This is a genomic window from Candidatus Pantoea multigeneris, assembly GCF_011752615.1.
GTDB classification, from domain to species: domain Bacteria; phylum Pseudomonadota; class Gammaproteobacteria; order Enterobacterales; family Enterobacteriaceae; genus Pantoea; species Pantoea multigeneris.
The window spans coordinates 173015-230380 of sequence record NZ_VWXF01000008.1; the positions used below are offsets into that span (position 1 = coordinate 173015).

Here is a 57366-nt window from a genome sequence, read left to right on the forward strand (position 1 = left end):
CGCGCGCGACTGCCCCCAACATGTCTTTGAACAGCGAAAGGCCATCGACACCGAGTTGATAAGCCATACTGCACAACACATCGCTTCGTGCGCTGTTGCACTGTTGCAGGGCGAGTGCTATCGCCGGGCGTGCCTGCATCTCCTGCAACTTATTTTCCACAATGCACTGCTTCCAGACGTCCCCCGCCGCACGAGGCACGCGAAAGACGTAGTTACTTAGTGAAGCGCCTTTCGGCCCAATGCGGATACCGCCCGCCACTGTGGGATACCCTTGTGTATCCAGATAAGGTGCTTCGACATAGCCTTCTTCAAAATTCAGTACCGCGATAATTTGGCTCATAGACACTCCTCTTGAGGGCTGGATGCAAAAAGCCCCACTGTTGGGGCTGAGAGATTTATGCCGACTTGATGACAGAGGCGGTTGAGGCAGGGCCGCCGCTGATTGATAATTTTTTCTGCAGGGTTAGCCAGCAAAGCAAAATGCGCTGGTCGATGATGCTAAAGGCAATCTGGAGGATGGGAGCAACAACAGTGCAGCAATACTCCCGCAGAGAAATGCGCCCCGACGCTTAACGCGCGGCGTAGAGATAGATATGGGGTAAACAGCAGTTATCCAGGCTTGCCTGCTCGGTGCTAAGCGCGGCGGGCATCATCACCGCCCGCTCCACGCGACTGCGCACGGGGCGCAGACAGATGCGTTCGGCCTGACGTGGAAGTATGCCGGGGCTCTCAATACCCAGCGCCTGGTCAATGCTCAATTTAAGTCGGCTGACAGGTTTACGTCGGTGGTGTCGACGCGTGCGTGCATTACCTGCGAAAGTGGTTTTGCCATAGTGGATGATCGCCATAACTCCTCCTGTGAATGAGTCTCTGGCGATGGGGTGGCGGGCGCGCTACTCGGCTAACCGAAGCGTCCGGGAGGTGTCGCTTTCCCGAGCGGCGTTTGCAGGATGACACACATCACCCGAGCAAACGCTACCTGGAAAAACCACGGTCACTGGCGACGCTGCAAAATGCGCAATCCACCCCATCCCAGAGGTCACTGATCTCTGTGTGGTGTGCGTTGCGCTTGTGCAGCGCCTGAATTGTTTAAGAGCGGCTCATCCGGTGAGCAATTTGTTGCTGACCTTCAGGATAAAATTATTAACAGGTTCTTATGCTTTATCAAACACCATCAGTTAATTTTTTATTTACCAACAGTTAAATTTATGTTTTTGACCAAGTTATTTTTTCTGCTCGCGCCCACCCAGGACGCTTAACCCAGCAGCTGATATTGCCGCGCCTGGCTCATGATCACCTTCGCCATCACGTTCATGACGTCAATCTCATCCGGGCTGAGATACCAGGTCTCATAGCGTTTGTTGTCAGAAATCACGGCGATTTTCTTATGTTGACGCTGCAGACGTTTGAGATAGATCTGTTCATCCAGGGTGAAAAGATAGATGCCATCACCATCGAAGCGGTGAACGCTGACATCCACAAAGAGCTGATCGCGCGGTGAGAAGGTACCGACCATCGAATCACTGTTAATCGCTATCAGGCGGATGTGCTCCGCCGAGCGGCCATTAAACAATACCCGAGCCTCATCCATACCGAACTCAATGGCCTGAATCGTTTCAATAAAGTCGTCATAGAGCGGGAGACCGGCGGCGGTTTTTTGCCCGATATCCAGACTCTCAATGCGAAAAACCTCAGGATGTAGCGAGCTACGGTGCCGTTTTGTGTCCGGCGACTGCACCATGCCGTACTGTAGCCACTCCACCCGCACGCCTAATAGTTCGCTTAACGCCAGCAGGTTACGTCCATCAGGAATCGACTGGCCGTTAAACCACTTCCACACCGCTGGCGTAGAGATTTTTCCCCCCTGGGCCTGTATCGCCCGTGCAACCTGTTTGTTTCTTCCGTGACCGACAATCCCCGCACTTTCGCAGGCGGCAATCAGTCTGGCAGTAAAATCTTGTCTGGTACGCTCGTTTTTAACCATTAGTTAATAATCTGCCATTAGGAAAAGACTGAATGTTATTTTGATTATTGCTACCAGTTCATTTTATATTACCGCTTGTTTTCCACCCAACCGCTTTTGTGAAGCAGCGCTAATTGTCATTATCCTCGTTCTTAGCGTGGAGACCAGAGACGCAGGCTGGCCTGCTGGAAAAGGGTCTACTTTCAGGGAGTTTCGGGGGAAACAGGGGGCACAAATGTCAGATTTTCGCTACAACACGTAAACCCGGCTCATCACAGCTCCGCGCTTAAAAAACCAACTCCATCTGACCTTGGCACTAAATCCCCAGGCAAAAAAAAAGTGCCACTCAGGGCACTTTTCGTGTTTTACCGCGGGAAATCAGGCGCGCAAGGTGTCGTCGCCCCAGGCAATCCATTTGTACGTCGTCAGGGCTTCGAGTCCCATTGGGCCACGCGCATGCAGTTTTTGTGTGCTCACCGCCACTTCAGCCCCCAGTCCAAACTGGCCACCATCGGTGAAGCGGGTACTGGCGTTGACATACACCGCTGAAGAGTCAACTTTGTTGACGAAGCGGGTCGCATTCTTCGTGCTGCGCGTCAGGATAGCATCGGAGTGCTGCGTGCCATGCGTGCGGATGTGGTCTACCGCCTCATCCAACGACGCCACCAGACGCACGTTGAGATCCAGCGCCAGCCACTCATCATCGTAGTCCCCGTCCTGCAACGGCGTAACGGTCGCCGGGCTGCCTTGCAAACGGTCTATGATATTGGCATCTGCATGCAGCGGAATGCCTTCTTGCGCCATACGCGCCGTAAAGGCTGGCAGGAAACGATCGGCAATTTGTTGGTTGATTAACAGTGTTTCCAGTGAGTTACAGGCACTTGGGCGCTGTTTCTTACTGTTTACAATCACTTCAAGCGCCGCTTCCACTTCCATGGTTTCATCAAGATAAATATGACAAACGCCGATACCGCCAGTGATCACCGGGATCGTAGAGTTTTCACGACACAGCTTGTGCAGACCTGCGCCACCACGAGGGATCAGCATGTCGACGTAGCGATCGAGCTTCAGCAACTGATTAACCAGTTCACGATCGGGATTTTCAATCGCCTGAACCGCCGCGGCTGGCAGGTTGTGTAACTTCAGGGCATTCTGGATCACGCGTACCGTCGCGGCATTGGTGCGCCAGGTCTCTTTACCACCGCGCAGAATCGCCGCATTGCCGGTTTTCAGGCACAGAGAGGCCACGTCCACGGTGACATTAGGGCGCGCTTCATAAATCACGCCAATCACGCCTAAGGGTACACGGCGACGTTCAATACGCAGTCCGCTATCCAGCACACCGCCATCCATCAGTTGCCCTACCGGATCGGCCAACTGACACACTTTACGCACATCGCTGGCAATAGCGCTCAGGCGCTGCGGGTTCAGCGTCAGGCGGTCGAGCAGCGCAGCGCTCATTCCGTTCTGACGAGCATCGGCCAGATCCAGTTCATTAGCCGCGAGAATGGCATCACTCTCCGCTTCCAGTCGGTCTGCAATGGTGAGTAACACCTGGTTTTTTTCTGCGGTGCTGAGCTCCGCTAGCGTATACGCTGCGGCACGTGCCGCTTTACCCATTTCTTCAAGCATTGACTGTTCCTTAACTGACGATCATGTCGTCGCGATGGACCGCAACCGGACCGTACTCATAACCGAGAATTTCACTGATCTGCTGGCTGTGATGGCTGGCAATCATGCGCAGGGCATCGCTGTTATAACGCGAAACCCCGTGAGCAATGTCGCGTCCGCTCAGGCTGCGGATCCGGATCACTTCCCCGCGTGAGAAGTTACCCGTGACATCACGAATGCCTTTCGGTAACAGCGAGCTACCGCGTTCAAGAATGGCCGCCAGTGCGCCATCATCCACGGTGATTTCACCCGCCGGTGGCGCACCAAAGATCCAGCGTTTGCGGTTCTCCAGTGGGGTCTGCTGTGCGTGGAACAGGGTTCCCACTGGGTTCCCCGCAATCACATCCACCACCACACCCGCACGGCTCCCTGCCGCAATAATGGTATCAATGCCTGCGCGGCAAGCCACATCGGCGGCCTGCAACTTGGTAAACATCCCGCCAGTGCCCAGACCTGAAACCGCCCCACCCGCCAATGCGCGCAGGTCATCATCAATGACGTGAACATCGCTAATCAGCTGAGCATCCGGGTTGCTACGCGGATCGGCCGTATACAGCCCTTGTTGATCGGTCAATAACAATAGCTTATCCGCGCCAGCCAACATCGCCGCCAGCGCAGAGAGGTTGTCGTTATCACCCACTTTAATCTCTGCCGTTGCAACGGCGTCGTTTTCGTTGATGACGGGAACAATATGGTTATCCAGCAGCGCGCGCATCATATCGCGCGCATTAAGAAAGCGTTCACGATCTTCCAGGTCCGCGCGGGTTAACAACATCTGCCCGACATGAATGCCATAAATCGAGAACAGCTGCTCCCACAGCTGGATCAAACGGCTCTGCCCCACCGCAGCCAGCAGCTGCTTTGAGGCGATGGTAGGTGGCAGTTCGGGGTAGCCGAGGTGTTCGCGCCCGGCGGCAATCGCGCCAGAGGTGACGATAACAATGCGGTGTCCCGCTGCATGTTGCTGCGCACACTGGCGCACCAACTCCACCATATGCGCGCGATTGAGCCGACGTGAACCGCCGGTTAGTACGCTGGTACCCAATTTGACCACAAGGGTCTGACTGCCACTCATATTTCCTGCCGTTGTGAAAAAAAATTCTGCGAAGGAACTTTTTATCAGGAGTGAGGCAGGAAGCCAACTCCCATCAGGGTAATAGCACAAATTTCCCCAGACAAATTGCTAGACCAAAAGTTCCGGATTAACAAGAAACGCAGAAAACTGTCATGAAAACTTCATCTGGGACCGGTAAAAAGTGCCCGGTGATTTACAACAATTCTCACTCAGAAACATAATTTACTCATTTGGGATTGATAGCAAAATGAAGAAACGCACACTGGCACTGCTCGTCTCTACACTGGCTCTGGCATCAGGCGCTCACGCTGCTGAAGTCTATAACAAAGACGGCAACAAACTCGATTTCTACGGCAAAGTGAAGGCTGAGCACTACATCAGTGATAGCACCAGCAACAACGGTGACAAATCTTACGTTCGTATCGGTTTCAAAGGACAGACCAAAATTAATGACCTGATGACCGGTTACGGTCAGTGGGAATATCAGTACAACGTAAACAACTCTGAAGGCAGCGATGCCAACAGCGGCAACAAAACCCGTCTGGGCTTTGCCGGTCTGAAATTCAATGAGTACGGTTCTATCGACTACGGCCGTAACTACGGCGTACTGTATGACGTAGAAGCATGGACGGACGTCTTCCCTGAGTTCGGTGGTGACGGTACAGCACGTGCTGATAACTTCATGACACAGCGTACTTCAGGTGTTGCGACTTATCGTAACAACAACTTCTTTGGTCTGGTTGATGGCCTGCGCTTCGCGCTGCAATACCAGGGCAAAAACGGGGCTGACTCAGCGAACTCCCGTACCGATATCACCCGTCAGAACGGTGATGGCTACGGCGCATCTCTGGGCTATACCTTTGCCGATACCGGCATCAGCGTGATGAGTGCCATCACCTCTTCTGACCGTACCAACACGCAGCAGGCTGCTACGTATGGTCACGGTGACAACGCCTCATCATGGGGCGGTGGTATCAAGTATGATGCAAACAGCATCTACCTGGCCGCTATCTATACTGAAACCCGTAACATGACGCCAATCAGCGGAACTAACCGCCTGACCAATACGTCAGTGAGCGGTGCAGCTAACAAAGCACAGAACGTGGAACTGGTTGCACAGTACCAGTTCGACTGGGGTCTGCGTCCGTCACTGGGCTATGTACAGACCAAAGGTAAAGATATCGAGAACGGTATCGGTAACGAAGACCTGGTTAAATATATCGACGTAGGCGCGACCTACTACTTCAACAAAAACATGTCTGCTTTTGTTGATTACAAAATTAACCAGCTGAAAGATGACAACAAGCTCTCTCTGAACACTGACGACGTTGTTGCACTGGGTATGACTTACCAGTTCTGATTTACCGTATTACCCTCAATGTGTCTTGAAGGCCGGTTAAGTCCGGCCTTTTTTAAAGCAGTTGTTCTTTTAGGGGAATATGCGCGAGGGTTAAACCTCAACCTGGAAGGCAAATCTGCTGCGGCCGGTGCTTCACCGGCCTTTTTTATTCTGTCTGTTACGCGCTCAGCTTAACGGGCTGCTCATCAAACCCCTCAGCGGGAATCAGTTTTAAATCCAGCTTTTCCAGCACGTCTTTCAGGCGGGTATGGAAGTTACGCAGCGTCTCCGCCACTTTATCCTGCTGCTCTTTACCTTTAATCGCCGTGGCGCTCCAGTGACCTTCTTTATCATAGGTGCCGAAGGTGTAGACATAAGTAAAGTGGTCTTCCTGCGCTTCCAGCTCCATCCACCAGCCCCAAAACTCACGGGTTTCCGGTGCAGGCTTAACGTTAATGCAGACTGCCAGGCAGTCAAAGAAGAAACGCGTCCCCTCACATTGCCCTTCACGAATATACGGCCCCAGCTCATTAAAACGCTTTAACAAGCGACTACGGGGGTGACCACTGGGTAATGTCATGCGATATCTCCATAAGTTTGACCGTATAAGTTGTAGCAAACTCTGGCATTTCTGCCACTAACGTTTTAGTCGCTGCGCTAACCAGTCGCAGATCTGGTTCAATCCGCGATCAAAACTGGCCATCAGCGGCGATGCCGGGATTTCCAGCACTTTGCCATCGCTGCTGGAACGCGCAATCAGCTGCGCCTCCTCTGGCGGGCTAAACAGATCGTTTTGCCAGTGTGCCGCCAGCATCGGCGTTGGCGTGCGACGCCCTAACAGCCCCTGTGTTTTTAACGAATAGCGGTTTAATTCCGTGTGCAAAGCTTCATCGGTGATCGACGGCATCCCCATTCGGCTGGCGAGCACGTCCAGATACATGTCCGGCAACTGCTGTTGCAACACCGGATTACTCAGCAACTCATGCACCAGTGCGCCAATACAGGCCACTGCGCGCAAGCGCGGGACTTCCAGATAGCCGAGCCGCACGGCAACATTGGCACCAAAGCGATAGCCGAAAGCCGCCACTCGCGTGTGATCAATCCAGGCCACATCAGCCAACTGACGTAACACCTGCTGATGCAGGAAGCTGGTGTCCTGCGTCAGTTTCCATTTCAAAGAAAACCCAACCGACGGCATATCCAGCGTTAACATCGCCATGCCGCGCGGGGCAAGAAAGTCGTGGAACAGGCGATAGTGATCGCTTTGCAACGAGTCCAACCCGGCGCATAACAACACGGTAGGATAAGGTGCCGTCGCCCCGGCGGGCATATGGAGAAAACCGGTAATGGCGCTGCCGCCTTCAATGGGGAAAGTCAGCGCTTTCAGCTCGCCCGGCAGACGACGAGTAGCCTCCTCATAGGCACGGTTTGCCATCACCTGAGCCTGATCGGCCAGCTCATCCCCTTTAATGTAAGGATAAGCCGCGAGGCTATAGCCGTGTGAAGCTTGTAACCACTGCTCGCCGGCCAGTGCGTCATCTTCTGTCGTCAGCGCCTTTTGCTGCCAGCCAGCGGCCTGTTTCGACCACTCATAATTCCAGTTGCCATTACGGTAGCCAATCACGGTGTCCAGCCAATCAGCACGGGTGTGCTCTTCGCGACTGGTGGCTATTCGCGCCAGCACTTCGCTAATCTCCAGCGGCGATACGCCACGCCAGCTCCACAACAGCTTGTTCAGCATACGATACCAGCCGCGCTGGCTCTGGCCTTCCAGGGTGGAAAACACCGCAGGATTAGCGTGGCGCGGACGACGGACCAGGGTGGACGTTTCGGGATGTTTGAAACGCGGTTTGAACAGCTCTTCACTGAGGTTTTTGCCTGACATTGGGACTCTCCAACGGGCGGCTTAGCAGGGGGTCATTGTACGGTGCGGGCACTAAAAAGCACAACGCCCGACTAAGCGGGCGTTGTTACAGATCAATTAGCCTTTCACAATCGGCGGAATGTAGGCAACGCCCATATCCCACGGCTGTTCAATCCAGGTGTTTTGTGGAATATCCACAATGTAGTCATCCACTAACGGGCGGCCAGCAGGCTTGGCGAAAATGGTGACAAAATGGCCTTTTGGATACATTTCGCGGATCGCCTGAGCGGTGCCGCCTGTATCTACCAGGTCATCAATAACAATAAAGCCTTCGCCATCGCCTTCGGCGCGTTTCAGGACTTTCATTTCACGCTGGTGATCGTGATCGTAGCTTGAGATGCACACGGTATCAACATGGCGGATACCCAGTTCGCGCGCCAGCAGCGCAGCAGGTACCAGTCCGCCACGGCTTACCGCGATAATCCCTTTCCACTGTTCCACAGGTAGCAGGCGCTGAGCCAGTTTACGGGCATGAATTTGCAGCATGTCCCAGGTGACGACGTATTTTTCGCTCATAAAGGAATCCCGGCCAAACAGATTGGCTTAAAAAATGTGCAATGGGGAAAAGGTTGCGCGAGATTATAGAGATCTGTCGCACTAAAAACCAGCATACCGCATGCTGAGTGCGGGTTTTTAGCGCGAGCAGCTAAGCAAGTGCTGAAAAACAGTGATATTCTCAGCCCCATCACGTCAGATTCGCTGACGGCGATCTTTCACTGGAAACTAGCGTAGTGCCGACTTCCCGGCCCCTGACACAGGAGACTTGTCGTGTCTGAATTATCGCAACTCTCACCCCAACCGCTGTGGGATATTTTTGCCAAGGTGTGTTCCATCCCGCATCCCTCTTATCACGAAGAAGCGCTGGCCGAACATATTGTCGGCTGGGCAAAAGAGCAGGGTTTTTGGGTCGAACGCGATCAGGTGGGCAACATCCTGATCCGCAAGCCTGCCACACCAGGTATGGAAAAGCGCACTCCGGTCGCGTTGCAAGCGCACCTCGATATGGTGCCGCAGAAAAACAACGATACCGTCCATGACTTCACCAAAGATCCTATTCAGCCTTACGTTGATGGCGAATGGGTGAAAGCACGCGGAACAACGCTGGGTGCAGATAACGGCATTGGCCTGGCGTCTGCCCTCGCAGTGCTGGTGGCCGAAGGTGTGGTACACGGCCCGTTAGAAGTGCTGCTCACCATGACGGAAGAGTCTGGCATGGATGGCGCATTTGGCTTGCAGCCTGACTGGCTCCAGGCGGACGTGCTGATCAACACCGACTCTGAAGAAGAGGGCGAGATCTACATGGGCTGTGCGGGGGGGATCGATTTTATCTCTACCTTGCCACTGGCGCGTGAGGCCGTTCCGGCTGATTTTGATACGCTAAAACTGACGCTGAAAGGCCTGAAAGGCGGCCACTCTGGAGCGGAAATCCATCTGGGTCTGGGCAATGCTAACAAGCTGTTGGCACGCTTCCTCAGCCGTCACGCTGCGGAACTGGATGTACGCCTGATCGCCTTCAGCGGCGGTACGCTGCGTAACGCCATTCCTCGTGAAGCTTTCGCCACCCTGGCCGTTGCCCGCCACAAGCTGGATGCGCTGAAAGCCGCTGCGGCACACTTCCTGGCCACGCTGCAAAATGAGCTGGGCATTAAAGAGAAGAACATTGCTCTGGTGGCTGAAGAGCTGGCGCAGCAAGGCCCAGCACTGACAACAGATAGCCGTGACCGCTTCCTGAACCTGCTGAACAGCACGCCAAACGGTGTGATCCGCGATTCAGACGTAGCCAAAGGCGTGGTAGAGACCTCGCTGAACGTTGGCGTCGTGACCATGGATCAGGATAACGCCGAGATCATCTGTCTGATTCGTTCTCTGATCGATACCGGCAAAGATTACGTGGTGGAAACCCTGACCTCCCTCGGCCAGTTAGCCGGCGCGAAAACCGAACCGAAAGGCGGTTATCCGGGCTGGCAGCCAGACGCCGACTCCGCCATCATGGCGCTGACGCGTAAAACCTATCAGGCACTGTTTGGCAAAGAGCCAAACATTCAGGTGATTCACGCCGGTCTGGAGTGTGGTCTGTTCAAAAAGCCTTATCCAAATATGGATATGGTGTCGATTGGACCAACCATCACCGGACCGCATTCGCCGGATGAGCAAGTGCATATTGAAAGCGTTGGCCTCTACTGGCAGCTGCTGACTGCACTGCTGTCAGTGGTGCCAGAGAAGTAATTCACTGCGGTTTTCCGCGCTATACCTGTGCCAGCCTGCGTTTGCGGCTGGCATTTTTTATACCTGCTTACCCCTCTTTCACATACCAACGGTCACTTTGCCTTCCCCGCCTTACGCTTGAAACCCGCAATAATCTCCAGAAAAATCATAAAAACCAGCGAAAAATAGCGTACTTATATGCAGCACCAGTTTTAGCCACCTTTATAGCTGGACGTCCGGATGGCTAATAATCTTTTGTGCTAGCTTATGCACTTTCGTTTGTTGCTCGCATAGTCACTTCAGGAAAAAATGCGGCCAGTTGATTATTTTTGGGAGAGCGCTGCATGAGTGCCCTGAACCGCCTGGAGATGCGTAATATCTCCATTGCCTTTGGCGGATTCGCCGCACTCACTCAGGTCGATTTTGTCGCTGAAGGTTATTCCGTGCATGCGCTGACCGGTGCCAATGGTGCAGGGAAATCGACCCTGATGGCGGTCTTATCCGGCGCGCACAGCCACTACAGCGGAGAGATTTTGCTGGATGGTAAACCGGTTGTCATTCGCAGCCCGCGCGAGGCTAAACAGCTTGGCATTCATATTGTGCAGCAGGAGGTGGATGTCGCTTTAGTGCCGCAACTGAGCGTGGCGGAAAATATCCTGCTCGATCAGCTTGCAGAGCCGGGTCATACCTATAACTGGAGCCATCTGCGCCGCCAGGCACGGGAGTTACTGGCGCAGTTAGAGATCGACATCAATGTGAATCGTCTGGTGGAAAGCTGCTCTCTGGCGGAGAAACAGCAAATCCTGCTGGCGCGAGCGCTGTCACACCACTGCCGCTTCCTGATTCTGGATGAACCCACAGCCCCGCTCGATCAACATGAAAGCGAACGCCTGTTCAACGTGGTGCGGCGTTTACAGCAGAGCGGGATTGGCGTGATTTTTATCTCTCATCGCATTCACGAGTTAAAAGCCATCTGCGACTGCCTGACGGTATTGCGCGATGGGCGTCTGGTGGAAAGCGGCCCCATGGCCCAGCTCAGTGGCGAGCAGATCGTTGAGAAAATGCTCGGTCACGTATTGCAGGATATCTATCCCCCACGCCGTCCGCCCCATGATTCCACGCAGCTCCTGGCGGTTGAAGGGCTGCATGATGATCGACTGTTGCAGAACATCTCACTACGCCTGCATAAAGGCGAGATTCTTGGCATCGCAGGATTAGCCGGTGCGGGTAAAACCGAATTGTGTAAAGCGCTGTTTGGTGCCACGAAAAGCCGCCTGACGCGCGGAGCGTTGCACGGTAAGCCCTGGCGACCACAGTCACCTTATCATTCGGTTGCACAGGGAATGGCGCTGGTCCCCGAAGAGCGACGCAAAGAGGGCATCTTTATTGATGAATCGGTAACCATGAACCTCAGCGTCAGCGCGGATGACAGTTTCTCGCGCTGGAGCCTGTTCGGACAACGCAAAGCCTGGCGTTGGGCTGAAGAGATCATTCAACGCCTTAACGTCCGCACCACGGGTCCGGCACAGCATTTGCGCCGCCTGTCCGGGGGGAATCAACAGAAAGTCGCCATCGGTAAATGGTTGCGTAACAACGCCGACATCCTGATTTTTGATGAGCCAACCAAAGGCGTTGATATCAAAGCTAAAACGGACCTTTTTACGCTCATAGACGACCAGGCACGCCAGGGCAAAGGCGTTATTTATGCCTCCGGCGAGTTTGCTGAACTGGTCGGCTTGTGCGATCGCATCTGTGTGCTGTGGGACGGGCGCATCGTGGCAGAGCTGGATGCTCATGAGGCCACAGAAGAAACACTCTTGCTTTATTCCACCGGAGGAACCCCTGCGTGAGCAGCAAAGATATTTCCCTGACCCCGCAGCCGACGCTGCGCCATCAACTGTTCGACTTTCTCTACAAATGGGGGATGCTGCTAACGGTGGTTCTGCTGATTGCCGGTTTTGGTCTGGCGTCAGACAGTTTCCTCGATCCCAATAACATCATTAATATCCTGCGCTCGATTGCCATCGTCACCGTGATTGCCATTGGCGTATCGGTTTCGTTGGTGGTGGGAGGGTTTGATCTCTCCGTGGGCTCGACTGCTACGCTGGCGAACTCCATCGTTATCTCGCTGTTCGTCTGGTACGGCATGGGCACGACAGAAGCCATTGTTCTGACCCTGGCGCTCTGCGCACTGGTCGGCCTGGTTAATGCCTTCCTGATTGTGGTACTGCGTATTCCCGACATGCTGGCCACACTGGCCACGCTGTTTGTGATTCAGGGCGTCGCGATGACCTACAGCTTTGGCGGCTCCATCACTGAAAACATGGTGATGCCAAGTGGTGATATGGCGGAAGGCACGGTGCCCGCCTACTTTGGGCTGCTGGGACAAGTACCCACCATTGTGATCATCATGCTGGTGGTAACCGTTGTCGCTCAGCTTGCCCTTTCACTAACCAAACATGGCCGACGCATGTACGCACTGGGCGGCAATCCAGAAGCGGCTCGCCTGTCGGGTATTCGGACTACACGCTATCGCGTGCTGGCTTACGTCATCGCTTCGCTGCTGGCGGGGTTGGGTGGCATTTTACTGGCGTCACGTATCGGCTCTTCACAGGTCAATGCGGGAGCCGGTTATTTGATGGATGCGGTTGCGGCCGCCTGGATAGGATTCTCGCTTGCCGGTTCCGGCAAACCTAATGCGCTTGGCACCCTGGTTGGGGCGATATTACTGGGCGTTTTGCAAAACGGCCTGGTGATGCTCTCCGTCCCCTATTACGCCATGGATATCATCAAAGGCCTGGTGCTGGCTCTGGCCCTGGCAATGACTTATATGCAGCGTCGCTGACACACTCAATAACGGGAAAAAATCATGAAAAAAGTGGCCCTATCTCTGCTGGCTTTGAGCCTGCTGAATGTCTCAGCAGCATTTGCTGACACCACGGCAGCGGTCCCTGCCGCGATTGCGAATCATCAAGGTCCGATTCGCGTTGCGATTATTCGTAACCTCGGCTCCGACGACAACACCACGCAGTTCGTGGCCGGTGCCATTCAGCAAGGGCGCAAACTGGGCTTCAAGGTCAGCACATTTCTTAGCAACGGTGATGACGCGCGCTTCCAGGATTTTGTTAACCAGGCGATCAGTGAAAAGTATGATGCGATTATTCTGTCGCACGGCAAAGACCCCTACTCTACCGCGCTGGTAAAACGTATTGCGGATGCCGGGATCAAAGTCTCGGTTTTTGATACCCCAGTGAATACCCCGGTAGAGGGCGTTACCGTTACCGCACAGGATGATGCTTCTCTGGCGGATATCTCCCTGAATCAGATCGTTAAAGATTTCAACGGCAAAGCCAATATCGTCAAGCTGTGGGTCGCAGGCTTCCCGGCGATGGAACGTCGCCAGGTGGTGTACGAGAACGTCCTGAAAGCCAACCCTGGTATTCATCAGCTGGAATCCATTGGCGCAGTGTCTACCGATGTACAGGGTGACACAGCCAATAAAATCGGTGCGATCCTGGCGAAATACCCGAAAGGGAAAATTGATGCGATTTGGGGATCGTGGGATGCCTTTAGCCAGGGTGCCTATAAAGCGTTGCAGGAGAATGGCCGTACCGAAATCAAGCTGTACAGCATTGATGTCTCCAATCAGGATCTCCAGCTGATGCACCAGAAAAACAGCTCGTGGGTGCAGACAGTAGCGGTAGACCCTAAAACCATCGGCGCGGTGAATATGCGACTGGTGGCGGAGAAGCTGGGGGGCGAAACCACCCCAGCGACCTACCAGTTTAAAGCCGCAGCCATCGATCAGAAATTACTCAACAGCCAGCAAGGTGCGGTCAATATGGCCTCTTTGAGTAAAATCATCCCGGGTTGGGACAGTAATCAGGACTTTGTCGCCCCGTGGTTTGCGACCCTGGAAGCTAAATACGCAAAACACTGATTCCTGTTATCACCGTGAGGCCTTTCTGCAGAAAGGCTTCACTATCCTGCCCATGACGCCATGTACGAAAAAGCTGCACTGAAACAAAGACTGTGCCAGTTACGTTAATCAATTCAGTTTAATTACACTCTGAAACCCCACTGTTCAATCAGGAGTTCAGAATGCCATTTCAACTGGGACCGCTTTTTCCTGCCGTATCGACTGCTCGCCCAACCTCTAAGCCGCCAAATCCTAAGGCCCCAACCACTAAGCCCCCAACACCCGAAAAATTGCAGGAGCCATCTGGCCCAACCACCACTGTCTCACCATTTCGTTATCGCTATTGCGATGCATTATTAAACCCGACGCTGCCTCCACCCCGTTCTGATAATCGCACTCAGCTTCAGGAAGTCACTTTTTACATGCTGGAGGAGGCTCAGAATAAAAAAATGCAGGCTAACAGAGCGAAGTTGCAACATGCCGACAGTTTGACGCCCGAATACCTGAAAACGCTTAACGCAACCATGATCGATGCATTGCAGCGTAAAACGTGTATGCTAAACAGTGATTACGACTATGCCATTCATCGGCTTGAAAGTTTTACCCCAAGAGCCGTGTGGAAGACACCAGACTACGTAACAGCATGGCTGCATGAAGTGCTTACAGAAGATGAAGAATGGAACCCCGACACGGAAGTCCTGGTTAAAATAGAGCAGGCAGATCCTGATTTACCCCATTCGATGTATCCTTACAGTTTACAAGACATTTTCACCCCCGGATTTACCACTTGGGTAAAACATAATGTCGCCTGTACAACCCAGTTCACTCCCGGTGAAATTTCCGTACAGTGGCCAGAAGATACCCCATCGGTACTGATTAACACGCAGGAGAAAGGCATCCCCATCGCTTATCGTGCGCTTAATGAAAACTTAAAAAACCTGAGCCCGGAAACGCAGAAAGAAGTTATTCATGAAATATTTGAAACCCTGGCAGACAATGTAGAATTATTAAAAAAGCAGTTACTAAACATCGAAAAATTCGACCTCAATAGAGTGAGTGTACTGTCAGCGCAAACCTGGATAGATAAAAAAATCAAAGATACCGGCATGAAGTTTAATACGACCCTTGACCCAGAAGAGATGATCTCTGGCATCCTAAAAAAACGCGTCATTTCAACCGCATTGCTTAACCCAGCCAAACCGACCTATATCTATCGAAGAGAGAATCTGCGCCATATTTTAGGTCAGAATATGGCAGAAGGGGCGCTAATAGAAAACAGTCTGACTCAAACCATTACCTGTGAAAAAATATTCTGGCCACCACAGTTAAAAAAACAACCTAAACTGATAGATGAACTGACTAAAATTAATTTCGGTCGATCCTATGCTGATGACGTTACAACAATAAAAAAAGACAAAAAACAGCTGGCGTTTTATACTGATGTACAAAAGATATCAATATTGCAAACCATTCTCTCATGCTTAAAACTTAATAGCAGCATAACAAAACAAGATTTTTTAGTAATAAATAAATTCCTTAGTGGCGCTAACAATGCACAGGTTGTCAATATCGCCGCCCCCGGCGAAAGAGCGGGAATAAAACTCGCTGATATTATTGCCATGCCGATTAAAGAGACCAACAATGAAATTACTGCGCTCTTTTTTTCATTAAAAGACAAAAAAGATCCATTACTTAAGATAACCATTAATAAACATCGATATAATATTTCTGGCATGCAGAAGAAATGGATTCTGAATCATTTATCGCTTTATTATGAAAAGCTACCGGTACTTTATTATACAGAAAAAGCAGCCACGACCTTTACGGGTAGTGCCCCCTCCTCTCGGCAAAAAAACAGATTACAGCTCTCTTCTCAGGGATTTACGCTCGGGTCACTGTCATCCGAGTTGTTAAACCGACGTTTCGAACATACTCAATATAACATTGATACACTGATGCGTTCATATAATGAACGCATCGTCTCCTTGCTAACAAAATTAGGGCGAGAGCTTGCAGGTATGGCCGCTGTACCCTTGCTGGTACTGGGTGTCGTAGGCGCTCCTCATGTCATACTGGCTGGCGTCATCATTACATTAACCACCACTGTCGCACCACAAATGTTGAAGTTCATCACTGCGGATACCAATGTAAAACGAGAGAAGGCATTAGACGAAATTGCTGTAGCAGTGCTGATGGAAGGCGTGGGTTATGCCGCGGGTAAGCTGGCGGCCAAATTCTTTCGCAGTGCAAACAACGCGGTTGAGGCGATAAAAAATAATCCGGCACACCTGTCCAGCCCGGTGAAACTGTTACAGAACAGCGTCAAATCTTCGCTGAACATCCCCCGTAGTCTACTGAATCGCTCAATGTTAAGCCTGGAAAAAATTGATACATCAGAATTTATGGATGAGATCATTCTAAAAATCATGCGTTTTTTGCGGCGATTGAAACTGGACAAAGCTACCCATTCAGGAAGAGAGAGCCCGCTGGAAAACCTGCGACACCTGGAAGACTGGAGCGATTTTGATCTACAAAAAGCCTTTTTTTCGCCTTCTTCACCCCTGATCCCCCAAATAAAGGTGCAAGCCCCTTCCCGTGATACCTCACTCGCCAGCTCGATCAATGAAAATATCCTGAGCCCCAGCGCTACGTATATCGACCTCAACTCACCGGTTTATTCCGTTGCGCCCGCACTCAGAAGACTCTCGCACCAACTGATCCTCTTCCACACCTCTGATTCAGTGAAAATCAGTTCTTTTGCCGCTCGTGCCAGTGAAATTGGTTATTCCGCGGGGCTGAAACCGGTGCTGGAAAAAATTATCCGCCAGTTGATTACTGCTGGATTAAGAAACACGCGTCGGGACAAAGAAGCGCCAGAAAAAAATCAGCTTAGATTGCTAACAACAGCTGTCTCTCCAGATGTGATTCTACCAAAGTAACGTGCAAACCGACTAAGCGCACACCGCGCCCGCCTCTGCGTTCATCCCACGTTCGGCGGGCGACCTCAATCATGTCCTGCTTATTGAGGACTGGCCAGATGTGTTCCTGAGTGGTCTGCTGAAAATCGCTGAATTTTAACTTCACTCCCTGACGTGCTACCTGCTTATCAGGCCGGATCTGCGTCAGGCGGCGATCCAGTTCAGCATAGAGATAGTCGATAATACTCAGACAATCCTCCCAGTGATGAATATCCTCCGCCAGCGTGCGTTCAACCCCAAGGGACTTGCGTTCACGCTCGACCACCACATCACGATCGTCAGTGCCATTACTGCGCTCCCAAAGCACGCGGCCAAATTTACCAAAACGCTTCAGCAGCGTAGCCAGGTCGGCTTGCTGCACATCGCCACAGGTTTTTAACCCCATCTCCTCCAGCTTTTTTGCCGACACTTTGCCCACGCCTGGAATTTTTGCCAGTGGTAACGTCAGCAGAAAATCCGGCATCGCCTGGGGTGTAATGACATATTGTCCATTGGGCTTATTGAGATCGGAGGCAATTTTGGCGAGAAATTTCACCGGTGCCACCCCTGCCGAGGCGGTTAATCCGGTTTCACGATAGATTGTCGCGCGGATCTCCTCCGCGATACGCGTGGCCGACCCTTGGCAGTGTGGGCTGTCACTCACGTCGAGATAAGCTTCATCCAGTGAGAGAGGTTCAATAAAAGCGGTGTAGCGCTGGAAGATGTCGCGAATCTGTGCGGAAGCTTGTTTGTAGGCGTCATAGCGCCCTGGCAACAGGCGTAAATGCGGGCAGAGCTTTAATGCCATACCGGTGGGCATGGCGCTACGTACACCATATTTGCGTGCGGGATAGTTGGCGGTACTGATTACACCACGCCGCTCACGGCTGCCGCCAATCGCAATGGGAATATCACGCAATGAGGGATCATCGCGCATTTCTACCGCAGCAAAAAAGCAGTCCATATCGACGTGAATAATTTTACGCATACCCCCTCCAGCACTGGATAAGTATACAGTTAATCGACGAATCTGCAATCACCCCCCGCACAACGATGAATGTTTACAAAATTGTCGGCGTAATCCCGCCTTCTGGCAGGGAATTTCATCGGCGGCGGCTTGATAAAAAAATAAACAATGATAATGTTGCGCGGCGGATGCGGATATTTCCTATAACGCAGGCAGTGGCGCGCTCTGCGCATGGTTTTTACTATTATTCTAAGGTACACACAGCATGGGCAGAATCGCACTGATGTTTGCGATGATTCTGTTGCCAGCCCTCAGCATGGCAATGACTCCAGATGCGGTTCAAACGAACACGCCAGTGAGCAAAGAACTTAAACAGCAGTTACTGGGTACACCGGTTTATATTCAGATATTTAAGCAGGAGCGCGTGCTGGAACTGTACGGTAAAGTCGGCAGTCAGTACCGTCTGTTAGACACTTATCGCATCTGTAATTTCTCCGGCGGGCTCGGACCAAAGCGCCGCGAAGGGGACTTCAAAAGTCCGGAAGGTTTTTACAGCGTAAAACTCAATCAGTTAAAACCTGATAGCCATTACTATCGTGCGATTAACGTCGGCTTCCCCAATCAGTATGATCGGGATCACAATTACAGCGGTGCCTATCTGATGATCCACGGCGATTGCAAATCCATCGGCTGCTACGCGATGACCAACGCCTATATGGATGAGATCTTTACCTATGTGAATGCCGCACTGCGTAACGGTCAACCGGAAGTCAATATTGCTATCTATCCGTTCCACATGACAGACAGCAATATGAGAAATCATCGCGATTCGACGTACATCAGCTTCTGGCGTGAGCTACAGCCGGGCTATGCCTGGTTTGAAAAATATCACGTGCCGCCCAACGTTGCGGTTAGCAGTGGTCAGTATGTGATGAACAACAGCCCGGTGATTGTCGATCCCGCGGCCGCGTCCAAATCATTCCTGGCGCTCTCCAAGACAGAATAACGCCCACTCACCTGGCATAATCCGCTGCCAGGTTTCATTACTGGTCAGCGGCTGAGTGGCAATCACTGTCACCACATCCTGTGAAGAGGTGTGCCGCTGAAAATCAATCTCCACATCCTGATCCAGTAATCGTGCCTTGCCAAAAGGCGCGCGGCGGGTGATCCAGAACAGATTGGTGGAACAAAACGCCATCAGATAGCGGCCATCCGACAGCAGCATATTAAATACGCCCTTCTGTCGTAGCTCTGCGGCCAACTCACCAATATAACGAAACACCGCGGGCCACTGCCCTGGCGTGCGGGGATAACGCTCCGCCAGCTTATGTAAGATCCAGCAAAATGCCTTCTCACTGTCCGTTTCGCCTACCGGACGGAAGGTGCCCGTATCCAGCGTTTTGTACCCTTTCAACTGGCCGTTGTGGGCATAGGTCCAGTTACGGCCCCAAAGTTCGCGCGTGAAGGGATGGGTATTTTCCAGCGAGACTTCACCCCGGTTGGCCTGACGAATATGCGCCACCACCGAATGTGACTTAATCGGATATTCCTGCACCAGACGCGCAATGGGTGAATTGAAACTCGGGAGCGGATCTTTGAACGTCCGGCAGCCTTTGCCCTCGTAGAAGGTGATCCCCCAGCCATCTTTATGTGGCCCGGTGCCACCACCACGCTGTACCAGCCCGGTGAAACTAAAACAGATATCTGTCGGAACGTTGGCGCTCATTCCGAGCAATTCACACATAGCTTCTGCCTCATTCAAACATCTCCTGCCTGCGCAGGAGATAAAAGTGATTCTCGAATTGACTCACCAAACCCAGCCGCTGGCTGACTTATTTTGCCATCTCTTTTTCAATCAACAACATCAGGATGTGAATCACTTTAATGTGCACTTCCTGGATACGGTCAGCATAGCCAAAGTGCGGCACACGGATTTCAATGTCTGCGGTGCCTGCCATTTTTCCGCCGTCTTTCCCGGTCAGCGTAATGACTTTCATCCCCTGCGCACGTGCCGCTTCAATCGCTTTGATGATGTTTGCTGAGTTACCTGAAGTCGACAGACCCAGCAGCACATCACCGGAACGGCCAACGGCTTCAACATAGCGTGAGAACACATGGTCGTAGCCAAAATCATTACTGACGCAGGAGATATGGCTCACATCCGAGATAGCAATAGCGGGATAGCCAGGGCGGTTTTCGCGATAGCGACCCGTTAACTCCTCGGCAAAGTGCATAGCATCACAGTGAGATCCTCCGTTACCGCACGACAGCACTTTTCCGCCTGCTTTGAAGCTGTCTGCCAGCAATACTGCTGCACGCTGGATGGTATGGATATTTGCTTCATCGCTGAGGAAGTTGTTGAGCGTATCTGCTGCTTCATTGAGTTCAGCGCGAATGATGTCCTGGTACATAGGAGTTCCTTAGAGGGAAAGAGATAACCGCGCAATTTTAACCAAACGCGTCATGGGCGCAAAGCGATCATCCTGTTAAAGCGGGATTGCCCGGTGAAAAAAACAACTTTTCTACCCTGCTTTACCTGTTTTTGTGAAGTCAGTGGAAATTCATATCCACCATCATTGATCAATCTCGCTACCTGGACTAAACCTGCTCATAACAACAGGTCAGACCTCTTACCTATTAATGGAGCCGTTCACTATGCTGATTGCCTCAATTCTTCTGACGCTGGTGCTGATAAGCATCCTGTTTTATCACCGGGTTTCTCTGGTGATCAGCAGCCTGATTCTGTTAGCCTGGACCGTCACGATGTCACTGCTCTCTCTCTGGAGCCTGTGGATGCTAGTGCCGCTGGCTCTGGTGCTGGTTCCCCTGAATTTCACCCCACTGCGCCGCCAGTTTATTTCCGCGCCAATGCTCAAACGCTTCCAACAGGTGATGCCACCGATGTCGCGCACTGAAAAAGAGGCGCTGGAAGCAGGCACCACCTGGTGGGAAGGCGATCTGTTCCGGGGGAAACCGGACTGGCAGAAACTTCACAACTACCCACAGCCACGTTTAACGGAAGCGGAGCAGGCATTCCTTGATGGGCCAGTCGAAGAAGCCTGCCGTATGGCCAATGATTTCCAGATCACCCATGAGATGGCCGATCTCCCGCCGGCGCTGTGGGCCTATCTGAAGCAGCACCGTTTTTTCGCCATGATCATCAAGAAAGAGTACGGCGGACTGGAGTTTTCCGCCTATGCCCAGGCCCGCGTGTTGCAGAAACTCGCCGGGGTTTCAGGCATTCTGGCGATCACCGTGGGTGTGCCTAACTCCCTCGGCCCAGGCGAATTGCTACAGCATTACGGCACTGATGAGCAGAAAGACCATTATCTGCCCCGTCTGGCTCGTGGCGATGAGATCCCCTGCTTTGCTCTGACCAGCCCGGAGGCCGGTTCAGACGCGGGTGCCATCCCGGATACCGGCGTGGTCTGTATGGGCAACTGGCAGGGCGAGCAGGTGCTGGGCATGCGGCTGAACTGGAATAAGCGCTATATCACGCTGGCACCGATTGCCACCGTGTTAGGGCTGGCGTTCAAACTTTCTGACCCGGAGCATTTGCTGGGAGATAGCGATAATCTCGGCATCACCTGCGCATTGATCCCAACACACACCCCAGGCGTTGAGATTGGCAAACGCCATTTCCCGCTGAATGTGCCGTTCCAGAATGGCCCGACGCGAGGCAAAGATATTTTCGTGCCCATCGACTTCATCATCGGTGGCCCGGCGATGGCAGGTCAAGGCTGGCGCATGCTGGTTGAGTGCCTGTCCGTGGGCCGTGGGATTACGCTGCCTTCCAACTCTACCGGTGCCCTGAAAAGCGTGGCGATGGGCATCGGTGCCTACGCGCACATTCGCCGCCAGTTCAAAGTCTCTATTGGCAAGATGGAGGGGATTGAAGAGCCGCTGGCCCGCATTGCCGGTAATGCCTATGTGATGGATGCTGCGGCGACATTGATTACCACCGGAATTATGCAGGGAGAAAAACCGGCGGTGCTTTCTGCCATCGTAAAGTATCACTGCACCCACCGGAGCCAGCAGAGCATTATCGATGCGATGGATATCGCCGGGGGGAAAGGGATTATGCTCGGCAAGAGTAACTTCCTCGCCCGAGCTTATCAGGGTGCGCCTATCGCGATTACGGTAGAAGGCGCGAATATTTTGACCCGCAGTATGATTATTTTCGGCCAGGGTGCGATCCGCTGCCATCCTTATGTTCTGAGCGAAATGGCGGCAGCCGCTGAGCATGACGTCCCCGCGTTTGATCGCGCGCTGTTTAAACATATCGGCCATATTGGCAGTAATAAGGTGCGCAGCCTGTGGCTGGGCTTAACCGGCGGACGGACCAGCGCCAGCCCGGTGCAGGACGCCACCAAACGCTATTACCAGCAGATTAACCGTTTGAGTGCCAATCTCGCGTTGCTTTCTGATGTTTCAATGGCGGTGCTGGGTGGCAGCCTGAAACGGCGCGAGCGGCTTTCCGCCCGTCTGGGGGATGTGCTGAGCCAGTTGTATCTGGCCTCGGCGGCGCTGAAACGTTATGACGAAGAGGGACGCAATGAAGCCGATCTGCCGTTAGTTCACTGGAGCGTGCAAGATGCGCTGCATCAGGCTGAAGAAGCGATGGCCGATCTGCTGCGCAATTTTCCGAATCGCCTGATCGCGGGTTCGATGCAGTTGGTGATTTTCGCCGGAGGAAAACATTGCCCCGCCCCGTCCGACAGGCTTGACCATCAGTTGGCTAAGCTGTTGCAGTTGCCTTCAGCAACCCGAACCCGTCTGGGACGTGGCCAGTATTTGACGCCGTCTGAGCATAATCCGGTCGGGCAGTTGGAGCAGGCACTGAAAGATGTCATGGCAGCAGAGAGCATTCACGATCGGTTGAGCAAACACGCGAAGCAGCATTTTTCCTTTACCCGGCTGGATGAGCTGGCAGAGCGCGCGTTAAAAGAGGGGTGGATTACGGTGCAGGATGCTGAAATCCTGAAAAGAGCCGAGGTGAGCCGCCTGGCAGCGATCAATGTGGATGAATTTGCCGCAGATGCGCTGGCCGTTCCGGTGCCGGAGAAGACGAAACCGCAAAATCACACCGGTGAAGCGGCTTAATACCCTCAGGCCAGACGCAACGTCTGGCCTTTTTTCTGATGAGGATTACCCGGCCTGCCGTACACGCGCAATCAGCGCTTCTGCATCATCAATGTGTTCAGCCGCCAGTATCAACGTCCGTCCCAGGGTAATGGCGTGACGCAGGCACTCATGGCGCATCGCTTCGTCAGTGATATTTTTGATGTCCGCCACCTGAGAAATGCCCACGGTGCGGCGAATAATCTCTACGCCACAATAGCCGACAGTATCGGTCCATACCTGACGTAAAAACGCCTTTGCATAACCCGGATAGGCCAGCGCAAGGTCGGTGGTTTTACTGGCTGCCAGCGCGAGGAAGCGTTCAGCAAACGCCAACCACACGCCTTGAACTTCTTTCAGGCGCTGTTCACGCCCGTCCGCCGCTTCACGCGGAGACAGTAAGCCCGGCAGTGCACAGTAGTTGATGAGCAAGTTTGCCAGCGCCGTTCCAACATCAAAGCCAATCGGCCCGAAGAAGCCAAATTCAGCATCAATCGCTTTCAGGCTGCTTTCCGTGACGAAGATTGATCCGCTATGGATGTCGCCATGCAGCAGGGCTTCCGCATGTGCAAAGAAGTGATGTTTGAGTCCTGCTACCGCAATACGCAGTTCATCGTCAGTGCGCAGGCTGGCAACCAGGGGTTCAAGCGCCACCGGATAAGCATTGCGCTCATGCACAATGTAGGGTTCATTGAAGAACAGATCTTCGGTCATTTCGCACAGTTCCGGGTTGGTGAAACGCGCCACCTCGGCTTTTTTCGTGCGGGGATGCAGATAGAAATCAGACGTATGGAAGAGTGTCTGCGCGAGATATTCACCCAATTGTGCTGCCGCTTGTGGGTAGTAAACGCCTTTTACCAGCTCGCCACGCCAGATTTTGTGATCGGAGAGGTCTTCCATCACCATAACCGCCAGTTCTGCATCATAGTGCAGCACCTTGACCGTATGCTGTGGCGCATATTTGTAGTGTTCAATCAGCGTTTCAGCTTCCAGGCGCACCCGATCCAGCGTTAATGGCCAGGATTCTCCCACGCAGCGTACATAGGGCAGAGCCTGCTTAACAACGATACGGCTGACACCTTGCTGGTCGAAGATTTTAAATACCAGGTTGAGGTTGCCATCACCCACTTCCTCTGCACTGGTCAGTACAGAAGGATTGTCCAGTCCGCCAAATTGTTTCGCATATTCCACGGCATCAGCGGCGGTGAACGTACGGTATTGTGACATTGCCTGTTCCTCTGGTTTGATTTTAATAAGCCGTTCAGACGTCTATACTTCCGATGAGCATGTTGGCACAATAAACCCCATTCGCGCAATATGGATTTGATACCAATGCAGACACTTCGCACCACCAGTTTATGGGTTCGTGATAATCAGCTGTGGATCCTCGATCAGCAGGCTTTGCCTCAGCAGCAGAACTGGCTGCCCGCCCATGATGTGGCCCAGTTAGTCAGTCATATTCATGCTCTGCGCGTGCGCGGTGCGCCACTGATTGGCCTTTCGGCCTCATTGCTGTTAGCCCTGTTGGCCGGGCAAGGCCTGTCGCGCCAGCAGTTAGCCGAGTCGCTGGAGGTGTTGCGCGCCTCACGTCCTACCGCCGTAAACCTGATGAATAATCTGGATCGCATGAAGCTGGCGTTGGCTCAGTCTGATTTTGTGGCAGCAATGACGCAGGAAGCGTGGCGTTTGGTCGAGGAAGATAAGCAGTTATGCGAGGCGATTGCCACCGCAGGCAGTACGTTAGTCAAGCCCGGCAGCAAGCTGTTAACCCACTGTAATACCGGTGGTTTAGCCACTGCGGGTGTGGGGACTGCACTTGGCGTGATTGCCCGCGCGCATCAGCAAGGGAATGTCGTTAACGTGTGGGTAGATGAGACGCGCCCGCTGTTGCAAGGCGGCCGTTTAACCGCATGGGAGTTAGGCGAGTTGCAGGTGCCCTATCAGTTGATTACCGATTCCATGGCTGCCAGCCTGATGGCCGCAGGCGAAGTGGATGCGGTTTGGGTCGGTGCAGATCGTATTGCAGCGAATGGTGATGCAGCGAATAAGATCGGTACTTATAGTCTGGCGGTATTGGCCCACTATCACCAGATCCCGTTTTACGTTGCTGCGCCGCAAACCACGCTGGATCGCCACTGTCCGGAGGGGGCGGCGATTCCTATCGAGCAACGTGCTGCCAGCGAAGTGACCGGCGTTTCCGGGAGTTTCGGTAGCGTGCAGTGGGCACCGCAAAATGCCCGCGTGTTTAACCCGGCCTTTGATGTGACACCAGCAGCACTGATCAGCGGTTGGGTGCTGGACAGCGGCGTAGTCACACCAGAGCAGGTGAAAGCGGGAATTTTTCAGCCGTAAGGTTGAGGTCAAGGTCAAGGCAATCGTCTGTGAAACCGAGATACCTCGGCCTGTCAGGGGAATCGGGTTCAGTGCACTGCGACGTGGCTCGCTCCGATCCCCCTGCCCTCCGAAATCCGTAGCGTTGTTTTGCCTGAGAAAATATTGCCAGCAATCCTGTGCTAAAAGCGGCAAACCGCACGGGCCTCTGACAGCCGCATTGCAGCTACAGGGAAGATGATGGGGGGTATGACAGCAAATGCCTCTGGCACATGGATGTGCCAGCGGATCGTAGGGATACGGGGACCGAAGCAGTCATACCCCCCATTGTCTGACCTGCCACCTGAACCCACAGCGGCTTCTCAGCACACGCTTAAAAAGGTCAAAACACTCGCCTGTGAAACCGAGATGCCTCGGCCTGTCAGGGCAATCGGGCTGCGACGTGGCTCGCTCCGATTACCCTGCCCTCCGAAATCCATACGATGCTGTTGCCTGAAAGTAGGCCGTCTGGAAGATGAGTATTAAAACTCACCAAGGGCTCGGGCTTCTGACAGCCGCACTGCTGCTGTTGGGAAGATGGTGGGGGGTATGACAGCAAATGCCTCTGGCACATGGATGTGCCAGCGGATCGCAGGATGCAGGTTCCTTTGCAGTCATACCCCCCATTGTCTGACCTGCCACCTGAACCCACAGCAGCTTCTCAACATACAGTCAACAGGTACAGCCTGCTAAAGGAGTCTGGCTGCCGCCTGCATCCCCAGTGGCTTGCCAGTCATTACCCCCGATTTTACGCGAGGCGCGGATAGGCATCCGCAATATCGTCACCGGTAAAGTTGGCGATCCAACCTTCCTGGTTATCGAAAATACGGATGGCGGTGAAATGCGGCTGTGAACCCATATCAAACCAGTGCGGCGTCCCTTCTGGCACGGAAATCAGATCGTTCTTCTCACACAGCACCTGATAAATCTCATTGCCAATATGCAGACAAAACAGGCCAGCCCCTTCAACAAAGAAGCGCACTTCATCTTCGCTGTGGGTATGCTCATTCAGGAACTTCGTGCGCAGTACCTCTTTCTGTGGGTTATCCGCGCGCATGCTTAGCACATCCCAGCTCTGATAGCCCTTCTCTGCAACTAAACGATCGATAGCGTGCTGATAGGCTTTGATCACCGTCTCCGCATCCGGGTTATCCCCCAGGTCACGATCGGCTTCCCAGCGCTCGAAACGCACATTTTTGGCATTCAAACGCTGCTGAATCTCATTGGCATCGGTACTGTGCCACACCGGCTGGCTGGCTTCGGTATCAGAAAAAATCGTCAGTGCACTCATACTAAACGGACTCCGGGAAAATCTGGGCAAAATGGCTGACCTGGCGATGGCGACTCTGGGTGTCGGCTTCGCCACGAATTAACTGCACGCTATTCCAGCCTGCTGCACTGGCCGCATCCAGCTCCTGGTGAATATCAGATAAAAACAACAACTGTTCAGGCGGTACGCCAATCTGCGCGGCAATATTTTGATAAGCGCCGACTTCACGCTTCGTACCCACATGGGTATCGAAATAACCACTGAACAAACCAGTAATATCACCTGCATCACTGTAGCCAAATAACAATTTTTGCGCCGCCACCGAGCCTGAGGAATATACATATAAATCAATCCCCTGAGACTTCCACTGCTGCAAGGCCGGCAACACATCCGCATACAGATGGCCGCGAAAACTGCCCTTCTCGTACCCGGCACGCCAAATCATGCCCTGCAACGCCTTAAGCCCGGTCGACTTGCGATCTTCATCCATAAAGCCAAGTAAGATCTCTGTCAAACGCGCAAGGGAAGCCTCTGCTTCTCCCGCTTCAACCCGCACGGCTTCCAACGCAGCAGCGACCTCAGCGTCGTTGTGATGCTGCTCTATAAATCCCGCCAGGTGCTCACGTGCAAACGGGAACAACACGTTATGCACGAAACGAATATCGCTGGTGGTTCCTTCAATATCAGTCACAATTGCGCGAATCATCAGCCCTCCAGCAGGCGTCGTTGCACTTCACACTCAAATAAAAATTCCAGGCCTTCCAACTGACGACGCGCCTCAGCGACATCTCTTCCCCAGCAGGTCAAACCGTGGCCGCGCAGCAAAAAACCATACTTCAGCGGCTGATGACGCGCAGAGTCTTCAATCTCCGTCACTAACCGGGCAATGTTCTGATCGTTATCGAACACCGGAATCAACACCGTCGCCTCATGACTGGTCTGCCCACGCAGGGTTTTCTGCATCTCATAACCACTCAACGCCAGCGCTGCCCCCTTCTCAATGCGCGACAGCACCGTCGCATTCACGGTATGAATATGCAACACCGCCCCCGCTTCCGGGAACAGTCGGTAAATCAAGGTATGCAGGCCGGTTTCTGCCGAAGGCTGACGGCCAGAAGGGGCATGATTAGACGCAATGACCACGGGAATAAAATCATCCCCGGTCAGGCTGCCCTTATCTTTCCCGGACTCACTGAGCAAACAGTGGGTTTCGTCCTGACGGATGGACATATTTCCGCCGGTGGCTGGCGACCAACCTTTCTGACCAATCCAGTGGCAGGCAGCAATAAGCTGTTCGAGCTGAGAGGGGGTAGTCATCGGAATACAGGCCTCTAATCGGGTTGATTTAGACGTCTAAGCGTCTCGATTGCCAAATATTATCATCCTGTTTATAGTAGCAGCAACAGGGCTTTACTACGGACCGACATACGCGACAAAGGCTAAATAATAATGACGTTGCACAACCTGATTCCCGAAAGCAAGCTGCCACAACTCGGCACCACGATTTTCACCCAGATGAGTGCACTGGCGCAGCAGCACAACGCGATCAACTTGTCACAAGGCTTCCCGGATTTCGATGGTCCAGGCTATCTACAGGAACGCCTGGCGTTTCACGTGAGTCAGGGTGCTAACCAGTATGCCCCGATGACCGGAGCGCTGCCGCTGCGCGAAGCTATCGCAGAAAAAACCGCCGAACTGTATGGTCATCATCCCGATGTAAACAGTGACATCACCGTCACGGCGGGTGCCTCCGAAGCGCTCTATGCGGCCATCACTGCGCTGGTCAGGCCCGGCGATGAAGTCATCTGCTTCGATCCCAGCTACGACAGCTATGCCCCCGCCATCAAACTGGCCGGTGGCGTACTAAAAACCCTCACGCTACAGCCTCCTGCGTTCCAGGTTGACTGGCGCGAGTTCAGTGCGTTGTTATCAGAAAAAACCCGTCTGGTTATCCTCAATACGCCGCATAATCCTTCCGCTACGGTGTGGCAGCGCAGCGACTATGACGCGCTGTGGCAGGCTATCGCCAACCAGGAAACCTACGTATTGAGTGATGAGGTCTACGAACACATCTGTTTTGATGAGCGTGGACATGCCAGCGTGCTGGCACATGAGGCCCTACGCGCACGCGCGATTGCCGTCTCTTCCTTTGGCAAAACCTTCCATATGACCGGCTGGAAAGTGGGCTACTGCGTGGCACCTGCCGCGCTCAGCGCTGAAATCCGTAAAGTGCATCAGTACATCACCTTCTCGGTGAACACACCTGCCCAACTGGCGATCGCCGACATGCTGCGCCAGCATCCTGAGCACTACCGTGAACTGCCTGCGTTTTACCGTGCTAAGCGCGATCGCCTGATTCAGGGACTGGCGGGTAGCCGGTTCAAAGTGCTGCCCTGCGAAGGTACCTATTTCCTGCTGGCCGATTACAGCGCCATCTCCGATCTGGATGATGTCAGCTTCTGCCAGTGGCTGACGAAAGAGGCCGGCGTCGCGGCGATCCCCCTCTCGGTATTCTGCGCTGGCCCCTTCCCGCACAAGCTCATTCGCCTGTGCTTCGCTAAACAAGAAGCGACGCTTGACGCCGCTGCGGAACGTTTATGTCAACTCTAAAAGTCACCGTATTACAGGAAGTGCTGAGCTGGATGGATGGCGCAGCTAACCTACAGCATTTTGATCGGGTACTGGAGAATGTCACCGGGCGCGATCTGATTGTGCTGCCAGAAATGTTCACCACCGGCTTCGCGATGGAAGCGGCGCAGAGTTCGTTACCAGAAGCAGAAGTGATTGCCTGGCTACACGGCCACGCTGCGCGCCTCGATGCCTTGATCGGCGGAAGTGTGGCCATTCAAACGGAACAAGGGGCGGTCAATCGCTTCCTGCTGGTGGAACCCAACGGCCAGGTCCACAGCTACGATAAACGCCATCTGTTCCGTATGGGTGATGAACACCACCACTACCACGCGGGTCATGAGCGTATTGTCTTTGAGTGGCGCGGCTGCCGCATCCTGCCGCTGATCTGCTATGACCTGCGCTTCCCGGTGTTTGCCCGTAACCGTAATGACTACGACCTGGCGCTCTATGTGGCCAACTGGCCAAGTGCCCGTAGCCATCACTGGCAGGCTCTGCTCATGGCGCGTGCGATTGAAAATCAGGCTTACGTTGCGGGTGTAAACCGCGTAGGTACTGATGCCAAAGGCCTTGAGTACAGCGGTGACAGTCAGGTGATCTCCCCGCTGGGTGAAATTGTCGGCAGCGCAGCCCCAGGCCAGCCAGCACGGATCGATGCTGACCTGAGCCTGACAGAGCTACATGCCTATCGTGAGCGCTTCCCGGCATGGCGCGATGCGGATGATTTCACGCTCAACTGATCGCCACGCATAAAAAAGCCCGCTTCACAGCGGGCTGATTATTTTTAGCTTCGGTTACAGCAGGTCAAAGCGATCCAGCTCCATCACTTTGGTCCAGGCCGCCACGAAGTCATTCACAAACTTCTGCTGCGCATCGCTGCTGGCGTACACTTCAGCCAGGGCACGCAGAATGGCGTTGGAACCAAACACCAGATCGGCACGGGTTGCGCTGTACAGTACGCTGCCATCCAGGCGGCTGCGGCCCTCAAACAGCTCGACATTCCCCTCTTTCGCCAGCCACTGGGTGCGCATATCTAACAGATTGACGAAGAAGTCATTGCTCAAGACACCCACGCGATCGGTAAAGATGCCCTGCTCGCTGTCGTCAAAGTTAGCGCCCAACACGCGCAGGCCACCCACCAACACCGTCAGTTCAGGTGCGGTCAGCGTCAGCTGCTGTGCTTTATCCACCAGCAGGGTTTCGGTTGATGATCCCCCCTGGACGCGGCGATAGTTACGGAAACCATCTGCCAGCGGTTGCAGCAGATCAAACGCCTCAACATCGGTCTGATCCTGAGTCGCATCCACACGGCCTGGAGTAAATGGCACCTGCACACTCACGCCAGCCGCAGCGGCGGCTTGTTCAATACCCACAACACCGGCCAGCACAATCACATCTGCCAGTGAGGCTTTGCCAGAGGCTTGTTGCAGCTGCTGCAACGTCGCCACTACCGGTTTCACTTTCGCATTGACCGGCCAGTCGATTTGCGGAGCGAGTGCCAGACGTGCACCGTTGGCACCACCGCGTTTGTCACCGCCACGGTAAGTTGAGGCGGAGGCCCAGGCGACAGAAACCAGTTCACTCACGCTCAGACCTGAAGAGGCAATTGCCACTTTAAGGCTGTCGATATCCGCGCGGGTTGGCTGATGGATCGCCGCTGGCAGCGGGTCTTGCCACAGCAGATCTTCCTTTGGAATTTCCGGACCGATGTAACGTGCTTTTGGCCCCATATCGCGGTGAGTCAGTTTGAACCACGCACGCGCAAAGGCTTCATTAAACGCCTGAGGATCGTTGAGGAACCGACGCGAAATCTTCTCGAACTCAGGATCGAAACGCAGCGTCAGATCGGTCACCAACATGGTTGGCTTGCGTTTTTTCGCCGGATCAAACGGATCGGGGATAATATCGCCTGCATCCACGGCTTCAAACTGAATCGCACCCGCTGGGCTGTGTGTCTGTACCCACTCATATTTGAACAGGTTTTCGAAGAAGTAGTTACTCCACTGGGTCGGCGTCTGTGACCAGATCACTTCCAGACCTGAGGTAATGGCATCCGCCCCGGCACCGCTGCCATAGCTGCTCTGCCAACCCAGGCCTTGCGCTTCCAACGGTGCGGCTTCTGGGTCTGCCCCAACGTGACTGGCTGCACCCGCACCGTGGGTTTTACCCAGCGTATGTCCACCGGCAATCAGTGCCACGATCTCTTCATCGTTCATGCCCATGTTGCCAAAGGTCGCACGGATCGCAGGCGCGGCAGAAGCAGGATTACCACTGGCTTCCGGGCCTTCTGGGTTGACGTAGATCAGGCCCATTTCAGTGGCCCCGAGCGGTGCATTGGCAAGACTTTCAGGATGGCGATGCGCCAGCCACTCTTTCTCATCACCCCAGTTCACATCCAGGTCCGGTTCCCACACGTCTTCACGTCCGGCGGCAAAACCAAAGGTACGGAAGCCCGAATTCTCCAGCGCGACGTTACCCGCCAGAATATAGAGATCGGCCCAGGAAATTTTCTGGCCATATTTCTGTTTGATTGGCCACAGCAGACGGCGTGCTTTATCCAGACTGACGTTATCTGGCCATGAGTTCAGCGGAGCAAAACGCTGCTGTCCACGGCCAGAACCGCCACGGCCATCAATGGTGCGGTAAGTACCGGCGCTGTGCCACGCCATGCGAATGAACAGCCCAATGTAGCTGCCCCAGTCGGCTGGCCACCATGACTGTGAGTCGGTCAGGAGAGCTCGGATATCGCCTTTCAGCGCGGAGTAGTCGAGTTTGCTGAACTCCGTGCGGTAGTTGAAGTCCGCACCCAACGGGTTAGAGCGGTTTGAGTGTTGATTTAGCAGATCGATGCGCAGCGCATTAGGCCACCAGTCACTGCTGGTGGTGCCACCACCCGCGCTACGCGCTGGAGGGCTTTGTTCTTCTGACTGCCCATGATGAAAGGGGCATTTACCGGCTGCGGCAGTGTTGTTGTTATCGTTGGACGTGCTCATATCATACTCCGTTGGCTTCCAGTGAATGTCCCTACATTATCTACATCTTCTTTATGAAGATATTTGAATGAACCAACGGATTTGATAGACAATATCTTAGAAACAGCGCAAAAAGCTTAGCTACCGCGATAAGTTGACCACGACCAGGGAGAAATAATAAACGGCAGATGGTAGTGGCTGCCGGTCGCGGCAATCACAAAATCGATTTGCGCACTGACGTACAGAGCATCACGGCCTGACTTCGCGAAATAGTCGCCAATTTCGGCGATCAACCGGTAATGACCGGGCGTCAGCGGCTCTGGCGTCAAATCTTTGATCCTGCCATCGCTGTCTGTACAACCCTGAGTTAACGGTAGCCAGCCCTCTGGGCTGTTCTGCTCCAGCGAAACCGCCACGTTAATAGCCGGTTTGCCCAGCGCCGTATCGAGAATATGGGTGGTTATGGTGCTCACGTAATGCTCTCCTTAAGCCGCAGCAGGGTAATTTCACGCAACTGCTCCAGCGCTTCCTGCCGCTCACTGTCGTCATCTAAGCCCAGCCGGCGCTGTAACTGCGCCAGCATCTCCTCACCACTACGCCCTTTAGCACGAATCAAAAATACCCGGCCAAAACGCGCTTCATAAGCCTGATTTCCCGCCGCCATCGCCTGCTTCAACGCGCTGTCTGCGTCACTCATTGCCGACTGCTCGCTGCGCGACAATGCCGCTTCTTTTTCTTGCCCAGCCGCTCGTTCACCAATGCGCGGGTGTGCTGCTAACGCAGCAGTAAGCTCAGCAGCCTGCCACGCCTGTGAAAGCTCTGCTGCCGCAGCCAGTAAGACCGCCGGACTGGCGTAAGGTCGCCCTGTTACCAGCGCCTGCTGCCACTCTGGCAGCGCAACGCAGTGGGCAATTGCAGCCAGGGCTGCGTCTTGCGGTAACGTATTGAATCGGGATAGATCCATTATAGTTCCTTAAGCCTGCGCCAACGCGCTCACCGCCTGTAAGTACGCTTGTACACCACAAGCCACATCCGCTGGCTGGACGGATTCATCAGGATGATGGCTAATACCGCGATGGTTGCGCACAAATAGCATCCCTACCGGCCAGCGTTCGGCAATCGCGATCGCATCATGACCCGCCCCGCTTGGCAATGCCAGTGTCCGCCCCTGTACCTGCTCAACCGCCTGTCCCAGCGCTCGCTGCAAGTCAGGATCGCAAGCCGTGGCGGCAATCCCGTAATACTCTGCGGCAGCAAAATGCACCCCACGACGCTGTGCAATAATTTCCCCCTGCGCCAGCAGGGTTGAAAGCAACTGCGCCAGCGGATCGTCCTGCGGACCGCGAATATCCAGCGATAGCTGCACCTCACCGGGGATCACATTCACCGCGCCCGGCGCACAGCTTAGCGTTCCTACCGTTGCCACCAGCTGTGGCCCCTGCTGCTGCGTGGTCTGCTCGATGTACAGCATCCATTCTGCGGCGGCGGCCAGGGCATCTTTACGATGGCTCATCGGTACCGTGCCTGCATGTCCGGCCTCACCGATAAAGGTGCAGTTTAGCCGTCGTGCGCCGTTGATTGCCGTCACCACGCCGAGCGCTAAATCTTCCTGCTCCAGACACGGCCCCTGCTCAATGTGCAGCTCCAGGTAAGCTTTAATGCTGCTCACCTCACGTGCGGCCTGCGCAATAGTTGTGCCATTCAGACCGGCATCTTGCAGCGCCTGTGCCACGCTAATCCCTGCGGCATCTTGCTGCTCTAACCAGCCCTGCGGCCAGGTGCCGCAAATGCCACGGCTGCCTAATAACGTAATACCGAACCGCGTGCCTTCTTCATCGCCAAAGCCGATAATTTCTATCGCCAGCGGCAGGCGTAGCTGCTGGTCATGCAGCCACTGCACGGTTTCAATCGCACTGAGTACGCCCAGCATGCCATCGTAGCGGCCTGCATTACGCACAGTATCCAGATGCGAGCCTAACAAGAGTGCCTGAGCGCCAGGCTCAGTGCCCTCATAGCGACCGCAGATATTGCCGACTTCATCCTGCCAGACGCGCATGCCCGCCGCCTGCATCCATTCGCCGACACGCGTATTGGCACGCAAATGCTCCGGTGACAGATAAACGCGGGTCAGGCCAGTGGCGCTCTCGCTGATCTCTGCCAGCGCATCACAACGCGCCATCACGCGCGTTGCGGCCAACTGCGCTGCACTGGCGCTCATCAGGGGTGTCATCATGCCTGGCTCCCGTAGTGATCCCACGCTGCCTGCATTGCAGCACCTTGTGGTGAGCGGAAACCAACGTGTGTCAGCACCGATTCCAGCGCACTCAGCGTCTGCATCACACAGTCTTTACGCGCGTTGTAGCCCATTGTCCCAATGCGCCACACTTTGCCGTGCAGCGGGCCAAACGAAGTGCCGATCTCAATGCCGAAGTCATTCAGCATCAGACTACGCACCTGGTCACCGTTCACACCGGCTGGGATCACAACGCCCAGCACGTTATTCATTTTGTGTTGCAGGTTGCCAAAGGTCTCCAGCCCCATGCCCTGAATCCCTTTGAGCAGCGCATCGCCGTGCAGCTTATGGCGTGCAATGCCGTTATCCAGACCTTCCTGCATCATCAGACGTGCGCATTCACGAGCACCGAACAGTGCCGTGGTGGCTTCAGTATGGTGGTTGAGGCGTTCCGGCCCCCAGTAGTCCATGATCATGCCGAGATCGAAATAGTTGGAGTAGATCATCTCGTCATCGCCGTCCTGATGATCGGCGGTGCGGATCCCCTCTTCAACACACTTACGTTTGCGGATCACCGCTTCCATGGCTGGACTCAGGGTGATCGGTGAGGTGCCCGACGGGCCACCCAGACACTTTTGCATCCCGGCGGACACGGCATCCAGTCCCCAGGCGTCCGTCTCTAGCGCATTGCCACCCAGCGACGCTGTCGCATCGGTATAGAACAACACGCCATACTTTTTGCAGATTGCGCCCAGCTCTTCCAGCGGTTGCAACATGGTGGTTGAGGTATCGCCCTGCACGGTGAGCAGCAGGCGTGGCTGCACTTTTTTGATCGCATCTTCAATCTGGTCTGGCGTGAAAACTTCGCCCCACGGCACCTCAATCGTATGCACTTCCGCACGGCAGCGGCGGGCGATCTCACACAGCAAATGACCAAAGCGGCCAAACACCGGCACCAGCACTTTGTCGCCCGGACGAATAGCAGAGAGAAGAATTGCTTCAATGCCCGCACGGGAAGTGCCGTCGATCAGCAGCGTCCAGCGGTTTTCAGTGCGGAACACACCACGGTAAAGCGCCATCACCTCGTTCATGTAGTGCGTCATGGCCGGATCGTACTGGCCGAGCAGTTGGCTCGACATGGCGCGTAACACACGCGGATCGGCGTTGATCGGACCTGGGCCCATCAGCAGGCGCTGCGGTGGATTGAGTTGTGCGAATTGGGTGATATCCATGGTGAATTCCTTGTAATCTGCGCGCTTACAGGCGCACGGTAGAGATAAACTGTTTCAGCTCTGCGCTCTGCGGATTGGCAAACAGCGTCTTGCTGTCGCCCTGCTCCCAGACGCGCCCCTGATGCATAAAGACCACGCGGTCGCCCACATCACGGGCAAAATTCATTTCATGGGTGACGAGGATCAGCGTCATGCCCTCAGCAGCTAATTGCTCCAGCACTTTCAGCACCTCGCCGACCAGCTCAGGATCGAGTGCAGAGGTGATCTCATCACACAGCAACACTTTGGGTGACATTGCCAGCGCGCGCGCAATGGCTACACGCTGCTGTTGGCCGCCGGAGAGGTTAGCCGGGTAGTAATTCAGGCGTTCACCCAGGCCGACTTTCTCCAGCATTTTTGCCGCCAGCTCGCGGCACTCCGCTTCGCTTTTCTTTAAAACCCGGCGCGGTGCCAACATCACGTTTTCCAGGGCGGTCATGTGCGGGAACAGGTTGAAGTTCTGGAACACCATGCCAACCGAGCGGCTGATATCGCGCGCTTGTGATTCACGATCGGTAATGGTCATACCGCCCAGCTTAATGCTGCCTTCCTGATAGCCCTCAAGGCCATTCATGCAACGCAACAGGGTGCTTTTGCCTGAACCGCTACGGCCGATAATGGAGATCACTTCACCCATCTCGATATCCAGATCCACGCCTTTCAACACATGGTTAGTGCCGTAATACTTCTGTACCTGATTAATGGTGATGAGCGGCATTGAATTTTTTCTCCAGGAACTGGCTGTAACGCGACAGCGGATAACACATCAGGAAGTAGCCCAGCGCGACCAAACCAAACACCTTAAACGGCTGATAAGTCACGTTGTTAAGGATGGTGCCGGCTTTGGTTAGCTCAATAAAACCGATGATTGAAGCCAACGCGGTGCCTTTAATCACCTGTACGGCAAAGCCCACCGTGGGCGCTATGGCGATGCGCATAGCCTGGGGTGCCACCACGCGGAACAGCGTTTGGCCGAAGCTCAGGCCGAGACAGCGAGACGCTTCCCACTGCCCTTTTGGCAACGCACGGATACTGCCGTACCAGATATCCACCAGAAAAGCGCTGGTGTAGAAGGTCAACGCCAGCGAAGCGGCGGTCCACGGTGAGACATCAATACCAAACAGTGCCACGCCAAAGAAGGCGAGAAACAGCTGCATCAGCAGTGGCGTACCCTGAAACAATCCCGCATAAGCGCGCACCAGGCGCGTCAGCCACGGCCGGTTTAACAAACGTAAAAACAGCAGCGGTAAAGTCACCACCGTGCCGCCGAAAAAGGCCACCAGCGACAGTAGCAACGTCCAGCGTGCCGCCAGCAGTAGATTGCGCACGATGTCCCAATCGGTAAAGGTGCTCATGACGGCTGTACTCCTACCCACTTACGCCCGACCGCCATTAACAGCTGACGCATCGCTATCGACAACGCCAGGTAGATCAGCGTGGTCACCAGATAAACTTCAAAGCTCAAAAATGTGCGTGACTGGATCAGGCTGGCCGAGAACGTCAGTTCCTCATACGACACCTGCGACACCACCGACGAGCCCAGCATCACAATAATGCACTGGCTCACCAACGCCGGATAAATGCGCTGCAATGCAGGTGGTAGCACCACTCGCAGGAAAGTCTGGCTGCGCGTCAGACCCAGTACGCGCCCGGCTTCCCACTGCCCCTTGGGGGTGACCTGAATCCCGGCACGAATGATTTCAGTGCTGTAGGCCGCGAGATTGATAATCATCGCCAGCAGCGCCGCTTCACCTGCCGTCAGCTTCAGCCCGAGATTGGGCAAACCAAACACAATGAAAAACAGCTGTACCACAAACGGTGTGTTGCGAATCAGCTCGACATACAGCCCCCATACACGGCTCAACACACTCGGGCGGCCACTGCGCAACGCCGCACCGAAAATGCCAAGGCTGACACCACCTATCGTCGCTAACAGCGAGATCTGCACCGTGACCCACAGGCCGGAAAGGAGCTCCGGCCAGTAGGGCAACAGGGCGGGAAAGTTAAGTTGCCCCATCATGCCCGCCCTTACGCGCCGAGATTGGCAGGCAGCGGCGCTTTCAACCACTCTTCGGAGAGTTTGTTCAGGGTGCCGTCTTTAATACCCTGCGCAATCACCGCATTCAGCTTCGTCTTCAGTCCATCTTCATTCTTTTTCAGGCCGATGTAGCAAGGCGAGTCTTTCAGCATGAACTGCGCTACTGGCGCTTTCTGTGGATTTTGGCGTGCAATTGCGGCCACCACCAGGTTCCCTGTCGCCACATACTGCACCTGACCAGACAAGTAAGCCGACAGCGTGGTGTTGTTATCTTCATAGCGCTTAATGCTGGCATCTTTCGGCGCTACGCTGCTCAGCACCATATCTTCCACCGCACCACGCGTAACACCGATGGTTTTTCCACTCAGCGCAGCGGCATCTTTCAGCGCTTCACCCTGTGGGCCAAAGACCCCAAGGAAGAAAGGCGCGTAGGCGTTGGTAAAATCAATCACTCGCTCACGCTCCGGGTTTTTCCCCATGCTGGAGATCACCAGATCGACTTTGTCGGTTTGCAGGTAGGGCACGCGGTTAGCGCTGGAGACCGGCACCAGTTGCAGTTTTACTTTCATCTGCTGTGCGATGTATTTCGCGGTGTCGATGTCATAACCCTGTGGTTGCAGATCGGTCCCGACCGATCCAAACGGCGGGAAATCTTGTGGCACTGCCACACGAATCACACCCCGTTTTTCAATATCCTGTAGCTGGTCCGCCAAGGCGGCTCCTGTCTGAGCCATCATCAGCGCTGCACCGATCACTGCCATCACGACTTTTTTCATTATGCACCCCGGTCAATAAACATGAAACAAAAGATTCTTGATCAAATCATTTGCAACTGTTGTGCCAACTGAAACAAATGACTCAGCGTGCAATAGTTGCCTGTTTTACTGGCGGTAAATAAAAAAACGGGCCAAAAGCCCGCTTTAGTGGTGTGAATCATAATGGTGCAATGCACCAATATTGCGCCCTGTTATCGCTGTTCCAGCTCATCCAACTGCTGATACAGGTGAGCAATCTGGTGAATTCTTTGCCGACCTTCGGTTAAAAGTTCATGCAGCAGTGCATTTGCCAGCAGGTTGATCAGGCTCATGGCGGAGGAGTAGCTGTCAAAGGCCGAAACGCTGTCCAGCGGGGCGCACAGCTGCCAGCGCGCCAGGTTCAACACGCTTTGCGCCTGCGGTTCACACAGCACCAGCAGCGGGATCTCGCTCTGCTGTAACTGCTGCATCAGTGGGCGAATCAGGCGTGGGCGGCGACGGAATGCCATCACAATCACCAGATCGTCCGGGGTAATATCCACCAACTCTTCCGCCAGCGTCTGGCCGGGCTGCGGCAAAATGTGTACCTGCTGGCGCGCCTGCAACAGCTGCTGGCGCAGGTGCAGCGCGACCGGATAGGCGTTGCGCATCCCAATGATAAATACCCGTCTGGCCTGCGCCATCGCGCTGATTACCTCGGCAAACTGCCGGGCATCAATGCTATTGATCCACTGCGTCAGGTTGGCCATTTCCTGTTTGTAATGGCGTGCTAACAGCGTGTTGCCCTGCACTGCATCTCGGTTGTCCGTTAACGGCATACCGCTCTGACGCAGAATACGCAGCTCATCGCGCATGTCTTTGTACTTCTCATAGCCCAGGCGCTTAAACAGTCGGCTCACCGTCGCCTTGGAAACCCCGCTCAGACGCGCCAGCTCAGCACTGTTGTAGCTGATCAGGTCGTCAAAATGGTCGAAAACAAAGTCTGCAATCCGCTGTTCCTGCGGGGAAAGCTGGGAATAGTGCTCGCGCAGCCGTTCATCAAGTTGTTTCATCGCCGTTCCTGTAACTTTCGTTTCAGCACAACCTAGCATAAATTGATCCAGGTTGATGCCGCTTGCACATTTGCATCAACCTGGAACAGCTCTTGCTTACTCACCCTGTCACCCTATGAAAAAGAGATCATCATGATTCAGAGTAATATGGCGCCGTTGGGCATGGCGGTCACACCTCATCATCTCGCCAGTGAAAGTGCCCTGGCGGTACTGCGTGAGGGCGGAAACGCGCTGGAGGCGATGGTCGCCGCTGCCGCCACCATTGCAGTGGTCTACCCGCATATGAATGGGCTGGGCGGTGATAGCTTCTGGCTGGTGGTGCCGCCTCAGGGCGAGCCGATCGCCATTGACGCCAGCGGGGCCGCAGGCTCGCTGGCCCACCCGGATTTTTATCACGGTGAGCGCACCATTCCGCATCGTGGGCCAAAAGCCGCGCTAACCGTAGCGGGCACGGTCAGCGGCTGGGACGAAGCGCTACAACTGGCGCAGGAACTGGGCGGCGGAAGCCTGCCTCTGCCGCGCCTGCTGCGTGATGCCATCCGTTACGCTGCCGACGGGATTCCGGTCACTGCCTCACAAGCGGCTGCCACCGCCAGCAAGCGTGCTGAACTCCAGCATCAGCCGGGCTTTGCCGAGACCTACCTGCCAGATGGCGAAGTGCCGCGCCCAGGCAGTCGTTTCACCCAACCGGCGCTGGCGCGCACGTTGTCTCAACTCAGCGAAGAGGGTTTAGCCAGTTTCTATCGCGGCCCGCTGGCACACCAACTGGCGCGCGGTTTTTCTGCTTTGGGTATGCCAATCACCCTGGAGGATTTACAGCAGCAGCGTGCGCGTCGCACCCAGCCTCTGCATCTGAAACACAGCGAGGGCGATATCTGGAATGTCGCGCCTCCGACTCAGGGACTGGTTTCACTGTCTATTCTTGGGATCACCGATCACCTCGCGATGGCCGAGGCCGATGAGGCGCACACGGTACACCGCATTGTCGAGGCCACAAAACAGGCCTTCAGCCTGCGCGATCAACACATTACCGATCCACGCCACGTCACAGAAGATCTGCAAGCCATACTGGATGGCGATCAACTGGCGACCTTTGCTGCCGGGATCGATGACGATCGTGCCAGCCCGTGGGGCACCGGACGTGGGCCTGGAGATACGGTCTGGATGGGTGTGATGGACAGCAGTGGACTGGCGGTGTCGTTTATTCAAAGTATCTATCATGAATTTGGCAGCGGCGTGGTGATCCCAGATAGCGGGATTACCTGGCAGAACCGTGGCGCAGCGTTTAGCCTCGATCCGCACCACTTGCTGGCATTAGCACCGGGTAAACAGCCGTTCCATACGCTCAATCCTGCTGCCGCCCGTCTGAAAGATGGCCGGGTGATGGTGTATGGATCAATGGGGGGCGATGGGCAGCCACAAACCCAGGCGGCGATTTTTACCCGCCACGTATTGCAAGGCGTACCGCTGCAACAGGCGGTAAGTGCTCCACGCTGGCTGCTGGGCCGTACCTGGGGCCAGAGCTCTGATTCGCTGAAGCTGGAGGGCCGTTTCGCGCCAGAAACAGTAGAACAACTGCGCCAGCTTGGTCATGAGGTTGAACTGCTGCCGGACTACAGCGAAGCCGTCGGTCACGCCGGTGCGATTGTGCGTCACATTAACGGCATGCTGGAAGGCGCGAGCGATCCGCGCAGCAACGGCAGTGCCGCCGGTTTCTGAAAGGAGATAAACATGACACAGCAGACAGACTGGGCCGCCTATATCGCTCAGATGGAACAGATTCTTGACCTGGAACTCGACGAGTCACGCCGGGCAGAACTGCGGGTGCAGTTTGAACGCATCGCCGGGCTGGCCGCACCGCTGATGGCGGTAAAACTGGACGACCGACTGGAAGTGGCGGGAGTGTTTAACCCATGCAATTAAGTGAGTTGTCATTACGCCAGTTACAGCAGGCTATCGCCAGCGGTGAACTGGCGGCACATGAAGTGGCTGAGCAGACGCTATCTGCCATTGAGCAGCATAACCCGGCACTCAACGCCTGGACGGATGTCACCGGCCAACGCATGTTGAAAGAAGCCAGCCGCATTGATGACCTGCGCCGCGAAGGCGGGCAACTGCCTGCGCTGGCGGGTGTACCCTATGCGGTAAAAAATCTGTTTGATGTCAGCGGCTACAGTACGCTGGCCGGCGCCAGCCTGTTCAGCGATCGCCCTGCCGCACGCGCAGATGCGTTTGCCGTGCAGCAGCTACAGCGCCACGGTGCGACCCTGAGCGGCATGGTGAATATGGATGCCTACGCGTATGGCTTTACCACCGAGAACAGCCATTATGGCGCCACGCACAATCCGCACGATTTAGCACGCGTTGCCGGAGGCTCCTCAGGCGGTTCCGCCGCTGCGGTTGCGGCTGGGCTGGTGACGTTTTCACTCGGCACTGACACCAACGGCTCGATTCGCGTCCCTGCCTCCCTGTGCGGTATTTATGGCCTGAAACCGACCTTTGGCCGCCTGTCACGCAGCGGCAGTCACCCTTTTGTCGCCAGCCTCGACCATATTGGCCCGTTTGCCCGTCGGGTGGATGACCTGGCGCTGGTCTATGATTGCCTGCAAGGGCGAGACGCCACTGATGCCTTCCAGGCCGATCGTGATGCTGAGCCGGTGTTGAATTCACTGGTGCAAGGTCAGGAAGGCCTGCGTAGCGCGGTGTTGGGGGGCTTTTTCACCACCTGGTGTGATGATGATGCCCGCAGTGCGCTGAACATCGTCGCGGGCGCACTGCAAGCCGCTGATGAGCTCACACTGCCACAGGCTGAACTGGCGCGCTCGGCCGCCTTTATTTTGACGGCGGCTGAAGGCGGAAATCATTACCTGCCAGCATTGCGCCAGTCCCCGGAACGCTTTGAACCGAACTCCCGCGAACGTCTGCTGGCCGGTGCGATGCTACCAGGCGCATGGTATGTACAGGCACAGCGTTTCCGTCGTCACTTCCAGCAGCAGGTGCTGCCGCTGTTTGAACATTTCGACGTACTGATTGCGCCTGCAACCCCTTGTACTGCGCCGCTGATCGGCCAGGAGACCATTGCGGTCAACGGCCAACAGCTCCCGACCAAAGCCAGTATGGGCATGCTGACCCAGCCCATCTCTTACCTCGGTCTTCCGGTGTGCACCGTGCCGTTAAAAACCGCCGGTGGCTTGCCGATTGGCATTCAGCTGATCGCAGCCCCCTTCCGTGAAGAAGATGCTCTGCGTGCCGCCTATGCACTGGAGCAGGCCGGATTAACCTTTCCACATTAATGACACGCCCGAAGTCAGCGGATGCTGGCTTCGGCAATCCAGACAGGATGCAACATGACATCAGAACAGATTAACCACCCGCCGGTACTGGCTGAGGTGACGGACGCTTTTTATCGTTATGAGACGGCACTGGTCACCAATGATGTGGAAGTGCTGGATGAGTTGTTCTGGCACGATGCGCGCACCGTACGGCTCGGTGCAGGTGAAAACCTGTACGGCATCGATGAGATCCGTGCTTTTCGCGCGGCACGTCCGTCAAAAGGGCTGGATCGCCAGCTCCGTAACACGGTGATCACCACTTTTGGTCACGATTTTGCCGTGTGCAGTACCGAGTTTACGCGTGAAGGTGTAGACAAAATTGGCCGTCAACAACAGACCTGGGTACGAATGCCCGCAGGCTGGCGCATTGTTGCCGCGCAAGTCAGCCTGATGAGCTAACGCTGACAGCCGCACCCGCGTGCGGCTGTTGGTCACACTACAGCTGAGGTGCCGGGTGATGTTTCACCCAGTGATCGGCGATTTGCTGGCGAGTACAGATCCACACATCGTCGTGCTGCTGAATGTGATCGAGGAAGCGTTGCAGCGCTTTAAAACGACCAGGCCGGCCTAACAGGCGACAGTGCATACCAATCGACATCATCTTCGGCGCACTCTCCCCCTCTTCATACAGCACATCAAAGCTGTCACGCAGATAGGTATAAAACTGCTCAGCGGTGTTGAAGCCCTGCGGGGTGGCGAAGCGCATATCATTGCACTCCAGCGTGTAAGGGATGATCAGATGCGGTTTTACCGTGCCATCCTGACAGGTCACCTGGGTCCAGAAAGGTAAATCATCACCGTAATAGTCGCTGTCGTAGGTGAATCCGCCCTGCTCCACCACCAGACGACGCGTATTCGGACTGTCACGTCCGGTGTACCAGCCGGTCGGCGCTTTGCCAAACAGATCCATCAACACGTCTACCGCCTGCTGCATGTGCTGGCGCTCGGTTTTCGCGTCCAGCCCCTGGTAGTGGATCCAGCGCCAGCCATGACTGACCACATCATAGTCTGCACGTTTAATCGCTTCGACGATCTCCGGGTGACGGGCCAGCGCCATGGCTACGCCGAACACCGTTAACGGCAATCCGCGTTTTTGAAATTCGTTATGGATACGCCAGAAACCCGCGCGCGAACCATATTCATACAGTGAATCCATCGACATATGGCGATCGGCATAGCTGGCGGCACCAATAATATCGGACAGGAACTGCTCTGAACCGGCATCACCGTGCAGCACGTTGTTCTCCGCGCCCTCTTCGTAATTGAGAACAAACTGCACGGCAATGCGCGCTTTATCCGGCCAGGCCGCATGGGGCGGATTAGCGCCGTAGCCGAGCAGATCACGCGGGTAGCTTTTATTGAAGCTGTACTCTTTCTTCTCTACACCATCAGTCATGGTTTCCGCTTCCTGTTGTGCCTTCATTTCCGTTAGTTTAGGTGTTCAAAAATCCCTGTGGCATTTTTTTGCAGTGGATAAGCCAAATCACCATGCTTGCTGGTACCGAAACCCAGCGCGACCAGCGACTCCACCATTTTGACCGCCGCACTGACCCCATCGATAACGGGTAGCCCCAGCTCTTGCGTCAACTGCTGCGCCAGCGTTGCCATGCCTCCACAACCCAGCACGATGGCACCGCTTCCATCACGTTGCTTAGCCTTGATGCACTGCTCACGCACTTTCTCCTGCGCCAGACCGCTGCCATCTTCCAGTGCCAGCACCGGCAGATCGATAGCGTGCAAGGCCGCACAGTGGTGCGTGAAGCCATATTGCTGCAACAGGTGACGAGCGATAATCAGCGTGCGTGGCAAGGTTGTGACGATGGAAAAACGTGTCGCCACCAGCGTTGCCGTGTGCATCGCAGCTTCTGCGATCCCGATAACCGGCCCGCTCGCCAGCTCACGAGCGGCCAACAGACCTGGGTCGCCAAAGCAGGCGATCACGTGCCCGCTCACACCCTGTGCTTTGCCTTGTTTCACCAGATCCATCACGCCAACGGCGGCTATCGCTTCATCGGCATGACCTTCTATCGAAGGCACGCCGTGGCGCGGGGAAACCGCCACAATCTGCGTGCTGGCGGCCGCCACGCTTCTGGCCGCCTGTGCAATCGTTTCGGTCATCGCCGGGCTGGTATTGGGATTGATCACCTGAATGATTGTCATGGTAGTACGCCTTTGTGACCGGCAAATAACCGGTTGAAATCGGGTAGCACATCGCCGCTACGTTCAAAGTGCAGCCCGGCGACAATGTCCTCAAAGTGGTGCTGCATGGCAGCCGTGAGTTGCACCAGATCTTTCTGGCGAAGTAACTCACACAGCCGATCGTGGTCGTTACAGCGGCAGCCGCGCTGCCAGGGCGCACCGTAGGCGGCGACGACCAGCGACGAACGCTGGGCCAGACCGGTGACCATTTCGGTCAGTACCTGATTGCCCGAAATCGCCTGCAGTTGAATATGGAAAGCGGCTGACAGCCGAATGGCCGCAGCACCATCGTGATGCAGATGGGCCTGCTCTTCCTGGCAGATCAGTGCTTCAAGTGCCGCCAGGTGTGGCGGTTGCACATGGGCGATGACGGCAGGCAAGTTGGCGCACTCCAGCAATGAGCGGGTGGTAAAGATATCGCGCGCCTCTTCAACCGGCGGCGTGGCCACCTGCGCACCACGTTTGGGCGTCAGGGTGACCATTTGCACCGCAGCAAGGCGTTGCAACACCTTGCGAATGCCCGTACGGCTGACACCAAAAACCTCGGCTAACGCCTCTTCTGGCAATTTACTGCCCGGCGGCAGCTGATGTTCAACAATCGCGGTCAGCAGCGATTGGTAGATCGTTTCATCCTTGTCTTGCCCTGCTGACGCGGCCTTCTCGCCGTTTTCAAGCTTCATAGACTGCTCCCGTGAATGCATGCATGGCGCACATCGTATACGTTAATTTAATTTTTTGTATACAAAAATCCCATTCTGGCCTGGATCCTGCAACACCATTACACACAGTGATTAATTTCCCTCTGTTGGATAACAGGAGCAGGTTTCATGCCAAATCATACTGATAACTCACACGCTGCCAGCGCACACTACAGTCCGCGTCTGTGTAATGAAGATCTCGCCCCCACCCAGGACAAGAACTGGACGTGGTACAACATCTTTTCCTTCTGGATGTCTGATGTACACAGCATGGGCGGCTATATGGTTGCCGCAAGTTTCTTCACACTGGGTCTGGCGAGCTGGCAGGTGTTGCTGTGTTTGCTGGTGGGGATCTGCATTGTTCAGCTATGCGCTAACTTAGTGGCAAAACCGAGCCAAATCGCCGGCGTGCCTTATGCCGTCGTGTGCCGTCAGGCTTTCGGGGTGTTTGGTGCCAATATTCCTGCGGTGATCCGAGGGCTGATCGCCTTTGCCTGGTACGGCATTCAAACCTATCTGGCGGCGAATGCCCTGATGCTGGTCCTGCTGAAATTCTTCCCAAGCCTCGCCACGCTGACCCACAGCAGTTGGCTGGGCCTTAGCGCACTGGGCTGGTGCTGCTTTGGTGTGATGTGGCTGTTGCAGGCGATGGTGTTCTGGCATGGCATGAATGCCATCAAACGCTTTATCGATGTGGCTGGACCGGCCGTCTATATCGTGATGTTGGCACTGGCCGGATGGATTGTATACAAAACCGGTTTCAGCGGCCTCTCTCTGACGCTGGCCAGCAAGTCCCTGAGCAGCGGCGAGCAGACGTGGCAGATGATTACGGCGACTGCGCTGGTGGTCTCCTATTTCTCTGGCCCGCTGCTTAACTTTGGCGACTTTGCGCGCTACGGCAAAAGCATGGGTGAGATTCGCCGCGGTAACCGCTGGGGTCTGCCCTTCAACTTCCTGCTGTTTTCTCTGGTAACGGTGGTGATTGTCTCTGGGACACAGAGCTTATTTGGTCACATGATTACCGACCCGATTGAAACAGTAAGCCGCGTAGGTAACGATCTGGCAGTCGCGATTGGACTGTTAACCATGATCACCGCGACAATCGGCATTAATATTGTCGCAAACTTTGTCTCACCGGCGTTTGACTTCTCTAACTGCTCACCGCAAAAAATCAGCTTCCGCGCCGGTGGCATGATTGCCGCAGTCGGCTCCGTGCTGCTCACACCGTGGAACCTGTTCCACTCACCGGAGTTGATCCACTACACGCTAGATGTACTGGGCGCTTTTATTGGCCCACTGTTTGGCATCCTGCTGGCAGATTTCTATCTGATTAAACGCAGTCAGATCTCCGTCGACGATCTGTTTGATGCCACGCCAAAAGGACGCTACTGGTATCGCGGTGGCTTTAACCCGAAAGCGATTGCCGCCCTGCTGCCTGCGGTGGCGATAGGGGTAGCGATCAGCTTTACGCCCGCACTGCATGAAGTTGCCAGTTTTAGCTGGTTCATTGGCGTTGCCCTGGGGCTGGGCTTCTATCGCTTCCTTGCCCGTCATGAGCGTGAAGTGATTACCCAAGTTAAGTCCGTGCGCGCTAGCGTTACTGAGTAATCCACATCCTGAGCACGGCGGCGACTTGCCGTGCTCAAACATCATGTCTGCCCGATCGTGTTCACATTTTAATAACATTACCTGCCTGGTTTTTGGCCCTGTCGCCGCTTGTCTCTTATACCTGCTTAAGACATTATTTTTTTTCTCTGGCAGGGAGCTGATTATGCATCACGATAAATCTCGCGCCACACGGCTGGCCGAGCTTCAGCAGCGCAATAAGGTGCCAGTGCTGATTGTTGGCGGCGGCATCAATGGTATCAGCACCTGGCGTGAACTGACCTTGCAAGGCATTCCGGCGGTGTTGGTGGAAAAAGACGACTGGTGCCAGGCCGCCAGCGGTGCGCTTTCGCGCATGATTCACGGTGGGCTGCGTTATCTGGAAAGTGGCGAATTTGGTCTGGTGAAAGAGTCGGTCCAGGAGCGCAATCGCCTGTTAAAAAATGCCCCGCATTATGTTTTCCCCCTGCGTACCACGGTGCCCATTGAGAACTGGCACAGCGGGCTCATCAATGCCGTTAAACGCTTTTTCCGCCTGAGTGAGCGGCCGAGCCGCCGTGGCGCACTGCTGATAAAAACCGGCCTGATGCTCTACGACCTTTACACCGCGGGTTCATCATCAATGCCCAAACATCGGCTGTCTGGTCAGCGGGCAACGCGTGCGCGCTGGCCCGGCTTTGCCGACTGGGTGCGCTGTAGCGCCAGCTATTACGATGCCTGGATCAGCGCACCGGAAAGACTCGGCATCGAACTGATTGAAGAAGGAGAGCAAAATTGCCCGGATGCACTCGCGCTCAACTACATGGCAGCCATCGGCATCCACAATGGTGCGATTGAGCTGGAAGATCGTCTGAGCGGACAACGTTTCCTGTTGCAGCCCGAAGTGCTGGTCAATGCCAGCGGCGCGTGGATTGATCAACTGAACACCACACTGCAGCGCCCTTCGCATCTGATGGGGGGAACCAAAGGATCACATCTGATTCTGCATCATCCCCATTTGCTGACGGAGTTGGGCGATGAGATGGTCTATTTTGAAAACCAGGAGGGCCGCGTCTGTATTATGTTCCCGTGGTTTGGTCATGTTCTGGTGGGTTCGACCGATATCCGTACCGACGATCCTGACCAGGCGGTATGTACCCCCGAGGAACGCGCCTACATTCTGAATTCGCTACGCTTTGTCTTCCCGCATTTCACCGTCAATGACGACGATGTGATTTACAGCTTCTGTGGCGTGCGCCCCCTGCCTGCCAGCAGTGCCAGCGTTAATGGCCGCATCTCACGCAATCATGCCGTTGTGGTTCAGGAAGCCGATGCACAGCAGCCTTTTCCCACTCTGAGTCTGGTGGGCGGGAAATGGACCACGTTCCGTCGCTTCGGCGAACAGGCAGCAGACGCCGTGTTACTGCGCCTGAACAAGCCCCGTCTGCACTCAACGGAAGATCGCGCGATTGGCGGTGGCAGACAGCTCCCACAAGGGCCAGCTCGCGAGCAATGGTTACAGCAGTTGGTGCGTCATTCCGCACTCCCACTCTCCCGTATTGAACAACTGGTGCAGCGCTATGGCAGCCGCATTCTGCTGATGCTGCCGCTGTTGCAGCAGGATGACCAGCCCCTCCGTAGCCAACCAGATTACAGCGCCAGCGAACTGCTGTTTCTGACGCGTCATGAACACGTGATGCAGCTGGAAGACCTGCTGGTGCGCCGTACTTCGCTGGCCATGAGCGGCACGCTTACGCAAACCACAATGGAAGAGATCAGTCAGTTGCTCGCCACCGAACTGGGCTGGAGTGAGGCTCAGCGCCAGCAGCAAGTCGAGACCTGCCGCACCCGGCTGGAGCAACAGCATCAATGTGTCTTTAAACACCTTAATCTTCAGGAGATAGCGGATGTCACACCTCAGCAAAGTGCGCATGAACCGGTTGTTTCAGCATGGCAAATGTCTGGACGTGGCAATTGACCACGGTATTGCTAACGAACCGGATTTTTTGCTCGGCCTGGAAGATATCCCACGGGTGATGCGCAACCTGATTAATGCCCAGCCCGATGCCATTCAGGTGAACTATGGGCAGGCCGACTTACTGCAACAGCACGCGGGCAGCAAACCGGCACTGGTGCTGCGTACCGACGTGGGCAATGCCTACAACCAGGCACGCCATCGCGAAATGTGGGCCGTGTTACATAACCCGGAAGCGCCGATCCTCGCGGCACTGCAACAAGATGCCGCTGCGGTGGTGGTCAATCTCTATCTTATCCCTGATGAGCCGGGCATTTTCCGTCAGTGTGTGGAGAACATCGGCCGTCTGCGCCATGCCTGCGAACGTTATGGGATGCCATTAATGATTGAACCTCTGGTGATGGCCCCTGCCGGACAAGGTGCCGCCTACGGCTCGCTGGGCGACGTGGAAAAAATTGTGCCGCTGGTGCGCCTGGCGCGTGAACTGGGGGCCGATATCATCAAAGCCGATCCCACCGATAACCCAGATGACTTCTATCGCGTGGTGGAAGCGGCGCGCTGCCCGACGCTGGTGCGCGGCGGGGGCAAAGGTGAAATAGGTGCGGTGTTAGAAAAAAGCGCACGTCTGATGGCACAGGGTGCCAGCGGCATGGTGTATGGGCGTAATGTCTATCAACACCAAAATCCAGCACGGGTAGTACGCGCGTTGATGGCCATTATTCATCAAGGCGTGACGGGAGCAGAAGCCCTCGATCTCTACCTACGTAGTGAATAAATCAGCTCCCGGCGCTTAAGCGGTGCGCCGCATCAACAGGATTGCGGGGTTAGCCATGAGCCAGATTCTCGGCATTGATGCCGGTAATACCATGATTAAAGCCATACTGTTTGATACCAGCGGAAAAGTCATCGCGACCGGCGAGTGCGCAGGCGAAACGCATCAGCCGCAGCCTGGCTTTGCCGAGCGTCCGATAACGGATATCTGGCACGGTGTTGAGCAGGCCATTCAGCGCTGCCTTCAACAGGCAGGTACAGCACGGGGCGAGATTATTGCCGTAGGGGCGACCGGACACGGCAACGGCCTGTATGCGCTGGATCGCCAGCAGCAGCCGCTGATTGGCATTCAGTCGATTGATAATCGCGCCATCGAGTTAGCCCATGAGCTGTCTGAGCCGCTGCGCAGCGCTGAAATCTACCGGCGATCCCTGCAACAGCCCTGGGCGGCCTCCACCCCGGTGTTACTTAGCTGGCTAAAGCGCTATCAGCTTGATGTGTATCGCCAAATCGGTACGGTGCTATGCGCCAAAGATGTAATTGCCCACTATCTCAGTGGCGCATTTTCAGCGGACTATTCCGATGCTGCCGGTGCAGGACTTATCGATTACGCCGTACGTGGCTACGATCGTGAGCTGCTGGCGCTGTATGAGATTGAAGATATTCTGCCTGCTTTACCACCGCTGCATGAGTCCAGTGACGTTATTGGCTATGTCACGCCTCAGGCCGCAGCACATACCGGTTTATTAGCAGGAACCCCCGTGGTTGCCGGGATGTTTGATGTGGTTGCCAGCGCCGTAGGATCGGGCGTGGTGAACTGCGGCCAGGCCTCAATTGTGGCAGGGACCTGGAGTATCAATCAGGTGGTGGTCGACAAGCCACACTATCGTCGCCCCATTTTTATGAATTCGATGATTGAACGCGATCGCTTTATGGCGATCGAAGCCAGCGCCACCTCGGCGGCGAATCTGGATTGGTTTATTCGTGAGTTTGACGACGGGCGCGGCGGCCAGGGTGCTCAGCGCTGTAGCGACAGCGTGGCCCATGTCGCCCGATCATCGCAGCTACCGCTCTATCATCCCTATTTATGGTCGGGCCGCAAAGGCGAATGCGCCAAAGCTGGCTTTTACGGACTCAGCGGCTGGCATACGCGTGCTGATATGCTGTTTGCTCTGTTTGAAGGCGTGACCTTCGCACATCACGCGCATATTGACCGTTTACGCGCGGCGGGTATCGACTTTCATCAAGTGACACTCTCCGGTGGCGCGGCTCGCAGTTGCATCTGGCCACAAATGTTTGCTGATGTGCTGGCCATGCCTGTTCAGGTGGCGGAGTGCCAGGAAACCGGCGCGCTAGGTGCGGCAATTTGTGCGGGCGTCGGTGTGGGATTATGGTCAGGCCTGGCTGAAGGCGTTGCGGCAGCAGTTCAACTGCGGCCAGGCCTCATTCAACCGGATGAGCAGCACGTTGCCTTCCATCAGGAGCGCTTTGTGATGTTTAAGCAGCTTGAGCAGGCGATGAGCGTACTGTGGCAAAAAGCCGGATAACAAAAAGCACAAAGCCGATTCATTTCTGAATCGGCTTTGTTAGATATTTGGCGGAACGGACGGGGCTCGAACCCGCGACCCCCTGCGTGACAGGCAGGTATTCTAACCAACTGAACTACCGCTCCGCGCTGTGTTCCCCGTCGAGAACGAGGCGAATATTAATCGTGAGTGCCGAACCCGTCAATGCTTTTTCTTCATCAGATGAATCACTTGCTTCTTTTTTCTTCTTTTCGTGCTTTTTATCTGCAATTACGCGCTAATTAACCGCGCCACAGGCAGCTACCGCCTTTTTTCAGTACCAGATCGAGACGTGACTCATGGGCCACCATTTCATCTTCACTGGCCTTAACCACACGCAAAGCGGAAGCAGAACGCACCACGCGCTGAATTTCATCCCCACCCGTCTGCTGGGCACTGTCACTGTCATGGGCAAACACCAGTGACGTTTGCCCACCCGTCATGGTCAGGAAGACTTCAGACAGAATTTCGGCATCGAGCAGTGCGCCGTGCAAAGTACGTTTGCTGTTGTCTATTTCATAACGTGAGCAAAGCGCATCGAGGCTGTTTCGCTTGCCGGGAAAGAGCTTACGCGCCATTGCCAGGCTATCGGTGACTTTGCAGAAGGTATCGGTTTTCGCGATGCCACGCTTAAGCAAGCTGAACTCGTAGTCCATGAAGCCGATATCGAACGAGGCATTATGGATGACCAGTTCGGCCCCACGAATGTACTCAAGAAACTCATCGGCAACATCGCTGAAGCTGGGTTTGTCTGCCAGAAACTCATCCGCGATGCCGTGTACGCCAAACGCTTCCGGATCGACCAGACGATCGGGTTTGAGGTAAATATGGAAGTTATTACCGGTCAGTCGGCGGTTGATCACCTCCACAGCGCCAATCTCAATGATGCGGTGCCCTTCATAGTGCACGCCGATCATGTTCATGCCGGTGGTTTCAGTATCGAGAATGATTTGGCGGTTATTTACAGTGCTCATGCTATCCGTTTATGTCAGACTTGGCGTTTTTATCAGTCGAGGAAGTCTACCAGAGATGCTTAAACAGGTAGAAATTTTCACCGACGGTTCCTGTCTTGGTAATCCTGGTCCCGGCGGTTATGGCGCAATTATGCGCTATCAACGGCACGAAAAAACCTTCAGTGCTGGTTTTCATCTTACCACCAATAATCGTATGGAGTTGATGGCCGCGATTGTCTCCCTGGAAGCACTCACTCAACCTTGCTCGGTCACACTGAGTACCGATAGCCAGTATGTGCGCCAGGGCATTACCAGTTGGATCCATAACTGGAAAAAACGTGGCTGGAAAACGGCCGATAAAAAGCCGGTTAAAAACGTTGACCTGTGGCAGCGCCTTGACGCCGCCCTCGGTCAACACAAAATTCAATGGGAGTGGGTTAAGGGCCATGCCGGTCACCCGGAGAATGAGCGCTGCGATGAGCTGGCTCGCGCCGCTGCATCGAACCCGCAATCTGAAGATATTGGCTACCGCCCGGAATCCTGATCGCTGCTTTCGCGTAACTGGCGTGTCGCATTTACCGCAGGCCTTAATTGAGGCTTGCCCAGGGGCTTTTTAGCCTTGCCTGGTGTTAGCGGTAACGTCCGTTTGCGCGCCAGTACAATATTCAGACAGCCAAGTGCGGGGAGATGAGCACTAATCAGCTTCCCGCCTTCGCGATGCCACGGCAGTACCTGAAAACGTGTTCGGTACACCACCTCATAATTAAGCAGGCTCAACCAGTCCAGCAAACGCATCTGGCTGAACATCCTACCGCTCCACGGTGCTTTACGCCCCACCCACGGCACCAGCTTGCTGATCCCGAGCAGGCTAAAGGGATTAAAACCACTGATCACCATCCAGCCATCATCAATTAATACGCGATCAACCTCGCGCAGCACACGGTGAGGGTCCTGGCTCCATGCAAGAGTATGAACCAATAGACAAGCATCTACTGAACGAGACTCAAACGGCAGTTGATCCAGCCGGGCTATCACCTGCATCTCTTCACCTACGGGCCCAACATTTACCTGATGTGAAATGGCGCAGTTTTCGGTATTGATCTCTGCGCTGAGGCTGCCAAGCTTAAGCATATGAAAGCCATAGAGCTTTCCGAGGTAAGGCTGGAGATTCTGCGTCAGAGCAGCACTGAAATAGTTTCCCCACGGCATATCGCGCCAGGAGACCGGGGCAGTCAGTTTCTGGCAAGTTTTCGCAGACTTCATGCTTTACTATTCTCGTTTAACGGCCTTGGAGAGGTGTTTATGAATCTTACCAGCATTCCCGCGTTGCAGGATAACTACATCTGGACGCTGACCGATGACCACCAGCATTGCATCATTGTTGACCCAGGTGAAGCCCAGCCCGTGCTGGAAAAACTCGCCTCTAATGGGTGGTTGCCGGTGGCCATTCTCCTGACCCATCACCATAACGATCATGTCGGAGGAGTGGCAGAATTACTGCGGCACTATCCGCAGTTGGTGGTGTACGGTCCGGAGGAGACACGCAGCAAAGGGGCACAAAAAATCGTCACTGAGGGCGATAAATTTGACTTACTTGGCCTGGAATTCGACGTTATTTCGACGCCTGGACACACTTTAGGACATATCTCATATTACAGTAAGCCTTATCTTTTTTGTGGTGATACGCTGTTTTCTGGCGGCTGCGGCCGTATTTTCGAAGGCACTCCGCAACAAATGTATGATTCAATACAAAAGCTTAGTAAATATGACGATGAAACCCTGGTTTGTGCCGCACACGAATACACTTTATCCAATATGAAGTTTGCCAGTGCAATTATGCCGCAAGACCCGCAAATTTTGGCGGAGTATCAGAAAATTAAGGACTTACGTGCTAAAAATGGCATTAGTTTGCCCACAAAACTGGGGCACGAACGGCAAATAAATTTATTTTTGCGCACGCAAGACATTGATTTACAAAGGACGATCGGAGTTGATGCAGCACAACATCCCGTCTGGCAAACTTTTGCGGTTCTACGCGAGAAGAAAGATCATTTTTGATATTTCTGGTTGTGTTGAGGTAGTTCGTAACGTATAGTTGCTCGTCTTTTAAGCGAACTATTGACACACATATGAAGGCTAAAGCGATATTACTCGCCTCGGTCTTGCTGGTTGGATGTCAGGCATCAAGGAATGACGCCAATATCCCCGAACAGCATGCCCAGAGTCTGTCTTCAGCTGGTCAAGGTGAAAACGGAAAGTACGGAGAGCAGTTATTATCGCCGCGATGGCAGGATGATGGAACAGGCCTCGCAGAAGATACCGATCTCTGGAATTTCATTAGTGACGAGTTGAAGATGGGGATCCCGGAAAACAGCCGGATCCGCGAACAGAAACAGAAGTACCTGAAAAACAAGAGCTATCTCCACGATGTAACATTACGGGCAGAGCCGTATATGTACTGGATAGTCGAGCAGATACATAAACGTAAAATGCCGATGGAACTGGTACTGCTACCCATAGTGGAGAGCGCTTTTAATCCTCACGCGACATCAAGCGCCAATGCCGCAGGCATTTGGCAGATTGTGTCAACAACGGGGAGAAACTACGGTCTTAAGCAAAACCAATGGTATGACGGACGCCGCGATGTGGTTGCCTCAACAAAGGTTGCGCTAGACATGATGCAACGTCTGAACAAGATGTTTGACGGCGACTGGTTATTAACCGTAGCCGCCTATAACAGCGGTGAAGGACGGGTGCTTAAGGCAGTGAAACAGAACAAGGCGCGTGGTAAGCCCGCTGACTTCTGGCATCTTTCTTTGCCACGCGAGACCGAAGTTTATGTACCAAAAATGCTGGCGTTGAGTGAAATCCTCAAAAACAGCAAGCAGTATGGCGTTAAACTGCCAACCGCGAACGAGAGCCGAGCACTGGCGCGTGTTGAAGTAGGACAGCAGATCAAACTGACTCAGGCAGCCGAAATGGCTGGCATTTCAGTGAATAAGCTGAAGAGCTTTAACACCGGCTACAAAGGCAACGCAACCGCGCCAAACGGACCCCATTACATTATGGTTCCTAAGGCAAATGTTGCTCAGCTACGTAGTTCATTAGCCTCAGGCGATATTGCAGCGGTACAGCCGACGCAGCTGGCGAGTAATACGACTTCCAGCGGTGCAAGCAGCAGTTATAAGGTACGAAGCGGTGACACCTTGTCTGGCATTGCCAGTAAGCTTGGCGTCAGCGTAGCAACACTGAAACAGCAAAATAACCTGCGCAGTGCAGCTTTACGTCCAGGTCAGACTCTGACCGTTGGCGATAGTGGCACCAAGCTGGCTGATAACGGCAACAGCATCACCTATCGTGTTCGTAAGGGTGATTCTCTTGCCAGTATTGCGCAACGTCACGGCGTTAATATTAAAGACGTGATGCGCTGGAACAGTGTGCTAAGCAGCGCGCATAACATCCAACCCGGCGATAAGCTGACGTTGTATGTTAATAATAGCTCAACACCAGATACCTGATGACGCGAAAAGGCTGACATTTGTCAGCCTTTTCTCTTTCTGCGTTCTTCTGTCCCAGTGGGATAGCCTGTTTTTGTGTATCTCCCCCTCAGCATGTCACCTCTGAACGGTTCATCTGGCACGCGCATCGGGTTTTTTATCCCACTGTAGTTTGCCCGTGCTGCCTTTCGGCAAATCAGATGATGCCTTGAGAAAGGAATTCCACGAGTAAAGGATTATGGTCAGAGGCTTGTGTTACCAACACAGACGCTTCACTGACTTTCATATCGCGATAGAACACAAAATCCAGCGGACGGCCGAAAGCGGTGCGTCGATGGTCGTGAGCAAACATGACCTCCTCCAACTCCATCTCCTGAGCAAAGCGGTACAGCGCATTGATACGCTGACGACTCCATGCGTTGAAATCTCCTGCCATAATCACCGGGCCACGATGATGTACGATCTGTTCACCGATCGGCCCTAGTTGCTTGCTATAAACATCAATACCCAGACTAAAATTGATTGCATGAATGTTTACCACCATCAGCATCTCCCCTGTAGGCAGCGGATAGGCCGTGACTAAGGCTGATTTAGCCAGCCTCAACAGAGGCTCTCGCTCACGCAACGGGCAGCAATAGACGGGATGCGCCGAAGCCAGTGTCATGACGCCAGAAGGGTGCTGCGGCAGGACAAAAGCGGGCACCTGATCGGCCGCAAGGTAGTTGCTGGTGGCAAAGTGGATCAGTTCAGGGGTGGTTTGTGCTTCCTGAAGCAGAACCAGGTGCGCATCTTTACCAAAGCCCTGTAACACTGACATCCAGTCGCTGCGCTGTTGTTTGAAAATATTCCACACCAGGACTTTAAGCTGCGGATGTGCAGGCAGAGGCGCTCCAGGTGGTAGTCCCTGCCCCATATGCAACATCGCATTAGGGGGAGAGATCCGTTCTGCTGGTTGTCCTGCCACATAACGCATGGCATAGGTTTTCTTTCGCACGTTTCCGCCTGGAGTTGGTGATAGTTGTTTCGCTCTTCCTGTTATAAGAGCTATGACACTGGCTTTCA

The 57366-nt window shown here is 54.5% G+C and carries 53 protein-coding genes and 1 tRNA gene (1 of these 54 running past the window's edge); 22 read left to right on the plus strand and 32 right to left on the minus strand.

The window, feature by feature from the left end:
• From F3J40_RS18080 to proB, 5 genes are all read right to left on the minus strand, one after another.
• Window positions 1-340, minus strand: partial view of a lysozyme family protein gene (locus F3J40_RS18080; protein WP_017347978.1) — the 5' portion only. 128 nt of this gene lie to the left of the window's left edge; 340 of the gene's 468 nt are visible here — the first part of the coding sequence; its start codon is at window positions 338-340; its stop codon lies beyond the left edge, outside the window.
• Between the two features lie 229 nt (window positions 341-569).
• Entirely contained in the window at window positions 570-848 is a 279-nt protein-coding gene (locus tag F3J40_RS18085; RefSeq protein ID WP_167016782.1) for a transcriptional antitermination N peptide, read from the minus strand.
• A 407-nt stretch (window positions 849-1255) separates the two neighbouring features.
• Window positions 1256-1984, minus strand: a complete 729-nt coding sequence (locus F3J40_RS18090) for a LexA family transcriptional regulator (protein ID WP_167016784.1) — start codon at window positions 1982-1984, stop codon at window positions 1256-1258.
• Window positions 1985-2341: 357 nt separating this feature from the next.
• Entirely contained in the window at window positions 2342-3595 is a 1254-nt protein-coding gene (gene proA, locus F3J40_RS18095) for a glutamate-5-semialdehyde dehydrogenase (RefSeq protein WP_167016786.1), read from the minus strand.
• Window positions 3596-3605: 10 nt separating this feature from the next.
• Window positions 3606-4709, minus strand: a complete 1104-nt coding sequence (gene proB, locus F3J40_RS18100) for a glutamate 5-kinase (protein WP_167016788.1) — start codon at window positions 4707-4709, stop codon at window positions 3606-3608.
• A 247-nt stretch (window positions 4710-4956) separates the two neighbouring features.
• On the opposite strand from proB, the gene ompC reads away from it, so the two are divergent.
• Window positions 4957-6069 carry a porin OmpC gene (gene ompC, locus F3J40_RS18105; RefSeq protein WP_167016790.1) on the plus strand — a complete coding sequence of 371 codons (1113 nt, stop codon included), beginning with the start codon at window positions 4957-4959 and terminating at the stop codon, window positions 6067-6069.
• Window positions 6070-6226: 157 nt separating this feature from the next.
• Here ompC and crl read toward each other — a convergent pair whose 3' ends face one another.
• The 3 genes from crl to gpt form a co-directional block, all read right to left on the minus strand.
• A complete protein-coding gene (gene crl / locus F3J40_RS18110; RefSeq protein WP_167016792.1) occupies window positions 6227-6628 on the minus strand; it encodes a sigma factor-binding protein Crl in 402 nt (133 codons plus the stop codon).
• Between the two features lie 57 nt (window positions 6629-6685).
• On the minus strand, window positions 6686-7933 hold the full coding sequence (gene frsA / locus F3J40_RS18115) for an esterase FrsA (RefSeq protein WP_167016794.1): 1248 nt from the start codon (window positions 7931-7933) through the stop codon (window positions 6686-6688).
• 96 nt (window positions 7934-8029) lie between these two features.
• The gene (gene gpt, locus F3J40_RS18120; RefSeq protein ID WP_017347986.1) at window positions 8030-8488 is read right to left on the minus strand and encodes a xanthine phosphoribosyltransferase; all 459 of its coding nucleotides are present in this window, start codon (window positions 8486-8488) and stop codon (window positions 8030-8032) included.
• A gap of 252 nt (window positions 8489-8740) precedes the next feature.
• On the opposite strand from gpt, the gene pepD reads away from it, so the two are divergent.
• From pepD to F3J40_RS18145, 5 genes are all read left to right on the plus strand, one after another.
• A complete protein-coding gene (pepD, locus tag F3J40_RS18125) occupies window positions 8741-10198 on the plus strand; it encodes a beta-Ala-His dipeptidase (protein WP_167016796.1) in 1458 nt (485 codons plus the stop codon).
• 323 nt (window positions 10199-10521) lie between these two features.
• Window positions 10522-12027, plus strand: coding sequence for a sugar ABC transporter ATP-binding protein (locus tag F3J40_RS18130; protein ID WP_167016798.1), 1506 nt, complete (start codon window positions 10522-10524; stop codon window positions 12025-12027).
• Window positions 12024-13022: an ABC transporter permease gene (locus tag F3J40_RS18135; RefSeq protein ID WP_167016800.1), complete on the plus strand. Its 999-nt coding sequence runs from the start codon at window positions 12024-12026 to the stop codon at window positions 13020-13022. The genes F3J40_RS18130 and F3J40_RS18135 overlap by 4 nt, the downstream gene beginning before the upstream one ends.
• A 24-nt stretch (window positions 13023-13046) precedes the next feature.
• Window positions 13047-14117 carry a sugar ABC transporter substrate-binding protein gene (locus tag F3J40_RS18140; protein ID WP_167016802.1) on the plus strand — a complete coding sequence of 357 codons (1071 nt, stop codon included), beginning with the start codon at window positions 13047-13049 and terminating at the stop codon, window positions 14115-14117.
• A gap of 161 nt (window positions 14118-14278) precedes the next feature.
• Complete coding sequence (locus tag F3J40_RS18145) at window positions 14279-17035, plus strand: hypothetical protein (protein ID WP_167016804.1); 2757 nt, start codon at window positions 14279-14281, stop codon at window positions 17033-17035.
• On the opposite strand, the gene dinB is transcribed toward F3J40_RS18145, so the two are convergent.
• Window positions 16986-18041, minus strand: a complete 1056-nt coding sequence (dinB, locus tag F3J40_RS18150) for a DNA polymerase IV (protein WP_167016813.1) — start codon at window positions 18039-18041, stop codon at window positions 16986-16988. The two genes, F3J40_RS18145 and dinB, sit on opposite strands and share 50 nt — an antisense overlap.
• 244 nt (window positions 18042-18285) lie before the next feature.
• Here dinB and dpaA point away from each other — a divergent pair, with 244 nt between their 5' ends.
• Complete coding sequence (gene dpaA / locus F3J40_RS18155; protein WP_167016815.1) at window positions 18286-19026, plus strand: peptidoglycan meso-diaminopimelic acid protein amidase; 741 nt, start codon at window positions 18286-18288, stop codon at window positions 19024-19026.
• Here dpaA and F3J40_RS18160 read toward each other — a convergent pair.
• Together F3J40_RS18160 and lpcA are read right to left on the minus strand one after the other, a co-directional pair.
• Window positions 18997-19764, minus strand: coding sequence for a class II glutamine amidotransferase (locus F3J40_RS18160; RefSeq protein WP_017347994.1), 768 nt, complete (start codon window positions 19762-19764; stop codon window positions 18997-18999). The genes dpaA and F3J40_RS18160 overlap by 30 nt on opposite strands.
• Before the next feature lie 88 nt (window positions 19765-19852).
• Window positions 19853-20431 (minus strand): D-sedoheptulose 7-phosphate isomerase, encoded by a 579-nt coding sequence (gene lpcA / locus F3J40_RS18165; RefSeq protein WP_017347995.1) that lies wholly within the window; start codon window positions 20429-20431, stop codon window positions 19853-19855.
• Window positions 20432-20675: 244 nt separating this feature from the next.
• On the opposite strand from lpcA, the gene fadE reads away from it, so the two are divergent.
• On the plus strand, window positions 20676-23123 hold the full coding sequence (gene fadE / locus F3J40_RS18170; RefSeq protein WP_167016817.1) for an acyl-CoA dehydrogenase FadE: 2448 nt from the start codon (window positions 20676-20678) through the stop codon (window positions 23121-23123).
• Window positions 23124-23168: 45 nt separating this feature from the next.
• Here the strand turns inward: fadE and mtnK are convergent, their stop codons facing one another.
• Window positions 23169-24368 (minus strand): S-methyl-5-thioribose kinase, encoded by a 1200-nt coding sequence (mtnK, locus tag F3J40_RS18175; RefSeq protein ID WP_167016819.1) that lies wholly within the window; start codon window positions 24366-24368, stop codon window positions 23169-23171.
• A 105-nt stretch (window positions 24369-24473) separates the two neighbouring features.
• On the opposite strand from mtnK, the gene mtnA reads away from it, so the two are divergent.
• Complete coding sequence (gene mtnA / locus F3J40_RS18180; protein WP_167016821.1) at window positions 24474-25493, plus strand: S-methyl-5-thioribose-1-phosphate isomerase; 1020 nt, start codon at window positions 24474-24476, stop codon at window positions 25491-25493.
• Between the two features lie 766 nt (window positions 25494-26259).
• Here the strand turns inward: mtnA and F3J40_RS18185 are convergent.
• The 3 genes from F3J40_RS18185 to F3J40_RS18195 are packed head-to-tail and all read right to left on the minus strand — an operon-like array spanning window position 26260 to window position 28098.
• The gene (locus F3J40_RS18185; protein WP_017347999.1) at window positions 26260-26802 is read right to left on the minus strand and encodes a 1,2-dihydroxy-3-keto-5-methylthiopentene dioxygenase; all 543 of its coding nucleotides are present in this window, start codon (window positions 26800-26802) and stop codon (window positions 26260-26262) included.
• 1 nt (window position 26803) lies between these two features.
• The gene (mtnC, locus tag F3J40_RS18190) at window positions 26804-27487 is read right to left on the minus strand and encodes an acireductone synthase (RefSeq protein ID WP_167016823.1); all 684 of its coding nucleotides are present in this window, start codon (window positions 27485-27487) and stop codon (window positions 26804-26806) included.
• Window positions 27487-28098 (minus strand): methylthioribulose 1-phosphate dehydratase, encoded by a 612-nt coding sequence (locus tag F3J40_RS18195; protein WP_167016825.1) that lies wholly within the window; start codon window positions 28096-28098, stop codon window positions 27487-27489. The genes mtnC and F3J40_RS18195 overlap by 1 nt, the downstream gene beginning before the upstream one ends.
• A 132-nt stretch (window positions 28099-28230) precedes the next feature.
• Here F3J40_RS18195 and F3J40_RS18200 point away from each other — a divergent pair, with 132 nt between their 5' ends.
• Window positions 28231-29391: a pyridoxal phosphate-dependent aminotransferase gene (locus tag F3J40_RS18200; RefSeq protein WP_167016827.1), complete on the plus strand. Its 1161-nt coding sequence runs from the start codon at window positions 28231-28233 to the stop codon at window positions 29389-29391.
• Window positions 29379-30149 (plus strand): amidohydrolase, encoded by a 771-nt coding sequence (locus F3J40_RS18205; RefSeq protein ID WP_167016829.1) that lies wholly within the window; start codon window positions 29379-29381, stop codon window positions 30147-30149. Before F3J40_RS18200 ends, F3J40_RS18205 begins: the two co-directional genes overlap by 13 nt.
• A gap of 54 nt (window positions 30150-30203) precedes the next feature.
• Here the strand turns inward: F3J40_RS18205 and katG are convergent, their stop codons facing one another.
• The 10 genes from katG to hpxU form a co-directional block, all read right to left on the minus strand.
• On the minus strand, window positions 30204-32402 hold the full coding sequence (gene katG, locus F3J40_RS18210) for a catalase/peroxidase HPI (protein WP_167016831.1): 2199 nt from the start codon (window positions 32400-32402) through the stop codon (window positions 30204-30206).
• Between the two features lie 116 nt (window positions 32403-32518).
• Window positions 32519-32854, minus strand: coding sequence for a hydroxyisourate hydrolase (uraH, locus tag F3J40_RS18215; RefSeq protein ID WP_017348005.1), 336 nt, complete (start codon window positions 32852-32854; stop codon window positions 32519-32521).
• Complete coding sequence (gene uraD, locus F3J40_RS18220) at window positions 32851-33345, minus strand: 2-oxo-4-hydroxy-4-carboxy-5-ureidoimidazoline decarboxylase (RefSeq protein ID WP_167016833.1); 495 nt, start codon at window positions 33343-33345, stop codon at window positions 32851-32853. The genes uraH and uraD overlap by 4 nt, the downstream gene beginning before the upstream one ends.
• 9 nt (window positions 33346-33354) lie before the next feature.
• Window positions 33355-34614, minus strand: a complete 1260-nt coding sequence (gene hpxK, locus F3J40_RS18225; RefSeq protein WP_167016835.1) for an allantoate amidohydrolase — start codon at window positions 34612-34614, stop codon at window positions 33355-33357.
• Window positions 34611-35846, minus strand: coding sequence for a pyridoxal-phosphate-dependent aminotransferase family protein (locus F3J40_RS18230; RefSeq protein ID WP_017348008.1), 1236 nt, complete (start codon window positions 35844-35846; stop codon window positions 34611-34613). Before F3J40_RS18230 ends, hpxK begins: the two co-directional genes overlap by 4 nt.
• Window positions 35847-35871: 25 nt before the next feature.
• The gene (locus F3J40_RS18235) at window positions 35872-36603 is read right to left on the minus strand and encodes an amino acid ABC transporter ATP-binding protein (RefSeq protein ID WP_167016837.1); all 732 of its coding nucleotides are present in this window, start codon (window positions 36601-36603) and stop codon (window positions 35872-35874) included.
• Window positions 36584-37240, minus strand: coding sequence for an amino acid ABC transporter permease (locus F3J40_RS18240; RefSeq protein ID WP_167016839.1), 657 nt, complete (start codon window positions 37238-37240; stop codon window positions 36584-36586). The genes F3J40_RS18235 and F3J40_RS18240 overlap by 20 nt, the downstream gene beginning before the upstream one ends.
• Window positions 37237-37905, minus strand: a complete 669-nt coding sequence (locus tag F3J40_RS18245; RefSeq protein ID WP_167016841.1) for an amino acid ABC transporter permease — start codon at window positions 37903-37905, stop codon at window positions 37237-37239. Before F3J40_RS18245 ends, F3J40_RS18240 begins: the two co-directional genes overlap by 4 nt.
• Window positions 37906-37913: 8 nt before the next feature.
• Window positions 37914-38699, minus strand: coding sequence for a transporter substrate-binding domain-containing protein (locus tag F3J40_RS18250; RefSeq protein WP_167016843.1), 786 nt, complete (start codon window positions 38697-38699; stop codon window positions 37914-37916).
• A 191-nt stretch (window positions 38700-38890) separates the two neighbouring features.
• The gene (gene hpxU / locus F3J40_RS18255) at window positions 38891-39730 is read right to left on the minus strand and encodes a MurR/RpiR family transcriptional regulator HpxU (RefSeq protein ID WP_167016845.1); all 840 of its coding nucleotides are present in this window, start codon (window positions 39728-39730) and stop codon (window positions 38891-38893) included.
• A gap of 132 nt (window positions 39731-39862) precedes the next feature.
• On the opposite strand from hpxU, the gene F3J40_RS18260 reads away from it, so the two are divergent.
• The 4 genes from F3J40_RS18260 to hpxZ are packed head-to-tail and all read left to right on the plus strand — an operon-like array spanning window position 39863 to window position 43461.
• Entirely contained in the window at window positions 39863-41449 is a 1587-nt protein-coding gene (locus F3J40_RS18260) for a gamma-glutamyltransferase family protein (protein WP_167016847.1), read from the plus strand.
• A 12-nt stretch (window positions 41450-41461) separates the two neighbouring features.
• Window positions 41462-41653 (plus strand): oxalurate catabolism protein HpxX, encoded by a 192-nt coding sequence (gene hpxX, locus F3J40_RS18265; RefSeq protein WP_017348015.1) that lies wholly within the window; start codon window positions 41462-41464, stop codon window positions 41651-41653.
• On the plus strand, window positions 41644-43023 hold the full coding sequence (locus F3J40_RS18270) for an AtzE family amidohydrolase (protein WP_167016849.1): 1380 nt from the start codon (window positions 41644-41646) through the stop codon (window positions 43021-43023). The genes hpxX and F3J40_RS18270 overlap by 10 nt, the downstream gene beginning before the upstream one ends.
• A gap of 54 nt (window positions 43024-43077) precedes the next feature.
• The gene (gene hpxZ, locus F3J40_RS18275) at window positions 43078-43461 is read left to right on the plus strand and encodes an oxalurate catabolism protein HpxZ (RefSeq protein WP_167016851.1); all 384 of its coding nucleotides are present in this window, start codon (window positions 43078-43080) and stop codon (window positions 43459-43461) included.
• A gap of 37 nt (window positions 43462-43498) precedes the next feature.
• Here the strand turns inward: hpxZ and puuE are convergent, their stop codons facing one another.
• The 3 genes from puuE to F3J40_RS18290 are packed head-to-tail and all read right to left on the minus strand — an operon-like array spanning window position 43499 to window position 45941.
• Window positions 43499-44458: an allantoinase PuuE gene (puuE, locus tag F3J40_RS18280; protein ID WP_167016886.1), complete on the minus strand. Its 960-nt coding sequence runs from the start codon at window positions 44456-44458 to the stop codon at window positions 43499-43501.
• A gap of 32 nt (window positions 44459-44490) precedes the next feature.
• On the minus strand, window positions 44491-45222 hold the full coding sequence (hpxA, locus tag F3J40_RS18285) for an allantoin racemase (protein WP_167016853.1): 732 nt from the start codon (window positions 45220-45222) through the stop codon (window positions 44491-44493).
• On the minus strand, window positions 45219-45941 hold the full coding sequence (locus F3J40_RS18290; RefSeq protein WP_167016855.1) for a GntR family transcriptional regulator: 723 nt from the start codon (window positions 45939-45941) through the stop codon (window positions 45219-45221). The genes hpxA and F3J40_RS18290 overlap by 4 nt, the downstream gene beginning before the upstream one ends.
• A gap of 147 nt (window positions 45942-46088) precedes the next feature.
• Here F3J40_RS18290 and F3J40_RS18295 point away from each other — a divergent pair, with 147 nt between their 5' ends.
• The 4 genes from F3J40_RS18295 (at window position 46089) to F3J40_RS18310 (ending at window position 51836) form a co-directional block, all read left to right on the plus strand.
• Window positions 46089-47567 (plus strand): NCS1 family nucleobase:cation symporter-1, encoded by a 1479-nt coding sequence (locus F3J40_RS18295; protein WP_167016857.1) that lies wholly within the window; start codon window positions 46089-46091, stop codon window positions 47565-47567.
• Window positions 47568-47730: 163 nt separating this feature from the next.
• Complete coding sequence (locus tag F3J40_RS18300; RefSeq protein WP_167016859.1) at window positions 47731-49521, plus strand: glycerol-3-phosphate dehydrogenase/oxidase; 1791 nt, start codon at window positions 47731-47733, stop codon at window positions 49519-49521.
• A complete protein-coding gene (locus tag F3J40_RS18305; protein WP_167016861.1) occupies window positions 49451-50293 on the plus strand; it encodes a class I fructose-bisphosphate aldolase in 843 nt (280 codons plus the stop codon). The genes F3J40_RS18300 and F3J40_RS18305 overlap by 71 nt, the downstream gene beginning before the upstream one ends.
• 55 nt (window positions 50294-50348) lie before the next feature.
• Window positions 50349-51836, plus strand: a complete 1488-nt coding sequence (locus F3J40_RS18310; RefSeq protein ID WP_167016863.1) for an FGGY-family carbohydrate kinase — start codon at window positions 50349-50351, stop codon at window positions 51834-51836.
• Window positions 51837-51884: 48 nt separating this feature from the next.
• Here F3J40_RS18310 and F3J40_RS18315 read toward each other — a convergent pair.
• Window positions 51885-51961 (minus strand) — tRNA-Asp (locus F3J40_RS18315).
• 135 nt (window positions 51962-52096) lie between these two features.
• Entirely contained in the window at window positions 52097-52828 is a 732-nt protein-coding gene (gene dnaQ / locus F3J40_RS18320; RefSeq protein WP_167016865.1) for a DNA polymerase III subunit epsilon, read from the minus strand.
• A gap of 55 nt (window positions 52829-52883) precedes the next feature.
• Here dnaQ and rnhA point away from each other — a divergent pair, with 55 nt between their 5' ends.
• On the plus strand, window positions 52884-53351 hold the full coding sequence (gene rnhA / locus F3J40_RS18325) for a ribonuclease HI (RefSeq protein WP_369410954.1): 468 nt from the start codon (window positions 52884-52886) through the stop codon (window positions 53349-53351).
• Here the strand turns inward: rnhA and F3J40_RS18330 are convergent.
• The gene (locus tag F3J40_RS18330; RefSeq protein ID WP_167016869.1) at window positions 53333-54070 is read right to left on the minus strand and encodes a methyltransferase domain-containing protein; all 738 of its coding nucleotides are present in this window, start codon (window positions 54068-54070) and stop codon (window positions 53333-53335) included. The genes rnhA and F3J40_RS18330 overlap by 19 nt on opposite strands.
• 39 nt (window positions 54071-54109) lie before the next feature.
• Here F3J40_RS18330 and gloB point away from each other — a divergent pair, with 39 nt between their 5' ends.
• Together gloB and mltD are read left to right on the plus strand one after the other, a co-directional pair.
• Window positions 54110-54865 (plus strand): hydroxyacylglutathione hydrolase, encoded by a 756-nt coding sequence (gloB, locus tag F3J40_RS18335; RefSeq protein WP_167016872.1) that lies wholly within the window; start codon window positions 54110-54112, stop codon window positions 54863-54865.
• Window positions 54866-54936: 71 nt separating this feature from the next.
• A complete protein-coding gene (gene mltD / locus F3J40_RS18340) occupies window positions 54937-56325 on the plus strand; it encodes a murein transglycosylase D (RefSeq protein ID WP_167016874.1) in 1389 nt (462 codons plus the stop codon).
• Between the two features lie 175 nt (window positions 56326-56500).
• On the opposite strand, the gene F3J40_RS18345 is transcribed toward mltD, so the two are convergent.
• Window positions 56501-57298, minus strand: coding sequence for an endonuclease/exonuclease/phosphatase family protein (locus F3J40_RS18345; RefSeq protein ID WP_167016876.1), 798 nt, complete (start codon window positions 57296-57298; stop codon window positions 56501-56503).
• Window positions 57299-57366 lie beyond the last annotated feature (68 nt).

Excerpts from the sequence above, each read along its gene's own strand:
- F3J40_RS18085 (WP_167016782.1), bottom strand. The coding sequence starts at position 848 with ATGGCGATCATCCACTATGGCAAAACCACTTTCGCAGGTAATGCACGC.
- F3J40_RS18090 (WP_167016784.1), bottom strand. The coding sequence starts at position 1,984 with ATGGTTAAAAACGAGCGTACCAGACAAGATTTTACTGCCAGACTGATT.
- proA (WP_167016786.1), bottom strand. The coding sequence starts at position 3,595 with ATGCTTGAAGAAATGGGTAAAGCGGCACGTGCCGCAGCGTATACGCTA.
- proB (WP_167016788.1), bottom strand. The coding sequence starts at position 4,709 with ATGAGTGGCAGTCAGACCCTTGTGGTCAAATTGGGTACCAGCGTACTA.
- ompC (WP_167016790.1), top strand. The coding sequence starts at position 4,957 with ATGAAGAAACGCACACTGGCACTGCTCGTCTCTACACTGGCTCTGGCA.
- crl (WP_167016792.1), bottom strand. The coding sequence starts at position 6,628 with ATGACATTACCCAGTGGTCACCCCCGTAGTCGCTTGTTAAAGCGTTTT.
- frsA (WP_167016794.1), bottom strand. The coding sequence starts at position 7,933 with ATGTCAGGCAAAAACCTCAGTGAAGAGCTGTTCAAACCGCGTTTCAAA.
- gpt (WP_017347986.1), bottom strand. The coding sequence starts at position 8,488 with ATGAGCGAAAAATACGTCGTCACCTGGGACATGCTGCAAATTCATGCC.
- F3J40_RS18130 (WP_167016798.1), top strand. The coding sequence starts at position 10,522 with ATGAGTGCCCTGAACCGCCTGGAGATGCGTAATATCTCCATTGCCTTT.
- F3J40_RS18140 (WP_167016802.1), top strand. The coding sequence starts at position 13,047 with ATGAAAAAAGTGGCCCTATCTCTGCTGGCTTTGAGCCTGCTGAATGTC.
- F3J40_RS18145 (WP_167016804.1), top strand. The coding sequence starts at position 14,279 with ATGCCATTTCAACTGGGACCGCTTTTTCCTGCCGTATCGACTGCTCGC.
- dinB (WP_167016813.1), bottom strand. The coding sequence starts at position 18,041 with ATGCGTAAAATTATTCACGTCGATATGGACTGCTTTTTTGCTGCGGTA.
- dpaA (WP_167016815.1), top strand. The coding sequence starts at position 18,286 with ATGGGCAGAATCGCACTGATGTTTGCGATGATTCTGTTGCCAGCCCTC.
- F3J40_RS18160 (WP_017347994.1), bottom strand. The coding sequence starts at position 19,764 with ATGTGTGAATTGCTCGGAATGAGCGCCAACGTTCCGACAGATATCTGT.
- lpcA (WP_017347995.1), bottom strand. The coding sequence starts at position 20,431 with ATGTACCAGGACATCATTCGCGCTGAACTCAATGAAGCAGCAGATACG.
- fadE (WP_167016817.1), top strand. The coding sequence starts at position 20,676 with ATGCTGATTGCCTCAATTCTTCTGACGCTGGTGCTGATAAGCATCCTG.
- mtnK (WP_167016819.1), bottom strand. The coding sequence starts at position 24,368 with ATGTCACAATACCGTACGTTCACCGCCGCTGATGCCGTGGAATATGCG.
- mtnA (WP_167016821.1), top strand. The coding sequence starts at position 24,474 with ATGCAGACACTTCGCACCACCAGTTTATGGGTTCGTGATAATCAGCTG.
- F3J40_RS18185 (WP_017347999.1), bottom strand. The coding sequence starts at position 26,802 with ATGAGTGCACTGACGATTTTTTCTGATACCGAAGCCAGCCAGCCGGTG.
- mtnC (WP_167016823.1), bottom strand. The coding sequence starts at position 27,487 with ATGATTCGCGCAATTGTGACTGATATTGAAGGAACCACCAGCGATATT.
- F3J40_RS18195 (WP_167016825.1), bottom strand. The coding sequence starts at position 28,098 with ATGACTACCCCCTCTCAGCTCGAACAGCTTATTGCTGCCTGCCACTGG.
- F3J40_RS18200 (WP_167016827.1), top strand. The coding sequence starts at position 28,231 with ATGACGTTGCACAACCTGATTCCCGAAAGCAAGCTGCCACAACTCGGC.
- F3J40_RS18205 (WP_167016829.1), top strand. The coding sequence starts at position 29,379 with ATGTCAACTCTAAAAGTCACCGTATTACAGGAAGTGCTGAGCTGGATG.
- katG (WP_167016831.1), bottom strand. The coding sequence starts at position 32,402 with ATGAGCACGTCCAACGATAACAACAACACTGCCGCAGCCGGTAAATGC.
- uraD (WP_167016833.1), bottom strand. The coding sequence starts at position 33,345 with ATGGATCTATCCCGATTCAATACGTTACCGCAAGACGCAGCCCTGGCT.
- hpxK (WP_167016835.1), bottom strand. The coding sequence starts at position 34,614 with ATGATGACACCCCTGATGAGCGCCAGTGCAGCGCAGTTGGCCGCAACG.
- F3J40_RS18230 (WP_017348008.1), bottom strand. The coding sequence starts at position 35,846 with ATGGATATCACCCAATTCGCACAACTCAATCCACCGCAGCGCCTGCTG.
- F3J40_RS18235 (WP_167016837.1), bottom strand. The coding sequence starts at position 36,603 with ATGCCGCTCATCACCATTAATCAGGTACAGAAGTATTACGGCACTAAC.
- F3J40_RS18240 (WP_167016839.1), bottom strand. The coding sequence starts at position 37,240 with ATGAGCACCTTTACCGATTGGGACATCGTGCGCAATCTACTGCTGGCG.
- F3J40_RS18245 (WP_167016841.1), bottom strand. The coding sequence starts at position 37,905 with ATGATGGGGCAACTTAACTTTCCCGCCCTGTTGCCCTACTGGCCGGAG.
- F3J40_RS18250 (WP_167016843.1), bottom strand. The coding sequence starts at position 38,699 with ATGAAAAAAGTCGTGATGGCAGTGATCGGTGCAGCGCTGATGATGGCT.
- hpxU (WP_167016845.1), bottom strand. The coding sequence starts at position 39,730 with ATGAAACAACTTGATGAACGGCTGCGCGAGCACTATTCCCAGCTTTCC.
- F3J40_RS18260 (WP_167016847.1), top strand. The coding sequence starts at position 39,863 with ATGATTCAGAGTAATATGGCGCCGTTGGGCATGGCGGTCACACCTCAT.
- hpxX (WP_017348015.1), top strand. The coding sequence starts at position 41,462 with ATGACACAGCAGACAGACTGGGCCGCCTATATCGCTCAGATGGAACAG.
- F3J40_RS18270 (WP_167016849.1), top strand. The coding sequence starts at position 41,644 with ATGCAATTAAGTGAGTTGTCATTACGCCAGTTACAGCAGGCTATCGCC.
- hpxZ (WP_167016851.1), top strand. The coding sequence starts at position 43,078 with ATGACATCAGAACAGATTAACCACCCGCCGGTACTGGCTGAGGTGACG.
- puuE (WP_167016886.1), bottom strand. The coding sequence starts at position 44,458 with ATGACTGATGGTGTAGAGAAGAAAGAGTACAGCTTCAATAAAAGCTAC.
- hpxA (WP_167016853.1), bottom strand. The coding sequence starts at position 45,222 with ATGACAATCATTCAGGTGATCAATCCCAATACCAGCCCGGCGATGACC.
- F3J40_RS18290 (WP_167016855.1), bottom strand. The coding sequence starts at position 45,941 with ATGAAGCTTGAAAACGGCGAGAAGGCCGCGTCAGCAGGGCAAGACAAG.
- F3J40_RS18295 (WP_167016857.1), top strand. The coding sequence starts at position 46,089 with ATGCCAAATCATACTGATAACTCACACGCTGCCAGCGCACACTACAGT.
- F3J40_RS18300 (WP_167016859.1), top strand. The coding sequence starts at position 47,731 with ATGCATCACGATAAATCTCGCGCCACACGGCTGGCCGAGCTTCAGCAG.
- F3J40_RS18305 (WP_167016861.1), top strand. The coding sequence starts at position 49,451 with ATGTCACACCTCAGCAAAGTGCGCATGAACCGGTTGTTTCAGCATGGC.
- F3J40_RS18310 (WP_167016863.1), top strand. The coding sequence starts at position 50,349 with ATGAGCCAGATTCTCGGCATTGATGCCGGTAATACCATGATTAAAGCC.
- dnaQ (WP_167016865.1), bottom strand. The coding sequence starts at position 52,828 with ATGAGCACTGTAAATAACCGCCAAATCATTCTCGATACTGAAACCACC.
- rnhA (WP_369410954.1), top strand. The coding sequence starts at position 52,884 with ATGCTTAAACAGGTAGAAATTTTCACCGACGGTTCCTGTCTTGGTAAT.
- F3J40_RS18330 (WP_167016869.1), bottom strand. The coding sequence starts at position 54,070 with ATGAAGTCTGCGAAAACTTGCCAGAAACTGACTGCCCCGGTCTCCTGG.
- gloB (WP_167016872.1), top strand. The coding sequence starts at position 54,110 with ATGAATCTTACCAGCATTCCCGCGTTGCAGGATAACTACATCTGGACG.
- mltD (WP_167016874.1), top strand. The coding sequence starts at position 54,937 with ATGAAGGCTAAAGCGATATTACTCGCCTCGGTCTTGCTGGTTGGATGT.